Source organism: Alloyangia mangrovi (assembly GCF_002300555.2).
GTDB classification, from domain to species: domain Bacteria; phylum Pseudomonadota; class Alphaproteobacteria; order Rhodobacterales; family Rhodobacteraceae; genus Salipiger; species Salipiger mangrovi.
This window is the reverse complement of the sequence record NZ_NTHN02000031.1, coordinates 1-54,712: the sequence shown is the minus strand read 5'-3', so window position 1 is coordinate 54,712 and position 54,712 is coordinate 1. Positions and strand designations below refer to the sequence as shown.

52 protein-coding genes, 1 tRNA gene and 3 pseudogenes are annotated in these 54,712 nt (G+C 66.1%); 26 read left to right on the top strand and 30 right to left on the bottom strand.

Features of this window, described 5'->3' with window-relative positions:
- Positions 1-4 precede the first annotated feature (4 nt).
- Both bmt and CLG85_RS16630 read right to left on the bottom strand, forming a co-directional pair.
- Positions 5-1,018, bottom strand: coding sequence for a betaine--homocysteine S-methyltransferase (gene bmt, locus CLG85_RS16635; RefSeq protein WP_260349633.1), 1,014 nt, complete (start codon positions 1,016-1,018; stop codon positions 5-7).
- A 108-nt stretch (positions 1,019-1,126) separates the two neighbouring features.
- Positions 1,127-2,200: a site-2 protease family protein gene (locus CLG85_RS16630; protein ID WP_095880445.1), complete on the bottom strand. Its 1,074-nt coding sequence runs from the start codon at positions 2,198-2,200 to the stop codon at positions 1,127-1,129.
- 217 nt (positions 2,201-2,417) lie between these two features.
- Between CLG85_RS16630 and CLG85_RS16625 the strand changes: the two genes are divergently transcribed.
- A complete protein-coding gene (locus CLG85_RS16625) occupies positions 2,418-2,918 on the top strand; it encodes a superoxide dismutase family protein (RefSeq protein ID WP_095880446.1) in 501 nt (166 codons plus the stop codon).
- Between the two features lie 26 nt (positions 2,919-2,944).
- On the opposite strand, the gene CLG85_RS16620 is transcribed toward CLG85_RS16625, so the two are convergent.
- The 6 genes from CLG85_RS16620 to CLG85_RS16595 all read right to left on the bottom strand — a co-directional run bounded on the left by CLG85_RS16620 (position 2,945) and on the right by CLG85_RS16595 (position 9,163).
- Entirely contained in the window at positions 2,945-3,538 is a 594-nt protein-coding gene (locus CLG85_RS16620; protein WP_095880447.1) for a 2-hydroxychromene-2-carboxylate isomerase, read from the bottom strand.
- 69 nt (positions 3,539-3,607) lie between these two features.
- The gene (locus CLG85_RS16615; protein WP_095880448.1) at positions 3,608-4,090 is read right to left on the bottom strand and encodes a GNAT family N-acetyltransferase; all 483 of its coding nucleotides are present in this window, start codon (positions 4,088-4,090) and stop codon (positions 3,608-3,610) included.
- A complete protein-coding gene (trpE, locus tag CLG85_RS16610; RefSeq protein WP_095880449.1) occupies positions 4,083-5,597 on the bottom strand; it encodes an anthranilate synthase component I in 1,515 nt (504 codons plus the stop codon). The genes CLG85_RS16615 and trpE overlap by 8 nt, the downstream gene beginning before the upstream one ends.
- A gap of 4 nt (positions 5,598-5,601) precedes the next feature.
- Entirely contained in the window at positions 5,602-7,449 is a 1,848-nt protein-coding gene (locus tag CLG85_RS16605) for a SurA N-terminal domain-containing protein (protein WP_095880450.1), read from the bottom strand.
- A gap of 37 nt (positions 7,450-7,486) precedes the next feature.
- Positions 7,487-8,713 (bottom strand): aminotransferase, encoded by a 1,227-nt coding sequence (locus CLG85_RS16600; protein ID WP_095880451.1) that lies wholly within the window; start codon positions 8,711-8,713, stop codon positions 7,487-7,489.
- A gap of 63 nt (positions 8,714-8,776) precedes the next feature.
- On the bottom strand, positions 8,777-9,163 hold the full coding sequence (locus CLG85_RS16595) for a winged helix-turn-helix transcriptional regulator (protein WP_260349638.1): 387 nt from the start codon (positions 9,161-9,163) through the stop codon (positions 8,777-8,779).
- Between the two features lie 160 nt (positions 9,164-9,323).
- Here CLG85_RS16595 and CLG85_RS16590 point away from each other — a divergent pair, with 160 nt between their 5' ends.
- On the top strand, positions 9,324-10,205 hold the full coding sequence (locus CLG85_RS16590; protein WP_095880453.1) for an SDR family oxidoreductase: 882 nt from the start codon (positions 9,324-9,326) through the stop codon (positions 10,203-10,205).
- 83 nt (positions 10,206-10,288) lie between these two features.
- On the opposite strand, the gene gpt is transcribed toward CLG85_RS16590, so the two are convergent.
- Together gpt and fabI are read right to left on the bottom strand one after the other, a co-directional pair.
- On the bottom strand, positions 10,289-10,798 hold the full coding sequence (gpt, locus tag CLG85_RS16585) for a xanthine phosphoribosyltransferase (RefSeq protein WP_095880461.1): 510 nt from the start codon (positions 10,796-10,798) through the stop codon (positions 10,289-10,291).
- 70 nt (positions 10,799-10,868) lie between these two features.
- Positions 10,869-11,676: pseudogene (gene fabI / locus CLG85_RS16580) on the bottom strand (enoyl-ACP reductase FabI).
- Positions 11,677-11,791: 115 nt separating this feature from the next.
- On the opposite strand from fabI, the pseudogene pdxH reads away from it, so the two are divergent.
- From pdxH to CLG85_RS16550, 6 genes and pseudogenes are all read left to right on the top strand, one after another.
- Positions 11,792-12,398: pseudogene (gene pdxH / locus CLG85_RS16575) on the top strand (pyridoxamine 5'-phosphate oxidase).
- A 106-nt stretch (positions 12,399-12,504) separates the two neighbouring features.
- A complete protein-coding gene (locus tag CLG85_RS16570) occupies positions 12,505-13,044 on the top strand; it encodes a cold-shock protein (RefSeq protein WP_095880456.1) in 540 nt (179 codons plus the stop codon).
- Positions 13,020-13,490, top strand: coding sequence for a DUF192 domain-containing protein (locus tag CLG85_RS16565; RefSeq protein ID WP_095880457.1), 471 nt, complete (start codon positions 13,020-13,022; stop codon positions 13,488-13,490). The genes CLG85_RS16570 and CLG85_RS16565 overlap by 25 nt, the downstream gene beginning before the upstream one ends.
- 48 nt (positions 13,491-13,538) lie before the next feature.
- Positions 13,539-13,615: transfer RNA gene (locus CLG85_RS16560), tRNA-Pro, on the top strand.
- 562 nt (positions 13,616-14,177) lie between these two features.
- Complete coding sequence (locus CLG85_RS16555) at positions 14,178-17,780, top strand: vitamin B12-dependent ribonucleotide reductase (RefSeq protein ID WP_095880458.1); 3,603 nt, start codon at positions 14,178-14,180, stop codon at positions 17,778-17,780.
- A 164-nt stretch (positions 17,781-17,944) separates the two neighbouring features.
- Positions 17,945-18,565: a helix-turn-helix domain-containing protein gene (locus CLG85_RS16550; protein WP_095880462.1), complete on the top strand. Its 621-nt coding sequence runs from the start codon at positions 17,945-17,947 to the stop codon at positions 18,563-18,565.
- 63 nt (positions 18,566-18,628) lie between these two features.
- Here the strand turns inward: CLG85_RS16550 and CLG85_RS16545 are convergent, their stop codons facing one another.
- The 8 genes from CLG85_RS16545 to CLG85_RS16510 form a co-directional block, all read right to left on the bottom strand.
- Positions 18,629-18,859, bottom strand: coding sequence for a hypothetical protein (locus CLG85_RS16545; protein WP_095880459.1), 231 nt, complete (start codon positions 18,857-18,859; stop codon positions 18,629-18,631).
- A 235-nt stretch (positions 18,860-19,094) separates the two neighbouring features.
- Positions 19,095-20,387, bottom strand: coding sequence for a branched-chain amino acid ABC transporter permease (locus CLG85_RS16540; protein WP_095880460.1), 1,293 nt, complete (start codon positions 20,385-20,387; stop codon positions 19,095-19,097).
- The gene (locus tag CLG85_RS16535; RefSeq protein ID WP_224847133.1) at positions 20,384-21,394 is read right to left on the bottom strand and encodes a branched-chain amino acid ABC transporter permease; all 1,011 of its coding nucleotides are present in this window, start codon (positions 21,392-21,394) and stop codon (positions 20,384-20,386) included. The genes CLG85_RS16540 and CLG85_RS16535 overlap by 4 nt, the downstream gene beginning before the upstream one ends.
- Complete coding sequence (locus CLG85_RS16530; protein ID WP_260349630.1) at positions 21,394-21,816, bottom strand: hypothetical protein; 423 nt, start codon at positions 21,814-21,816, stop codon at positions 21,394-21,396. The genes CLG85_RS16535 and CLG85_RS16530 overlap by 1 nt, the downstream gene beginning before the upstream one ends.
- The gene (locus CLG85_RS16525; protein ID WP_224847136.1) at positions 21,809-22,633 is read right to left on the bottom strand and encodes an ABC transporter ATP-binding protein; all 825 of its coding nucleotides are present in this window, start codon (positions 22,631-22,633) and stop codon (positions 21,809-21,811) included. The genes CLG85_RS16530 and CLG85_RS16525 overlap by 8 nt, the downstream gene beginning before the upstream one ends.
- Positions 22,634-22,734: 101 nt before the next feature.
- Complete coding sequence (locus CLG85_RS16520; RefSeq protein ID WP_092421277.1) at positions 22,735-23,517, bottom strand: ABC transporter ATP-binding protein; 783 nt, start codon at positions 23,515-23,517, stop codon at positions 22,735-22,737.
- A 127-nt stretch (positions 23,518-23,644) separates the two neighbouring features.
- Positions 23,645-24,829, bottom strand: coding sequence for an ABC transporter substrate-binding protein (locus CLG85_RS16515; RefSeq protein WP_095882231.1), 1,185 nt, complete (start codon positions 24,827-24,829; stop codon positions 23,645-23,647).
- Between the two features lie 204 nt (positions 24,830-25,033).
- The gene (locus CLG85_RS16510; protein ID WP_095882232.1) at positions 25,034-26,035 is read right to left on the bottom strand and encodes a GlxA family transcriptional regulator; all 1,002 of its coding nucleotides are present in this window, start codon (positions 26,033-26,035) and stop codon (positions 25,034-25,036) included.
- Positions 26,036-26,297: 262 nt separating this feature from the next.
- Here CLG85_RS16510 and CLG85_RS16505 point away from each other — a divergent pair, with 262 nt between their 5' ends.
- On the top strand, positions 26,298-27,668 hold the full coding sequence (locus tag CLG85_RS16505) for a class II 3-deoxy-7-phosphoheptulonate synthase (protein WP_095882233.1): 1,371 nt from the start codon (positions 26,298-26,300) through the stop codon (positions 27,666-27,668).
- Between the two features lie 171 nt (positions 27,669-27,839).
- Positions 27,840-28,280, top strand: a complete 441-nt coding sequence (locus CLG85_RS16500; RefSeq protein WP_095882234.1) for a DUF4174 domain-containing protein — start codon at positions 27,840-27,842, stop codon at positions 28,278-28,280.
- A gap of 80 nt (positions 28,281-28,360) precedes the next feature.
- Here the strand turns inward: CLG85_RS16500 and ggpS are convergent, their stop codons facing one another.
- From ggpS to CLG85_RS16485, 3 genes are read right to left on the bottom strand one after another with little or no spacing between them, the layout of a single operon-like run.
- Positions 28,361-29,878 (bottom strand): glucosylglycerol-phosphate synthase, encoded by a 1,518-nt coding sequence (gene ggpS / locus CLG85_RS16495; protein WP_095882235.1) that lies wholly within the window; start codon positions 29,876-29,878, stop codon positions 28,361-28,363.
- Between the two features lie 3 nt (positions 29,879-29,881).
- Complete coding sequence (locus tag CLG85_RS16490) at positions 29,882-30,658, bottom strand: HAD-IIB family hydrolase (RefSeq protein WP_095882236.1); 777 nt, start codon at positions 30,656-30,658, stop codon at positions 29,882-29,884.
- Entirely contained in the window at positions 30,655-31,776 is a 1,122-nt protein-coding gene (locus CLG85_RS16485; protein WP_235865387.1) for an NAD(P)H-dependent glycerol-3-phosphate dehydrogenase, read from the bottom strand. Before CLG85_RS16485 ends, CLG85_RS16490 begins: the two co-directional genes overlap by 4 nt.
- Positions 31,777-32,225: 449 nt before the next feature.
- Here CLG85_RS16485 and CLG85_RS16480 point away from each other — a divergent pair, with 449 nt between their 5' ends.
- Positions 32,226-33,140 (top strand): UTP--glucose-1-phosphate uridylyltransferase, encoded by a 915-nt coding sequence (locus CLG85_RS16480; RefSeq protein WP_224847149.1) that lies wholly within the window; start codon positions 32,226-32,228, stop codon positions 33,138-33,140.
- Positions 33,141-33,264: 124 nt separating this feature from the next.
- Here the strand turns inward: CLG85_RS16480 and CLG85_RS16475 are convergent, their stop codons facing one another.
- Positions 33,265-33,963: a PAS domain-containing protein gene (locus CLG85_RS16475; RefSeq protein ID WP_260349627.1), complete on the bottom strand. Its 699-nt coding sequence runs from the start codon at positions 33,961-33,963 to the stop codon at positions 33,265-33,267.
- A gap of 291 nt (positions 33,964-34,254) precedes the next feature.
- On the opposite strand from CLG85_RS16475, the gene CLG85_RS16470 reads away from it, so the two are divergent.
- Genes CLG85_RS16470 through CLG85_RS16460 form a run of 3 tightly spaced genes read left to right on the top strand, consistent with a single transcriptional unit; the run spans position 34,255 to position 36,303 of the window.
- On the top strand, positions 34,255-35,133 hold the full coding sequence (locus CLG85_RS16470) for a YicC/YloC family endoribonuclease (protein WP_235865389.1): 879 nt from the start codon (positions 34,255-34,257) through the stop codon (positions 35,131-35,133).
- Between the two features lie 7 nt (positions 35,134-35,140).
- Positions 35,141-35,785: a guanylate kinase gene (gmk, locus tag CLG85_RS16465; RefSeq protein ID WP_095882240.1), complete on the top strand. Its 645-nt coding sequence runs from the start codon at positions 35,141-35,143 to the stop codon at positions 35,783-35,785.
- On the top strand, positions 35,782-36,303 hold the full coding sequence (locus CLG85_RS16460) for a gamma carbonic anhydrase family protein (protein ID WP_095882241.1): 522 nt from the start codon (positions 35,782-35,784) through the stop codon (positions 36,301-36,303). The genes gmk and CLG85_RS16460 overlap by 4 nt, the downstream gene beginning before the upstream one ends.
- Before the next feature lie 18 nt (positions 36,304-36,321).
- Here the strand turns inward: CLG85_RS16460 and CLG85_RS16455 are convergent, their stop codons facing one another.
- Positions 36,322-36,831, bottom strand: a complete 510-nt coding sequence (locus tag CLG85_RS16455) for a hypothetical protein (protein WP_224847160.1) — start codon at positions 36,829-36,831, stop codon at positions 36,322-36,324.
- A gap of 313 nt (positions 36,832-37,144) precedes the next feature.
- Between CLG85_RS16455 and CLG85_RS16450 the strand changes: the two genes are divergently transcribed.
- The gene (locus tag CLG85_RS16450; protein ID WP_095882242.1) at positions 37,145-38,326 is read left to right on the top strand and encodes a trans-sulfuration enzyme family protein; all 1,182 of its coding nucleotides are present in this window, start codon (positions 37,145-37,147) and stop codon (positions 38,324-38,326) included.
- Positions 38,326-39,390 (top strand): ATP-binding protein, encoded by a 1,065-nt coding sequence (locus CLG85_RS16445; RefSeq protein WP_260349624.1) that lies wholly within the window; start codon positions 38,326-38,328, stop codon positions 39,388-39,390. The genes CLG85_RS16450 and CLG85_RS16445 overlap by 1 nt, the downstream gene beginning before the upstream one ends.
- Here CLG85_RS16445 and CLG85_RS16440 read toward each other — a convergent pair.
- Positions 39,387-39,692, bottom strand: a complete 306-nt coding sequence (locus tag CLG85_RS16440) for a hypothetical protein (protein ID WP_260349622.1) — start codon at positions 39,690-39,692, stop codon at positions 39,387-39,389. The genes CLG85_RS16445 and CLG85_RS16440 overlap by 4 nt on opposite strands.
- 16 nt (positions 39,693-39,708) lie before the next feature.
- Here CLG85_RS16440 and CLG85_RS16435 point away from each other — a divergent pair, with 16 nt between their 5' ends.
- From CLG85_RS16435 to phoB, 7 genes are all read left to right on the top strand, one after another.
- On the top strand, positions 39,709-40,155 hold the full coding sequence (locus tag CLG85_RS16435; protein WP_260349620.1) for a hypothetical protein: 447 nt from the start codon (positions 39,709-39,711) through the stop codon (positions 40,153-40,155).
- 162 nt (positions 40,156-40,317) lie between these two features.
- A complete protein-coding gene (locus tag CLG85_RS16430; RefSeq protein WP_095883747.1) occupies positions 40,318-41,358 on the top strand; it encodes a substrate-binding domain-containing protein in 1,041 nt (346 codons plus the stop codon).
- A 91-nt stretch (positions 41,359-41,449) separates the two neighbouring features.
- Entirely contained in the window at positions 41,450-42,913 is a 1,464-nt protein-coding gene (gene pstC / locus CLG85_RS16425; protein ID WP_095883748.1) for a phosphate ABC transporter permease subunit PstC, read from the top strand.
- A complete protein-coding gene (gene pstA / locus CLG85_RS16420; protein ID WP_095883749.1) occupies positions 42,913-44,265 on the top strand; it encodes a phosphate ABC transporter permease PstA in 1,353 nt (450 codons plus the stop codon). Before pstC ends, pstA begins: the two co-directional genes overlap by 1 nt.
- 18 nt (positions 44,266-44,283) lie before the next feature.
- Entirely contained in the window at positions 44,284-45,081 is a 798-nt protein-coding gene (pstB, locus tag CLG85_RS16415) for a phosphate ABC transporter ATP-binding protein PstB (protein ID WP_095883750.1), read from the top strand.
- A 3-nt stretch (positions 45,082-45,084) separates the two neighbouring features.
- Positions 45,085-45,822 (top strand): phosphate signaling complex protein PhoU, encoded by a 738-nt coding sequence (gene phoU / locus CLG85_RS16410; RefSeq protein WP_095883751.1) that lies wholly within the window; start codon positions 45,085-45,087, stop codon positions 45,820-45,822.
- A gap of 3 nt (positions 45,823-45,825) precedes the next feature.
- Positions 45,826-46,515 carry a phosphate regulon transcriptional regulator PhoB gene (gene phoB / locus CLG85_RS16405; protein WP_095883752.1) on the top strand — a complete coding sequence of 230 codons (690 nt, stop codon included), beginning with the start codon at positions 45,826-45,828 and terminating at the stop codon, positions 46,513-46,515.
- A 127-nt stretch (positions 46,516-46,642) separates the two neighbouring features.
- Here phoB and CLG85_RS16400 read toward each other — a convergent pair whose 3' ends face one another.
- Genes CLG85_RS16400 through CLG85_RS16390 form a run of 3 tightly spaced genes read right to left on the bottom strand, consistent with a single transcriptional unit; the run spans position 46,643 to position 49,809 of the window.
- Positions 46,643-47,680: an HlyD family secretion protein gene (locus tag CLG85_RS16400; RefSeq protein WP_224847172.1), complete on the bottom strand. Its 1,038-nt coding sequence runs from the start codon at positions 47,678-47,680 to the stop codon at positions 46,643-46,645.
- 18 nt (positions 47,681-47,698) lie between these two features.
- Positions 47,699-49,348, bottom strand: a complete 1,650-nt coding sequence (locus CLG85_RS16395) for an efflux MFS transporter permease (RefSeq protein ID WP_176476650.1) — start codon at positions 49,346-49,348, stop codon at positions 47,699-47,701.
- The gene (locus CLG85_RS16390) at positions 49,345-49,809 is read right to left on the bottom strand and encodes a MarR family winged helix-turn-helix transcriptional regulator (protein WP_224847175.1); all 465 of its coding nucleotides are present in this window, start codon (positions 49,807-49,809) and stop codon (positions 49,345-49,347) included. The genes CLG85_RS16395 and CLG85_RS16390 overlap by 4 nt, the downstream gene beginning before the upstream one ends.
- A 410-nt stretch (positions 49,810-50,219) precedes the next feature.
- Here CLG85_RS16390 and rpsB point away from each other — a divergent pair, with 410 nt between their 5' ends.
- A complete protein-coding gene (gene rpsB / locus CLG85_RS16385) occupies positions 50,220-50,990 on the top strand; it encodes a 30S ribosomal protein S2 (RefSeq protein ID WP_095883204.1) in 771 nt (256 codons plus the stop codon).
- Positions 50,991-51,167: 177 nt separating this feature from the next.
- Complete coding sequence (gene tsf / locus CLG85_RS16380) at positions 51,168-52,043, top strand: translation elongation factor Ts (protein WP_095883205.1); 876 nt, start codon at positions 51,168-51,170, stop codon at positions 52,041-52,043.
- A gap of 830 nt (positions 52,044-52,873) precedes the next feature.
- Here tsf and aroQ read toward each other — a convergent pair.
- The 3 genes from aroQ to CLG85_RS16365 form a co-directional block, all read right to left on the bottom strand.
- On the bottom strand, positions 52,874-53,311 hold the full coding sequence (aroQ, locus tag CLG85_RS16375) for a type II 3-dehydroquinate dehydratase (protein WP_095883207.1): 438 nt from the start codon (positions 53,309-53,311) through the stop codon (positions 52,874-52,876).
- A gap of 66 nt (positions 53,312-53,377) precedes the next feature.
- Positions 53,378-53,980: a DedA family protein gene (locus CLG85_RS16370; protein ID WP_095883208.1), complete on the bottom strand. Its 603-nt coding sequence runs from the start codon at positions 53,978-53,980 to the stop codon at positions 53,378-53,380.
- Positions 53,977-54,309 (bottom strand): hypothetical protein, encoded by a 333-nt coding sequence (locus tag CLG85_RS16365; RefSeq protein WP_095883209.1) that lies wholly within the window; start codon positions 54,307-54,309, stop codon positions 53,977-53,979. Before CLG85_RS16365 ends, CLG85_RS16370 begins: the two co-directional genes overlap by 4 nt.
- A 178-nt stretch (positions 54,310-54,487) precedes the next feature.
- Here CLG85_RS16365 and CLG85_RS16360 point away from each other — a divergent pair.
- Positions 54,488-54,712: pseudogene (locus CLG85_RS16360) on the top strand (helix-turn-helix domain-containing protein); the annotation flags it as partial.

Here is a 54,712-nt window from a genome sequence, read left to right as displayed (position 1 = left end):
CGCCTCAGCCCCGCTGCCGCCTTCCGCGCCGGAGGCGCGCGGGACTGTCCTCGCCGAGCCCCTCGCTTTCGGAGCTGAAGGCGCCCAGCATGCCGGCGATCCGCTCCAGCGTTGGGCGCGGCCCGAGTGGACGGCTCTCCAGCGCCTTGCGCATGGCGCGCAGGTGCTCGGGCGTGGTGCCGCAGCAGCCGCCGATGATCCGCGCCCCGGCATCGCGGGCCATGACCGCATAATCGGCCATCACCTCGGGCGTGCCGTCGTAGTGCAGTTTCCCGTGCTCGTAGCGCGGGATGCCGGCGTTGCCCTTGGCGATGATCGGTCGCTCGGTGCCGCTCGCGGCGAAGCCGAGCACGCTGCGCAGCAGGTCCGACGGGCCGGTGCCGCAGTTCGCGCCGAAGGCGATGGGCGGGGTCGGCAGGGACTCGACCAGCCGCCCGAAGTCGGCGGCGGTGACCCCCATCATGGTGCGCCCGGCGGTGTCGAAGCTCATGGTGCAGCACCAGGGCAGGCCGACCGTCTCGAAGGCTTCGGCGGCGGCACGGATCTCTTCCGGCGCCGAAATGGTCTCGAGCCAGAGCACATCGGCGCCACCCTCCTTGAGGCCCGCCGCGGTCTCTTCGAACATCTCCACCGCCAGAGTGTGCGACAGTGGGCCGATGGGCGCGAGGATCTCGCCAGTCGGGCCGACGGAGCCCGCCAAGACGATCGGGCGCCCGGCGGCATCGGCCACCTCGCGGCCCAGTTCGGCGGCACTCCGCGACAGCGCGCGGGCGCGGGGGGCGGCATCATGCAGCTTCAGCCGCGCGGCGTTCGCGCCGAAGGAATTGGTCAGGAAGATGTCGGAACCCGCGTCCACCGCGCCTTGGTAGAGCGCGCGGATCCGGTCCGGGTGGGTCTCGTTCCAGAACTCCGGGGCGTCGCCCGGGGCCAGGCCCATGCTGAACAAGGTGGTGCCGATACCGCCGTCGGCGAGCAGCCAGTCTCGCTCCGCAAGCAGCTTGGAAAGCGCGTCGGTCATGAAATGCCTCTTGAAAAAGTCTCCTCCGGGGCGGGAAATTCCACATCCCGCCGCGCGCCGCAATCCCTTGCGCGGCGGCAGCGGCGGGGCGCTCATGAGCGGCGTGTCTCAGCCGGCCATGCCGGGGCCGCGCAGCACCATGAGCTCGCCGACGTTCTCGCGGGTGACATAGCCGAGCACGTGGCTCCCTGCGTCGATCACCGCCACCGCGGGCGCCTGAGCCAGCGCGTCGAGCACCGATTGCAGCGGGGCCGCCAGCGGGAGTTGCGGCACGTCTGTCATGAATTCCGAGACCTGCCTGGTGGCGTGGTCCTCGGCGATGCCGCGAAAGAGCGCGTCGCGGGTCAGGAAGCCGGCAAGCTGGCCGTCCGGGGCAAGGACGGGGAACTCGTGCTGCGTCGTGCGGATCAGGGTCTGCCCGGCGGTGGCCAGCGTGTCCTCGGGCCGCAGCGTCTCGAAGCTGGTGATCATCGCGTCCCGCGCCAACAGATCATGCGCTACGGCGCGGCTGGCCACGTCCTGGCTCTCGGCCTGGCCGGCGAAGAAGACGAAGATGGCGATGAGGATCAGGATGAAATTGCCCGAGCTCAGCCCCCAGAAGGCCAGACCAAAGGCGAGAATCTGGCCGGTCACCGCTGCCGCGCGGGTCGCTCTCACCCGGTCAGTGCGCAGCGCGAGAACCGCGCGCAGGACCCGCCCGCCGTCCATCGGGAAGGCCGGGAGCATGTTGAAGAGCGCCAGCGCGAGGTTGATCGAGGCGAGTTGGCTGAGAAAGGCCCCGGTTCCCTCGCCAAGGCGCGACAGCGCGCCCATGTCCGAGTTCGCGCCGAGCAGCAGCAGCACAAGCCAGATCGCCACGTTGACCAGCGGGCCGGCGATGGCGACGGCGATCTCCTGCGCGGGTTTCTCGGGCATGCGCTCGAGCCGGGCGAGGCCGCCGATGGGCAAGAGGGTGATGTCGGGGGTCTTGATGCCGAAGCGCCGCGCGGTCAGCGCGTGGCCGAACTCATGCGCCACGACGCAGGCGAAGAGGGCGATGATGAAGAGCACGTTCTGCACCGCCGCCGCCATGCCGCCCGTCGACCAGGCGGCGACGCCGATCCAGAGCAGCAGCAGGAAGAAGGTCGCATGGACGCGCAGCTCCGATCCGAAAAGGCGGCCGATGGGAAAGGACCAGTGCATGGGGCGTCTCCTTGCCGGGGATGTTGCGAAGCGCGTTCAGGCCTCGTCCACGAAAATAGGCAAATCCCGGCGTCACGTAAGGGGGCAGTGCAGCGGCGTCCTGCCGCGGAGGTCTTTTCTGCATTCCCGCGCAACCCCGGCTCTCGCACCGCGTTGAGCCTGCAGGGCAGAAGGCGGGCTGACCGCGTCGCCGCGCCCTTTGCCAACGGAGGATGTCATGAAAACCATTGCCATTGCCACCGCTCTTTTCGGGCTCGCCGGTGCCCCGGCGATCGCCGCCACCGCGACGGCGCAGCTCGCGGGGACCGATGGCAGCAACATCGGAACCGTCACCGTCACCGACACGCCCTCGGGCATGGCCCATGTCACGGCCGAGCTGCAGGGGCTGCCAGAGGGCGTGCACGGCATACACATCCACGAGACCGGCGACTGCTCGGCAAGTGACTTCACTTCGGCCGGAGGCCATCTCGCGGGGGAGGCCCAGCATGGGGTGATGGTCGAGAACGGCCCGCATCCGGGGGACCTGCCCAATGCCCATATCGCGCCGGATGGCTCGGTAACGGTCGAGGCCTTCCTGCCCGATTTCGACGTGGCCGAATTGATGATGGACGACGACGGCTCGGCCTTCATCGTGCATGCCGGCGCGGATGACTACGAGAGCCAGCCCTCGGGCGACGCGGGCAGCCGCCTGGCCTGCGGGGTCTTCGAGGGCAAGTGATGCACCGGGCCCGGCGCTCCGGTGCCTCAGCCCTTGCGCCGGGCCCAGGCGATCGCATCCTCGAGCCGGTCGTCGCCCCAGAACAGCTCGTGACCCACGGCGAATGTCGGCGAGCCGAAGATCCCCAGCGTCATCGCGTCGGCGGTGGCGCTGGCCAGCGCATGGACGATTTCCTCGGAGCCGGCGCGCTCCATCACGCGCTCCGGGTCCTGGCCGATTTCGCGCAGGCTTTCCGAGAGGTTGGGGTCTTCACCGGCGGGCTCTCCGAGTTCGAACCAGCGGCGGTAGGTGGCCCGGGTATAGTCGATGCCCCAACCCTCGCGCATGCCCAGTACCGCGACCTCATTGGCAGAGACCAGCCCGGCCAGCGGATAGGGAGCGGGCAGGACCGGGCTCAGCCCGTATTTCGCCGCGCGCCGGGCGATGTCGCGCCACATGTAGGCGGTCTTTGCAGGCTTGTCCTTGAAGGGGATGTTGTTCTGCGCGGTCATCACGTGGCGCACGTTGAAGGGTCGCCAGGTGAAGGTGATGCCCGCGTCCTGCGCCACCCGTGGCAGGCGCATCACCGTGAGGCAGCTGTAGGTGCTTCCGATGGAATACCAGAAGTCGATGTTGGTCATGCCCAATCCCCTTTGTGGGGAGACTAGCAAATTCCGGTGCGAAAAGCGCCCCACTGGCTCAGCCGGGGATCAAAGGTCCAGATCGTATCGCTTGCAGACAGAGCCGTCGGGCGTGCGCCAGGTGCGGAAGCCCATCGCCTCGTAATAGCCCTGACCCTCGGAATTGGCGGCGCCGATATAGGCTTCGATGGCGGGGACACCGGCGCGCAGCGCCGCCTCGCGCGTGGCGCGGAAGAGCCCCGCTCCAACGCCGCGCCGCGCCGCCTTGGGCGAGACATGGGTGCCGATGAAACCCCAGCCACCGGGCGTGCCATATGCATTGCCCTCGAGCGTCCGCTTCATCGATTGCAGACCGAGCAGCGTGCCGTCCGCATCCTCGGCGACGAAGCAGCACACGCCCTCTGGGTTCTGCACGTAGTGCGTGAGCACGAACTCCTCATCCGACCGCACGCTGCGCTTGCCAGCGGCCACCAGGTCCTGCAGCAGGCGCGACAGCGCCGGAGCATCCGCCGGGACGGCCCGGCGGATGCTCACGAGCGCCGTCTCAGCCATTTCCCGAGCCCGTGAAGCGCGCCGCGTCCGCCGCCGCGCGCCGGATGGCGTTCGACTTGTGCACGGTCTCCATGTACTCGGCTTCGGGGTCGCTGTCGTAGACCACGCCGCCGCCCGCCTGGATGTAGAGCTTTTCATCCTTCACGATGGCGGTGCGCAGCGCGATGCACATGTCCATATCGCCACCGGCGCTGAAGTAGCCGACGCCCCCGGCGTAGACGCCGCGCTTCTCGGGCTCGAGCTCGTCGATGATCTCCATCGCGCGCACTTTCGGCGCGCCCGAGACGGTGCCCGCTGGCATGCCGGCGAAGAAGGCCGAGAGCGCGTCCTGATCCTCTGCCAGCTCGCCCACCACGTTCGACACAATGTGCATGACGTGGCTGTAGCGCTCGATGGTGAACTGCTCGGTCGGACGCACGGTGCCGATCTTCGAGACCTTGCCGGTGTCGTTGCGCCCGAGATCGAGCAGCATGAGGTGCTCGGCCAGTTCCTTCTTGTCCGCCAGCAGGTCGGCCTCGAGCGCCCGGTCTTCCTCTGGGGTCGCGCCGCGCGGGCGGGTGCCGGCGATTGGGCGGATGGTGACCTCGCGGCCGAAGACCCGCACGAGGATCTCGGGGGATGCGCCGATCACCTGGAAGCCGCCGAAGTTGAAATAAAACATGAAGGGCGACGGGTTGGTGCGCCGCAGGCTGCGATAGAGCGAGAAGGGCGGCAGCGGGAAATCCTGCGTCCAGCGCTGCGCCGGGACCACCTGGAAGATGTCGCCGGCGCGAATGTAGTCCTTGGCCTTCTCGACCGCGGCCTTGTAGCTCTCGCGGGTGAAGTTCGAGACCGGCTCGCCGATCTCGCGCGCCTCGCCCAGCTCGCGGCCCGCCTGCGGCAGGGCACGCTCCAGATCGCGCACGGCATCCATCACCCGCTCAGCGGCCTGCGCATAGGCGGCACGGGCGGATTGGCCCGACTGCACCCAGGCAGGGGCCACCACCGTCACCTCGCCCTTCACCCCGTCAAGAACAGCGACCACCGAGGGGCGCAGCATCACCGCGTCGGGCAGGCCGAGCGGGTCGGGGTTGACGTTGGGCAGGCGTTCGACCAGCCGGATCATGTCATAGCCAAGGTAGCCGAAGAGGCCCGCCGCGGCCTGCGGCAGATCCTCGGGCAGGTCGATTTTGCTTTCCGCGATCAGCGCCCGCAGGGAGGCGAGCGGATCGAGGGTTTCCTCCTCGAAGGCCTCGGGATCGAAGCGTGCCTGGCGGTTCAGCCGCGCCTCTTTGCCGTGGCACTTCCACACGAGGTCCGGCTTCATGCCGATGATCGAGTAGCGCCCGCGCACTTCGCCGCCGGTCACCGACTCGAGCATGAAGGCGTCCTTTGCCGCCCCCGTCAGCTTAAGCATCAGCGACACCGGCGTGTCGAGGTCGGCCGCGAGCCGCGTGTAGACGACCTGGTTCTCGCCCGCCTCGTAGGCGCGGGCGAAGTCGTCGTAGGAGGGGGTCAGGGATGCCATGGTCTTACCGGAAGTTGGTGTGGACGGCATTCACCGCCTGCTGGTCGATGTTGACCCCGGCGCGCTCCTGAATGTCGGTGACGAAGGCGCGGAAGAGGTCCTGCGCCACACTGCTTGCGGCGCGGTCCTGCAGCAGCCCTTCGAGCTGCTTGGAGGCATCGCTCTCGCGGTCGACCGGGGTCACCGCGTCGAGCTGCATGATGAGTGCCGCACCGTCGCCGGGAAGGGCGCGGGTTTCGCCCGGCTGCATCTCAAAGGCCGCTTCCAGCAGGCCACCCGGCAGGTCGGAGATCTGCGCGTCGCGGGTCAGGGTCTTTTCCTGCATCGGCTCGAGCCCAAGGTCGACAAAGCTGGCACCGCCGGCGATCTGTTGCGCCAGGTCTTCGGCCTGCGCGACCAGCATCTCGGTGGTCTTGTCCTTGTCCCAGCCCGCGGCAACCTCGTCGCGCACTTCCTCGAAGGGGCGCGGCGCGGGCGGGCGGATCTCGTCGAGGCGCAGGGCGAAGACGCCGCCGTCCCCCAGATCGGAGATCGAGGGGTAGTCCTCCTCGGTCACTGCCTGCGCGGCCTCGCGGAAGGCGTCATAGCCGGCGATGGTCTCGTCGCTCTGCTCGTTCCACGCGATGGTGCCAAGCTCCATCTCGGTGTCGCTTGCCAGCTCTTCCAGCGTCGCGCCGCCGGCCAGCTCGTCGTCGAGGCTCTGCGCCATGCCCTCGATCACCCGGCGGGCGCGGTCGAGCGCCAGTTCGTCGCGCAACGACGGCACGGCTTCCTCGAAGGGGGTTTCCTGCGCGTGCAGGATGGCGTTGACGCGGTAGAGCGCCGGTCCGAGGTTCGAGGGCAGCGGGCCCGCGACTTCGCCGGTGTCGAGCGCGTAGACGCCGTCACCAGCCTCGCCGAGCTCGCCCTTTGTCACGTCGCCGAGGTCGGTGTCGGCAAGCTGAAGGCCGCGCTCTTCGACCAGCCCCTCGAAGCCGATCTCGCCCGAGGTGATCCGGTCCATCGCCTGCTGTGCCTCGGCCTCGTTGCCGAAGACCAGGCGCTCGACCAGGCGGCGCTCGGGCAGGTTGAACTCGGCGCTGCGCTCTTCGTAGGCGGCGCGCAGGGTCGCCTCGTCCAGCTCGACGCTGTCGACGATCATGTCGGGGGTGATCCAGGCGTAGGTGATGACCTTGGTCTCGGGCAGGGTGAACTGCTCGAGATGGGCGTCGTACCAGGCCTGAAGCTCCTCGTCGGTGGCTACCGGCAGGCCGGTTTCCAGTGCGTCGGCGCTCAGGCGGGCCCAGGTGAAATCGCGGGTCTCGCCAGCCCAGCCAAGCAGCGTGTCGACATAGGTGTCGGGCAGCGTGGTGCCGGAATAGATCGCGGAGTTCAGCAGGTTGCGCGCGCTTTCGTTGCGGAGGCTGGCTTCGAACTCGGCCTCGGTAAGACCGGCGTTGCGCAGCGCGTAGGAATAGCTCTCGCGGCTGAATTTGCCGTCGGGGCCCTGGAAGGCGTTGACCTGGCCGAGCGCCTCGGCCACCTGGTCGTCGCCGACCGACAGGCCGATGCGGGCGGCCTCGTCATCGAGCGCGGCGTTGGTCACCACCTGCGCCAGCACCTGGCGGTCGATGCCCAATTGCTGTGCCTGCTCGAGGGTCATCGGCTGGCCGGTCTGCGCTTCGAAGGCGCGCATCTCGTTCTGCAGCGCGCGGGAATAGTCGTTCACCGAAATCTCGGTATCGCCGACGGAGCCGATGCCACGCAGGCCGCCGCTGAAGTTCACCGTGCCGAAGGCGCCGAAGCCCATCACCACGAGGATCAGGAGACCCCATACGAGAGTCTTGCCGATGCTGCTCTTGCCGCGTGCCATGCGCTGCCTCTTGATCGTGTGTTTCTGGCGTCGGGGTTTACTGGGCCAAGTCCTTGCTCGCAAGGGCTGTTGCACCCTGCTGCTGGACGGGCCAGTCCAGCACCTCGAGCCGTTCGAAGAGTTCGCCGATCTCTGCGCGGTTCACATTGGCGAATGCAAAGCGGAATTGCCGGGCGCCGCGCGGGTCGGTCTCGGGCATGAACATGGTGCCCGGAAGGGTCAGCACGCCGGCTTCCTTCACCAGCTTCGGCGCGAGCTGCGCCGAGCTATCCGTGAAGGGGTGCTCGAGATAGGCGAAATAGGCGCCGAGGCCGAGCAGCTTCCAGCCCCTGGCTTCGAGCCGGGGCATGTTGTCGGCGATGGCTGCGCGGCGGTCGAGGATCTCCTCGCGCTCGCCGGCGACCCATGGGCCAAGGTTCTGCAACCCCCAGAGCGCCGCACGCTGCCCGAGCTGCGTCGCGCAAATGGTTATTGTATCTAGGAATTTCTCGACCTCTGGCAGGAGGTTCTCGCCGGCGATGATTGCGCCGACGCGGTGGCCGGTAAGACGGTAGGCCTTGGAGAAGCTGTAGAGTTGGATCAGCGTGTCACGGCCCTCGGGGGCGTTCAGGAGGTCGTGGGGCGCACCGTTGCGGCTGTCGAAATCCTTGTAGGTCTCATCAATGATCAGCCTGATCCCGTTCTCGTGCGCGAGGTCGAAGAAGGCCTTGAGGGTCTCTGCGGGGTATTCCTTGCCGCCGGGATTATTGGGCGAAACAAGAACGATGGCGCGCGTTCTTGAAGTGATGAGCGAGGCTGCGGTGGCCACCTGCGGAAGCAACTCGGCGTCGGTCGGCAGCGGCACGGTGGTGACGCCGGACATGTCGAGCCACATCTTGTGATTGAAGTACCAGGGTGTCGGCAGCAGAATCTCGTCGCCTTCCCTACAGAGCGCGCTGATGCAAGCTGCGAAGGCTTGGTTGCAACCGGATGTAATTGCTACGTTTTCGCTTGACACATTTGCGCCATAATGGGCCGACCAGTGGCGCGCCAGTTCCTCGCGCAGCTCGGGCATGCCGAGCACCGGGCCGTAGAGGTGGGTGGCCGGATCGGCCAGCGCCTCGCCCATGGCGGCGATCAGCGGCGCGGGCGGCGGGTCGATGGGAGCCGCCTGGCTCACGTTGATGAGCGGGCGATCTTCGGGAAACTCGATGCCGTCGAGCCAGCGCCGCGCCTCCATCACCGGCGGGGCGAAGGTGGTTTGCGTGCGGCTCTTGCTGGTCATTTTCGGTCTCTCCCTGAGTGTTGGCCGGACGCTATCAGCGGCCCAAGTCAGGGGGAAGAGGGCTCAGGAAACTTCCTCGGCGTCAAAGGCTTCGCGCGAGGCGCGGATCGTCTCGTGGTTGCTGTCGGCCCAGACCAGCAGCGCGCCGATGGGCGCCAGCGCCGAGCGGCCGAGGTCGGTGAGCGCGTATTCCACCGAGGGCGGCTTCGTCGGGAAGACCTGCCGCGAGACCATACCGTCGCGCTCGAGCTGCCGCAGAGTCTGCGTAAGCATGCGTTTGGAAATGTCGCCAACCTGCCGCTGCAACTGGGAAAATCTCTTTGGTGAGGGTTCGAGCGCGACGAGGATCAGCAGCGTCCACTTCTGGCCGACCCGATCGAGCACGTCGCGCACGGGGCATTGCGCCTCGTCCTCGGGCGCGCCGGTCCAGGCCGCCATGCTGTCGAGCATCGCCCGCACGGGATCGGAGATCTCCGGGAGAGGGTTCCCTGAATGTAACCTTGTCATGTGAAAGTGCCTCCTTACGAGGTCGGGATAGTCGGTCTATTTATGAGACCATATCTCGAATCGGAACTCTGCGCCAGGGCAGGGGCCTCGGAAAGGAAAGACCATGTCAGACACACTCGACTATCTGATCACCGGCGCAACCGGACAGCTCGGCGCGCTTGTCCTGAAGCAACTGAAGGCGGCGGCCCCTGGCGCGACGATCGGCGCGCTAGTGCGGCGGCCCGAAGCGGCTGGCGCCCTTGAAGCGCAGGGTTTTGCGGTGCGGGTCGCCTCCTACGACGATCCGGCGGCGCTGGACGCGGCTTTCACCGGGGTCGAGAAGCTGCTGCTCATCTCCTCGAGCGAGGTCGGCAAGCGCGCGGCGCAGCATGACAACGTGGTCAATACGGCCAAGAAAGCGGGCGTGAAATTCGTGGCTTACACCTCGATCCTCAAGGCCGACAGCTCGCCACTGACCTTGCTGCCGGGAGAGCACGTGGCCACCGAACAGGCGCTTGCGGCCTCGGGCCTCGACTACGCGCTGCTGCGCAATGGCTGGTACAGCGAAAACTACGTGATGGGCGCAAGCGCGGCGCTGGAGCACGGCGCGCTGATCGGGGCCGCGGGTGACGGACGCATTTCCTCGGCGGCGCGGGCAGACTACGCAGCGGCAGCCGTGGCGGTGCTGACCGGCAAGACGCCACCGCGCGGCACGGTTTACGAGTTGGCCGGGGATCAGAGCTACACGCTGGCCGACTTCGCTGCGGCTCTGTCGGAACTCGGGGGCAAGGAGATCCCCTATGTGAACATGAGCGAGGCCGACTATGCCGCGGCGCTCGAAGGCGCGGGGCTGCCAGTGCCGGTGGCGCAGATGCTGGCCGACAGCGACAATGGCGCGGCGCAGGGTGGGCTCTACAGCGAGGACAAGACGCTTTCGACGCTGATCGGTCATCCGACGACCCCGTGGACGCAAACACTGGCGGCCGGTGTCTCGGTCAAGGTGTAAGCCCGGCGAAAACGGCTTACGCAAGAACGAAAGGGGCGCGGCCATCCCGACCGCGCCCCTTTGCAATTCACTTAGACCGAGGATCAGTCCGCGGTGCCGTGGAACGGCTTCACGTATTGCAGCGCCATGTCCCAGGGGAAGAAGATCCAGGTGTCCTGGCTTACCTCGGTGATGAAGCTGTCGACCTGCGGGCGGCCCATCGGCTTGGCGTAGACGGTGGCCACATGCGCCTTGGGCAGGTGCTTGCGGACCACTTCCAGGGTGCGGCCGGTGTCAACCAGATCGTCGATGATCAGCACGCCCTCGCCATCGCCCATGACTTCCATGTCGGGGAACTTGATGACCTTGGGCTCGGATTGCGCCTGGTGGTTGTAGCTTTTGACCGAGATGGTGTCGACGATCCGGACGTTGAGCTCGCGCGCCACGATCATTGCCGGGGCCATGCCGCCGCGGGTGATCGCGACGACGGCGCGCCACTCGCCACCACCCTCGGGCTTGTGGCTCTGCAGGCGCCAGGCCAGGGCGCGGCTGTCGCGGTGCAGCTGGTCCCAGCTGACGTGGAAGCCCTTTTCATGGGGCAGGCGGTCGGTCATCTCGGGCATAGGGCTCTCCCTGTCGGATGTCTGTCGGTCGGAAGGGCGAGGCCCTTGGAGGTGAAAGGGCTCAGCCCTTGGAAATGTCGGGCGCGTCGACGGCCTTCATGCCGACGACATGATAGCCCGCGTCGACGTGATGCGTCTCGCCGGTCACGCCTGCGCCGAGCTCGGACAGCAGGTAGAGCGCCGATCCGCCGACATCGTCAATGGTCACGTTGCGGCGCAGCGGCGAGTTGTACTCGTTCCACTTCATGATGTAGCGGAAATCGCCGATGCCGGAGGCGGCCAGCGTCTTGATCGGGCCGGCCGAGATGGCGTTGACCCGGATGCCGTCCTTGCCGAGATCCTCGGCGAGGTAGCGCACCGACGCCTCGAGCGCCGCCTTGGCCACGCCCATCACGTTGTAATGGGGCATGATGCGCTCGGCGCCGTAGTAGGTGAGCGTCAGGGCGGAGCCGCCGTTGTTCATCATCTTCTCGGCGCGCTGCATCACCGCGGTGAAGCTGTAGACCGAGATATCCATGGTCAGGTTGAAGTTCGAGCGGCTGGTGTCGACGTAGCGTCCGCGCAGCTCGTTCTTGTCCGAGAAGCCGATGGCATGGACGACGAAATCGAGGTTGTCCCAGCGCTCCTTGAGCCCGTCGAACAGCGCGTCGATCGAGGCCTCGTCGGAGACGTCGCAGGGCAGCACGATGTCCGAGCCCAGCTGTTCGGCCAGCGGATCGACGCGTTTTTTTCAGCGCCTCGCCCTGGTAGGAGAAGGCAAGCTCCGCCCCCGCCTCATGCAATTTCTTCGCGATGCCCCAGGCAATCGACTTGTCGTTGGCGAGACCCATGATCAGGCCGCGCTTCCCGGCCATCAGAGTGTTTGACATACCTGACCTCTACCCGGCATTGATTTTGTTTGTGTCCTTTAGGCGATTGGCCCGGAGGCATCAAGAGTTTGGACGTCTGTTCCGGGCAAGGGCGGGCGGGAAAAGGAGACGGCAGATGAGCGATCGCGGTGGAATTTTTGCAGGTGACGACCCTTTCATCATCGCGCAGCGCTGGCTGACCGAGGCCGAGGAGACCGAGCCCAACGATCCCAATGCGATCGCGCTGGCAACGGTGGATGGGCAGGGGATGCCCAACGTTCGCATGGTCCTGCTGAAGGAAATCGAGGCAAATGCCTTTGTTTTCTACACCAATTATGAAAGTGCCAAGGCAGAGGAAATTTTGGGCAGCAGTAAGGCAGCCTTTGTGCTACACTCGAAAACACTGCGGCGTCAGGTCCGGGTTCGTGGACATGTTTTAAAGGAGGATGGCCCGCAGGCAGACGCATATTACGCGTCGCGCTCGCTGAAATCTCGTTTAGGGGCATGGGCGTCCAAACAGTCCAGGCCTCTAGCGTCGCGGGCATCGCTTATGGCGGAGGTTGCCAAGATTACGGCGACCAAGGGGCCGAACCCGCCGCGGCCCGATTTTTGGGGGGGGATTTCGCATCACTCCCGTAGAAATTGAATTTTGGGCCGATGGCGCGTTCCGGTTGCATGACCGGTTCGTCTGGAGGCGCACAAGTGTTTCGGATGAGTGGACAGTGACCAGGCTAAATCCGTAAAAATCATGTTACGCGAAATGCAATTTGGTAGAAAATATAGGTTTCAATGACTTGCAATTTAACGTCACCCTAACGCAATTGGGGGCGGGGATACGCAAGACGACCAGTGGAAACGCATTTGACACAAGAAGAGAGTGAAACGCGGCGCGTTCTTGGCCGGGTGAAGTGGTTCGATCCCGTGAAGGGTTTCGGCTTCGTCATCTCGGACGAGGGAGGACCCGACATATTGCTGCATGCGAACGTGCTGCGCAATTTCGGCCAGAGTTCCGTGGCTGACGCCGCCCGCATTGAAGTGAGTGTCCAGAGCACCGAACGTGGCATTCAGGCCACCGAGGTGTTCAGGATTGAGCCGCCCGAGGCGCCCGCGGGCGTCCCCTTGGCGGATTTCGAGGAGATAGATCCCGAGATCATCAGGTCGGCACCGCTCGAGCCGGCCCGGGTGAAATGGTTCGACAAGGCCAAGGGCTTCGGCTTTGCCAATGTCTTCGGCCGCGATCAGGACGTCTTCATCCACATCGAGGTGCTGCGGCGCTCGGGGCTCGCGGATCTGCAGCCCGGCGAGGCGCTGGCCATCCGGGTGATTCAGGGCAAGCGAGGCCAGATGGCCACGGAGGTCTGCGCATGGGAAACCGCGGTGGAACACTGAGCCTCGTGGCGGCGCTTGTGGTCGGCGGGCAGGCGGCGCAGGCCGCCTGCGACGTCAACGAGCTGCAGCTTCGTGGCGACTGGGGCAGCGCCCGTTTCGCCGTGGCCGTGGCCGACAGCGTCGAGGAACGAGCCCGCGGGTTGATGTTCGTCGAGCAGATGCCGTCCGCGGCCGGGATGCTCTTCGTCTATGACGAGGCGCATCCGGTGTCCTTCTGGATGAAGAACACGCTGATTCCGCTCGACATGGTCTTCGCCGATGCGCAGGGGGTCGTCACCTTGGTGCATGAGAATGCCATCCCGGGCGATCTCACCAGCATCGACAGCGGCGCGCCGACGCAATACGTGCTCGAGATCAACGGCGGCATGGCGGCCCGTCTCGGCATCGCTGCGGGGAGCCAGATGCAACACCCGGCGATCACCGAAGCGGCTTGGCCCTGCGACTAGGATTTTCGGCTTTTCAATTCCGGGAGAGCCTTGTATTGGCTCTCTCGTCGGGGCGTAGCGCAGCCTGGTAGCGCGACGGTTTTGGGTACCGTAGGTCGGAGGTTCGAATCCTCTCGCCCCGACCACTGCGCAACGCGCGCACACCCTCCCATACATAGAGTTCTCCAGAATCGAGACTTTCAGGCCGGCCGTTCGGTTGCGCGCCGGGGGCCTGACTGTGACGTTGCGTCTTGCCGCGCGCTGCGGCGGAGAGGCGTGTCCTTTCTGCATCACGGCACGATCGGCGTGGATAGGCTCACTGTGGAGCCCGAGGAGACAATCCACCACATCTTGTGTCAGGCTGACACAAACTGTGTCGGTTTCGTTCGACGGATGCCCAAAGGCCCTTCTGCGACGGAAGTGCCAAAAATATGCCAAACTTCCGAGGTCGCATAGGTCTAGTGCCTTATTGTCGGCGTATCGCCAAATATATGGGTCAGGCCGGAATTTTTCGTTGACCGATGACGCGGTTGTGAGACAGTTTGTGGCTAACGGACCAAGAGCCACAATATGTAGTGGCCTTCCGCAGGGACAGATTACGGGAACGCCAGAAAAAGGGGGCTGACGCGCGAAGGCGTGTCTGCCGGCGGGCCTTCTGTGCCCTGCAGTCCGGATTTTGATTTGGGCCAGCAGGCAAGGGCAGAGACCATGAAGATCGAAAGACGGTATACGACGGCGGGGCAGGACGCCTATGCGGGCATCGACTTCGTCACCACGACTTCCGAAATCCGCAATCCCGACGGCAGTTCGGTCTTCAAGCTCGACAACATGGAGGTGCCCGCTGGCTGGAGCCAGGTCGCCTCGGACGTGATCGCCCAGAAGTACTTCCGCAAGGCGGGCGTTCCCTCGGCGCTGAAGACGGTGAAAGAGGCGGGCGTACCCGAGTTCCTCTGGCGTTCGGTTCCGGCCGAGGCCGACACCCCGCGCGGCGGCGAGACCTCGGCCAAGCAGGTCTTCGACCGGCTGGCGGGTGCCTGGACATACTGGGGCTGGAAGGGCGGTTATTTCACCACCGAGGCCGACGCGAAGACGTATTACGACGAGATGCGCCACATGCTGGCAAGCCAGACCGCGGCGCCGAATTCGCCGCAATGGTTCAACACCGGGCTGCATTGGGCCTATGGCATCGACGGCCCGGGCCAGGGGCACTCTTACGTCGACCACAAGACCGGCAAGCTCACGAAGTCCAAGTCCGCTTACGAGCACCCGCAGCCGCACGCCTGTTTCATCCAGTCGGTCAGCGACGACCTGGTGAACGAAGGTGGGATCATGGACCTCTGGGTGCGCGAGGCGCGGCTGTTCAAATACGGCTCGGGCACGGGCACCAATTTCTCGTCGCTGCGCGCCGAGAACGAGCGTCTCTCGGGCGGCGGCAAGTCCTCGGGCCTCATGGGGTTCCTCAAGATCGGCGACCGGGCGGCGGGGGCGATCAAATCGGGCGGCACCACGCGCCGAGCCGCGAAGATGGTGATCGTCGATGCCGACCATCCAGACATCGAGGATTTCATCAATTGGAAGGTCAAGGAGGAACAGAAGGTCGCCAGCATCGTCGCCGGCTCCAAGATGCACGAGAAGATGCTCAACGCCATCTTCGACGCAATCCGGCAATGGGACGGGGCCGAGGCGTCCGCCTATGAGCCTACGGTCAACGCGGCGCTGAAGACGGCGGTGCGCGAGGCGAAGAAGCTCGCGATTCCCGAGACCTATATCAAGCGGGTGCTGGATTACGCCAGGCAGGGCTATGCCAGCATCGAGTTCCCGACCTACAACACCGACTGGGACAGCGAGGCCTATGCCAGCGTCTCCGGCCAGAACTCCAACAACTCGATCCGCGTCACGGATGCCTTCCTTCGGGCCGTGCGCGAGGATGCCGATTGGGAGCTGGTCCGCCGCACCGATGGAACGGTCGCCAAGACCCTGAAAGCACGCGATCTTTGGGAGCAGGTGGGGCACGCAGCCTGGGCCTGCGCCGATCCGGGCATCCAGTTCCACGACACGGTCAACGCCTGGCACACCTGTCCCGAGGACGGGGCGATCCGCGGCTCGAACCCGTGCTCGGAGTACATGTTCCTCGACGACACAGCCTGCAACCTTGCCTCGATGAACCTGCTGACCTTCCTGAAGGACGGAAAGTTCGATGCGGAGAGCTACGTGCACGCCACACGGCTCTGGACGCTGACGCTCGAGATCTCGGTGCTGATGGCGCAGTTCCCCAGCAAGGAGATTGCCCAGCTTTCTTATGATTTCCGGACGCTTGGCCTCGGCTACGCCAATATCGGCGGGCTCTTGATGACCATGGGGCTGAGCTACGACAGCGACGCGGGCCGGGCGCTCTGTGGCGCGCTGACCGCCGTCATGACCGGCACTGCCTATGCCACCTCGGCCGAGATCGCCGGCGAGCTGGGCACCTTCGCGGGCTTCGCGCGCAACCGCGATCACATGCTGCGGGTGATCCGCAACCACCGCACTGCCGCCCATGGGAAGGCGGATGGCTATGAGGCGCTCGCGGTGAAACCCGTGCCGCTGGATCACGCGAATTGCCCGGACCAAAGCCTTGTAGAGCTTGCTAAATCCGCATGGGACGAAGCGCTGGAGCTGGGCGAGAAACACGGCTACCGGAACGCCCAGACGACGGTGATCGCGCCGACCGGGACCATCGGTCTCGTGATGGACTGCGACACCACCGGCATCGAGCCCGACTTCGCGCTGGTGAAGTTCAAGAAGCTCGCGGGGGGCGGCTATTTCAAGATCATCAACCGCTCGGTGCCCGCGGCACTAGCGGGCCTTGGGTACAGCTCCAGCCAGATCGAGGAGATCACCTCCTACGCGGTCGGCCACGGCTCGCTCGGCAATGCGCCGGGGGTCAACCACACGGCGCTGATCGGCCATGGCTTCGGCAAGGCGCAGCTCGAAAAGATCGAGGCGGCGCTTGCCACGGCCTTCGACATCCGTTTCGTCTTCAACCAGTTCACGCTCGGCGAGGAGTTCTGCCGCGGCACGCTGGGGATCCCTGCCGACAAGCTGACCGATCCCAGCTTCGACCTGCTGCGCCACCTCGGCTTCAGCAAGGCCGAGATCGAGGCGGCGAACGACCATGTCTGCGGAACGATGACATTGGAGGGGGCGCCCTTCCTCAAGGACGAGCACCTCGGCGTCTTCGACTGCGCCAACCCCTGCGGCAAGAAGGGCAAGCGCTACCTGAGCGTCGACAGCCACATCCGCATGATGGCCGCGGCGCAGAGCTTCATCTCGGGGGCGATCTCGAAGACCATCAACATGCCCAACTCGGCCACCATCGAGGATTGCCAGAGGGCCTACGAGCTGTCGTGGTCGCTGGGGGTGAAGGCCAACGCGCTCTACCGTGACGGCTCAAAGCTCAGCCAGCCGCTCGCGGCGGCGCTGGTCGAGGATGACGAGGACGCGCAGGAGGTGCTGGAGACCGGGACCCCCGCCGCCAAGGCGCAGGTGCTTGCCGAGAAGGTCATCGAGAAGGTCGTGGTCAAGGAACTGGTCCGCTCGCACCGCGAGAAGATGCCCGACCGCCGCAAGGGCTATACCCAGAAGGCGGTTGTCGGCGGGCACAAGGTCTACCTGCGCACCGGCGAATATGGCGACGGCAGCCTCGGCGAGATCTTCATCGACATGCACAAGGAAGGCGCGGGTTTCCGGGCGATGATGAACAACTTCGCCATCGCGGTCTCGGTCGGCCTGCAGTACGGCGTGCCGCTCGAGGAATTCGTCGACGCCTTCACCTTCACCAAGTTCGAGCCCGCGGGCATGGTGCAGGGCAACGACAGCATCAAGAACGCGACCTCGATCCTCGACTACGTGTTCCGCGAGCTGGCCGTCAGCTACCTCGACCGCACCGATCTGGCGCATGTGAAGCCTTCGGGCGCCAGCTTCGACGATCTCGGGCGCGGCGAGGAAGACGGGCTCGGCAATGTCGAGGAACTGAGCGAAAGCGCCGCAACCCGCTCGCTCGAGGTGCTCAAGCACATCTCTTCGTCGGGCTACCTGCGCAAGCGCCTGCCGCAGGAACTCTCGGCGCTCGGTACGCTGATCTCCGAGGAACGCCCCGCGGCGGTGTCAATGACCGTGACCACGTCGTCGCTTGCCATGGATGCGCGGACCAAGGCGCGGATGCAGGGTTACGAGGGCGAGGCCTGCGGCGAGTGCGGGAACTACACGCTGGTGCGCAATGGCACCTGCATGAAGTGCAACACCTGCGGCGGCACCTCGGGCTGCAGCTGAGCATACACGGGCCGGGTGCCATGCCCGGCCCCTGGCCCTGCCGAGGGGCCGAAACGCCCGATATGCCCCCTGGGGAGCAAGAGGTTCAGGCGAGCAAGGCACTTGCACAACCCCGACCGCAAGCGCCATTGCAAGCGCCGCGGGGGAAGGCTATGGCGTTTGGCATGTCGCGCGATCCCCGTACCCTCATCCGAATTGCCCGCGAGTCCGGGCAGGAACATTCCGCCGAGCCGCTCGATCTGGGCGTTCGCGTGCGGGAGCTGCGCAAGGAACGGGACTGGACGCTGGAACAGGCCGCCAAGCAGGCCGGGCTGGCGCGATCAACGCTTTCGAAGATCGAGAACGGCCAGATGTCGCCCACCTACGAGGCGCTGAAGAAGCTGGCCGTGGGGCTCGGCATCTCGGTTCCGCAACTCTTCACTCCGCCCAAGCGCGAGCAGGTCTCGGGTCGCATGGTGCATGTGAAGGACGGCGAGGGGCTTCGGCAGGTCACCACGACCTACGAGCACGAGCTGCTGGCCGAGACTCTGACCCGCAAGAAGATGCTGCCCTATCGCGCGCGGGTGCGCGCCCGGTCGATGGATGAATTCGACGGCTGGGTGCGGCACGACGGCGAGGAGTTCCTCTACGTGCTCACGGGCGTGGTGACGCTTTACACCGAGTTCTACGAACCCATCGAGATGCGCCGCGGCGACTCCGCCTATTACGACGCCTCGATGGGGCATAACGTGGTGTCGGTCAGCGCCGAGGATGCGACCATCCTTTGGGTGACCTCGCTGGGCTGATGCCTCGCCGATACGGCATGCAGGTGGGCTCACACGGCCCGGGCATGCGCAGGGCGCAGGTGCTTACCCGGCCAGTCGGTCCAGCTTCTGAGCGGTGCCGAGCGCAAAGGCCCAGTCATCCAGTTCGCGGTCTGCCTCGTGCAGGGTCAGGTCGTGACGCCGCGCGATCTCGGCGGTCAGTTCCTCGCGGCTCTGACGGTGGGCGCGCAGCTCTTTGCTGTCGAGTTGCGGGAAACGCTGCGACAGGCGTTCGGCGGTGAGGCCCCAGTTGCGGGTGATGTCTTGCCAATTCATGTGTCTCATGACTCCTGAACGAATGCGCCCGGACGATGTTCCCGGCCTCTTGCGCACTGGCGGGGGCTGGTGGCGGGACAGGTTCGTCGCCGGTGACGTCCACCTAAGATGAGACTGGCAGATTACCATAGCATTAGGCTGCGACACGCTGTCCGTTCGGCCAAAGCCCGCGCAGCCCGGGCAGCTCTCGGCCAAAGGTTGCTGACCCCGCCAGGGGCGGGGTCAGCGTCGGGCCTCATTTTTCAGGGAGCAGACCGCGCGGCGCGAAGCGCAGCACCAGAAGCAGGATCACCCCCATGGTGAGCAACCGCATGTGCTGCACGCTGTCCTGAAGGTGCGCCTTGACCGCCGAGCCCTCGGACATGCCCGAGGTGATCAGGTTCATCGCGAACTGGCCCATCGGCTCGACCTGCACCCAGAGGAACCAGATCAGGAACCCGCCGAGCACCGCGCCGAGGTTGTTGCCCGAACCGCCGACGATCACCATCACCCAGACCAGGAAGGTGTAGCGCAGCGGCTGGTAGGTTCCGGGGGTGAGCTGGCCGTCGAGCGTGGTCATCATCGCCCCCGCCATGCCGCAGAGCGCGCAGCCGAGCACGAAGATCTGCAGGTGGCGGCGCGTGACGTCCTTGCCCATGGCCTCGGCGGCGGTCTCGTTGTCGCGGATGGCGCGCATCATCCGGCCCCAGGGCGACTTCAGCGCCAGCTGGGCAAGGATCAGCAGCACCACCAGAACCGCGGTGAAGAGCAGCGAGTAGCCGAGCTTCACCGCCAGGGTCGATGCGGTGGTGGCGTCGAGGCCCAAAGACCCGGCCGTTTCGACGAAGCCCGGATCGGCCTGCAGGTCGATCTCGTAGGGAACGGGGCGGGGCAGGCCGATGACGTTCTTCACGCCGCGCGCCAGCCAGTCCTCGTTCTTCAGCACCGCGATGATGATCTCGGCGATGCCAAGCGTCGCGATGGCCAGGTAATCCGAGCGCAAACCGAGCGCGGTCTTGCCGATCGCCCAGGCGACGCCCGCCGCCATAACGCCGCCCACCGGCCAGGCCAGCAGCACCGGCAGGCCAAGACCGCCAAGATAGCCAGTGGCTGCGGGGTTCACCGCCTCGATGGCATCGACCGCCGGGTCGAGCAGCGCACGGTAGAGGAAGAAGCCCACCAGGGTGATCGCCGCCACGGCCCAGCCGCGCACACCGGTGCCGAGCTTCTTCCAGGCCAGCACGGCCGCAACGACAACGGCGATGCCGAAGAGGATGGCGCCGATGACGCGCGGCCCGCCGGCGTCCCAGGCCTCGGGGACCGGCGCCATCGAGACCAGGACCACGGCCAGACCGCCGACGGCGACAAAGCCCATGACGCCGACGTTGAAGAGCCCGGCAAGGCCCCATTGCAGGTTCACCCCGAGCGCCATGATCGCGCTCACGAGGCCCATGTTGAGGATGATCAGCGCCGAGTTCCAGCTCTGCAGGAAGCCGGTGCCGAGGATCAGCGCTGCAACCAGCGCGAAGAGACCAATGGTGCGGGTCATATGGTCTGCCCCTTGAACAGTCCGGTCGGGCGGAACAGCAGCACGATCACCAGGATCACGAAGCTGACCGCGAATTTGTAGTCAGTGGAAAGCAGCTGCACGAGCCCGTCGGGCGCCATGCTCTCCGGCAGGAAATAGGTCAGGAACTTCTTCCAGGCGTAGGTGATGCCGACCTCGGAGAAGGCGATGACGAAGCCGCCGGCGATGGCGCCGAGCGGATTGCCGATGCCGCCGACAATGGCCGCCGCGAAGATCGGCAGCAGCAGCTGGAAGTAGGTGAAGGGCTTGAAGCTCTTGTCGAGCCCGTAGAGCACGCCGGCGATGGTCGCCAGCGCCGCCACGATCAGCCAAGTCACGGTCACCACGCGCTCGGGGTTGATGCCCGAGAGCAGCGCCAGATCCTCGTTGTCGGAATAGGCGCGCATCGACTTGCCGGTTCGGGTGCGGTTGAGGAACCAGAACAGCAGCGAGACGGTGATCAGCGCCACCACCACGGTCAGCGCCTGGGTGGTCTTGATCGCCAGCCCTTCGTCGAGCCCGGTCATCGCCTTGAAGTCGCGGGCCGAGATCAGGAAGCGCTCGCCGTCGGCGAAGTTCTGGTCGTCGGGCCCGATGACGAAGCGGGTCAGCCCGTTGTAGACGAACATGATGCCCATCGAGACGATCACCAGGATCACCGGCTTGGCCTTCTGCGCGCGGTAGAAGCGATAGACCACGCGGTCGGTCGCCAGCACCAGCACGGCGGCCCCGGCAATGCCCACGGGGATGGCGAGCAGGGCGGTCGGAAGCGGCCCGAGGCTCACACCGGCGGCCTGCAGGCCCCAGGTGGCCAGCACGGCGCACATGGTGCCCCAGGCCATGGTGTCGCCATGGGCGAAGTTGGAGAAACGCAGGATTGCGTAGATCAGCGTCACGCCGAGCGCGCCGAGCGCCAGCTGGCTGCCGTAGGCGAGGGCCGGGACGATGACGAAATTGGCCAGGGCCACGAATGCGTTGAGGAAGTCCATCAGGGCAGGATCCTGCAGGTCAGAAAGTCGATATCCGCAGAGGGCGGCGCGCCGGTGCCGCTCTCGATGGTCTGGCGCAGCCAGAGCGCGGAGGTTTCACTGGTGAAGGTCAGCGTCTCGCGGGCGCCGAGCGCCGGGGCCCAGAGGAAAGGGCCGGCAAAGCTCATCGCCTGCGCCGGCATCGAAGCACCGCCGTCGACGGAAAGCTCGTAGGCGCCCGCGCCGGTGGCGTCAGTATCGACCGGCGCCAGCACGAAGCTCACCCGGCCATTCGCCGCGGCGCAAGTCCCCGCCTCGGAGCAGGCGGTGACGTGATCGCACTCGAGTGAGGTCCGCGCGCCTTCCGCTGCGGCGGGCAGCGCCGCGAGGGAAAGTGCCCCGCCAAGCGCCGCGCCTGTCATCAGGTCCCGCAGATCAGCCACCGAGGAAGCTCCGCCGCACGTCGGGATCGGCCAGCAGCTCCTTGCCGGTGCCGGTGAAGGCATTGCCACCCTGCACCAGGACGTAGCCCTTGTCGGCAATCTCCAGCGCCTGCCGGGCATTCTGCTCGACCATCAGGATAGGGATGCCGGTCCGCGCCACCTCGAGGATACGGTCGAAGAGCTCGTCCATGACGATGGGCGAGACGCCCGCGGTCGGCTCGTCGAGCATCAGCACCTTGGGCCTGGTCATCAGCGCGCGGCCCACGGCCACCTGCTGACGCTGCCCGCCCGAGAGCTCGCCCGCGGCCTGCTTGCGCTTGTCGCGAAGGATCGGGAAGAGCGTGTAGACCTGCTCCATGGTCTGGCGGAAATCATCCTTGCGGATGAAGGCGCCCATCTCGAGGTTCTCTTCCACCGTCATCGAGGGGAAGATGTTGCGCACCTGCGGCACAAAGCCCATGCCGCGCTTCACCCGGTCCTGCGGCGACAGCGCAGTGATGTCCTCGCCATCCAGTCGCACCGAGCCCGAGCGCAAATCGAGCATGCCGAAGACCGCCTTCATGGCGGTGGACTTGCCGGCGCCGTTCGGGCCGACGATGACGGCGATCTCGCCGCGCTCGACGGCGATGGTGCAGCCATGCAGGATGTCCGCGCCCTTGCCATAGCCGCCGGTCATCGCCTCGCCGATGAGGAAGGGCCCGCCCGGCGCGGGATGCGCGTGCCCGCCGGGTTTCACCGGCATGGCGGTGCCCATGCCCGCAGGGTTGGTGATCGAGCGGTCCTTGTTGCCGCGATCGCCGTAGGTCTCGCCACTCATGCCGCGCTCCCCTCGTGTCTTTCTTCTAGGCCAAAATATCCCGGGGGAGCCGCGCGCAGCGCGGTGGGGGCAGCGCCCCCCCGCTTTCCTCAGCAAGCAGATCATCCGCCGATCATCTCCTTGTTCTTCAGCCCGGTGCCGAGATAGGCCTCGATCACCGCCTCGTTCGACTTGATCTCCTCGACCGTGCCCTCGGCCAGCACCTTGCCCTCGGCCATGACGATGACCGGGTCGCACAGGCGGCCGATGAAATCCATGTCGTGCTCGATCATGCAGAAGGTGTAGCCGCGCTCCTGGTTGAGCCGCAGGATGGCGTCGCCGATGGTGTTCAGCAGCGTGCGGTTCACCCCCGCGCCGACCTCGTCGAGGAAGACGATCTTGGCGTCGACCATCATCGTGCGGCCGAGCTCGAGCAGCTTCTTCTGCCCGCCCGAGAGGTTGCCGGCCTTCTCGTCCTTGAGGTGCGAGATGGTCAGGAAGTCGAGCACCTCGTCGGCCTTCTTCAGCAGAGCGGCCTCTTCCTGGGCGATGCGGCCGCGGCCGAATATGGCGTTCCACAGGCTTTCGCCCGACTGGCTGCCCGGCACCATCATCAGGTTCTCGCGGCAGCTCATCGAGCTGAACTCATGCGCGATCTGGAAAGTGCGCAGCAGCCCCTTGTGGAAGAGCTCGTGCGGCGGCAGCCCGCTCACGTCCTCGCCATCCATGAGCACTCGGCCCGAGGTGGGCGCGAGCGCCCCGGCGACGACGTTGAACAGCGTGGTCTTGCCGGCGCCGTTCGGACCGACGAGCCCGGTGATCGAGCCCTTGGCGATCTCCAGGCTGGCCCCGTCAACGGCACGAAAACCGCCGAAATGGCGGTGAAGGTTTTCGACGCGGATCAAATCTTGTTTCCCCAGCGGGCCCGTTTCTTGCCCGTGTTTTTGCTTGTTTCTTCGCAGCGCGTGTTCTTCCGCGCCCTTGCGTTGAGAAGCGCCCGGAGCTTTCGCCCCGGGCGCTGTGGTCTGTCCGTTACTTGAACGAGACGGTCTCGAAGGCGCCGTCCTTGATCTCGTAGTAGCGGTAGGTGCCGGCGGCTTCGCCCGGCCCGATCAACTCGACGTTGGTCGCACCGACGTAGTCGATGTCGCCGCCCGCCTTGAGGACCTCGAGCGCCTTGCCAAGCTCGCCCGGCAGGATCGGCTCGCCGGGTGCGTTGGCCACGTCGAGGATGTTCGCGGCAACCGCGGCCGAGGAGGGCTCGCCGCCCTTGGCCATGGCCAGCGCGATCAGTGCCGCAGCGTCGTAGCTCTCGCGGGTGTAGGAGCTTTCGGAGTTCACGCCGGCGGCTTCCGCCACGGCCTTGAACTTCTCGGCGCCTTCACCTTCGGCCCACGGCACCGAGCCGAAGGAGCCGTCGATGTCGCTGCCGAGGTCGGCCAGCAGCGCGTCGGAATACATGCCGTCACCCAGCGCGAAGGTGTCGAAGGCACCGGTGTCGAGCGAGGCCTGGATCATGCCCTTGCCGCCCTGGTCCGAGTAGCCCAGCACCACCAGCGCGTCGCCGCCGGCCGAGGCCAGGGCGCCGACTTCGGCCGAGTAGTCCGCCTTGCCGTCTTCATGCGGGGCCGCGAGCGTGATTTCGCCGCCCGCGTCCTTGAAGGCCGCCTCGAAGGCATCGGCGAAGCCCTTGCCGTAGTCGTTGTTGGTGTAGGTCACCGCCACCGAGGAGATGCCGCGCTCACCGAGGATGCCGGCAAGCACCTCGCCCTGACGGGCGTCCGAGGGGGAGGTGCGGAAGAACAGGCCGTTGTCTTCGGCTGCCGAGAGCGCCGGCGAGGTCGCCGAGGGCGAGATCATCGGCACGCCGTTCGGCACGGCGACGTTCGACAGGACTGCGCCGGTCACGCCCGAGCAGTCGGCACCCATGATGGCGACGACGCCATCGGTGGTCACCAGGCGCTCTGCCGCGGCGGTGGCGGCGGCGCTGTCGATGCAGGTGGAGTCGGCGCGGACCGGAACCAGCGTCACGTTCTCGAGGAAGTTGCCGCTCTCGTTGATTTCCGCCAGCGCCAGTTCGGCGCTCCCCGCCATCGAGGGCGTCAGGGATTCGATCGGACCGGTAAAGCCGAGGATGACGCCGATCTTGGCCTCATCTGCATAGGCCGCACCGGCGGTGACAAGCGGAAGCGCAGAGGCCAGAAGCCACTTCTTCATGTGGTATCTCCCGAGTTGGTTACTTGTTATTAAGTCGGGAGCCTATGCGGGCCTTTTGCAAAAGAAAAGGGCGTTCAGCGCAGCAAAGTTACGCTCCAGTAACGTCAATTCGCGTGCCTCAGCGGAATGCGCGAGCGCGCGCTGCCGCTCGGTGAGTAAACTCTCCCGCCTGTGCGTATCCAGGGCCGGGGAGGGCGCGCGGCTTCACTCCTCGGCGCGGGTGCCGGACGTGCCGCGCTCGCGATAGGGCGTGGTCTGGTAATGCGCGCGGTAGCACTTGGAGAAATGCGAGGGGCTGGCGAAGCCGCAGGCCAGCGCCACGTTGATCACGCTCATGTCGGTCTGCATCAGCAGGTTGCGCGCCTTCTGAAGGCGCAGCTCCATGTAATAGCGCTTGGGCGAGCGGTTGAGGTAGCGGCGGAACAGCCGCTCGAGCTGGCGGGTCGACATGCCCACCTCCTTGGCCAGCACGGCTGGGCTGATCGGCTCTTCGATGTTGGCCTCCATCCGGTGGATGACCTGGCTGAGCTTGGGGTGGCGCACGCCGATGCGGGTGGGCACCGACAGCCGCTGGGTGTCCTGGTCGGTGCGGATCGAGCTGTAGATCAGCTGGTCCGCAACCGCGTTTGCCAGCTCCGAGCCATGATCGTCGGCGATGATCTTCAGCATGAGGTCGATCGAGGCGGTGCCGCCCGCAGCGGTCATCCGGTTGCCGTCAATCACGTAGATTCGCTTCGACAGTTCGACCGCCTCGAACTCCTCGGAGAAACCGTCGTGGTTCTCCCAGTGGATGGTCGCGCGCTTGCCGTCGAGCAGACCGGCCTTGGCCAGCGTCCAGCTCGCGGTGCAGAGCCCGCCCACCGCCTGGCAGCGCCGGGCCTCGCGGCGCAGCCATCCCAGCAGTTTGCGCGTGGTGGCCAGATGCACATCGATGCCGCCGCAGACCATGATGGTGTCGTCTCGGCTGAGCTCGGGCAGTTCGCAGTCGAGCCGGAACTCGACCCCCGCCGAGCAGCGCACGCTGTCGCCCTCGGACCCGGTGAGGCGCCAGTCGTAAAGCGTCTGCCCGGCCATGCGGTTGGCGATCCGCAGGGTCTCGATGGCGGCCGAGAAGCTCAGAAGGGTGAATTCCTGCAGCAGGACAAAAACGAAGCGGCGCGGCTTCGGGGCGCTGGCTGGTGCGGCGGGCACTCGCTGGTCGGACATCGCGCAAATCCTTGCTGGGCACCCGCCGCGCGGGGGGGCGGGCGAGCGCCACATGGGCAGGAAAGCCAAGCAGCGTCAAGAGATGTCGTTTTTGTGACTTAACCTGTATCCCGAAGTGCTTTTTTCCTGCGCATCCAGAGGGGCTTTCCGCGAAGGCAGATCGGGAGCTTTTTCCTATGGCTTTGAGTCCGCCTCTTCGGTATAGCCACAGGACGTTTTTACCAAGACGTTTACGCTAACGGAGTGTCGCTGGGAGAGAGCCATGACCGAGTGGAGCAAATCGAGCTGGAGAGCAAAGCCGCGGATTCAGATGCCGGACTATCAGGACCAGGCAGAGCTGAACGCAGTCGAGGCACAGCTTGCAAAGTATCCGCCGCTGGTTTTTGCAGGCGAGGCAAGACGGCTCCGAGAAGAGCTCGGCAAGGCGTCGCGCGGCGAGGCCTTCCTGCTGCAGGGCGGGGATTGCGCCGAGGCATTTGACCAGTTTTCCGCCAACTCCATCCGCGACACCTTCAAGGTGATGCTGCAGATGGCGATGGTGCTGACCTACGGCGCCAAGGTGCCGGTGGTGAAGGTTGGCCGGATGGCCGGCCAGTTCGCCAAGCCCCGCTCCGCGCCCACCGAGACGGTGAACGGCGTCGAGCTGCCGAGCTTCCGCGGCGACATCATCAACGAGCTGGCCTTCACCCCCGAAGCGCGTCAGCCGAACCCGCAGAAGATGCTGCAGGCCTACACCCAGGCCGCCGCCACGCTGAACCTGCTGCGCGCCTTTTCGACCGGCGGTTACGCCGACGTGCACCAGGTGCATTCCTGGACGCTCGGCTTCGTCGAGGGCGAGAAGGCCACGCGCTACCGCGAGATGGCCAACCGCCTGTCGGATACGCTCGACTTCATCAAGGCGGCGGGCATCGACAGCTCGCGCTCGGCGGCGCTGCACCAGGTGAACTTCTACACCAGCCACGAGGCGCTGTTGCTGGAATACGAAGAGGCGCTGACCCGGGTCGACTCGACCTCGGGCAAGTGGCTCGCGGGCTCGGGCCACATGGTCTGGATCGGCGACCGCACTCGTCAGCCCGACGGCGCGCATGTCGAGTTCGCCCGCGGCGTGCTGAACCCGATCGGCTTGAAGTGCGGCCCCTCGATGACCACCGAGGATCTCAAGGTTCTGATCGAGAAGCTGAACCCCGAGAACGAGGCCGGCCGGCTGACGCTGATCGCGCGCTTCGGCGCGGGCAAGGTGGGTGATCACCTGCCGCGGCTGATCAAAACGGTCAAGGACATGGGCGCCAAGGTGCTCTGGACCTGCGATCCGATGCACGGCAACACCGTCAAGTCGGCCTCGGGCTACAAGACCCGGCCCTTCGAGTCGGTGCTGAGCGAAGTGCGCGAGTTCTTCGCAGTGCACCGCGAAGAGGGCACCGTGCCCGGTGGTGTGCATTTCGAGATGACCGGCCAGGACGTGACCGAATGCACCGGCGGGCTCTATGCCGTCTCCGACGAGAATCTCTCGGACCGCTACCACACCGCCTGCGATCCGCGCCTCAATGCCTCGCAGTCGCTGGAGCTGGCCTTCCTCGTCGCGCAGGAACTGACCGCGATGCGCGAGACCCAGGGGGATGTGGCCTCGGCCTGATCCATTCCGGATGAAATCAAGAAAGGGCGGGCCCGGGGGTCCGCTCTTTTCTTTTGGGTGCCTCGGATCGCGCCGGCGGGGCTCCGCCGCTCGCGGAACTGGCAGAGAACCAAACCCTGCGCTGGCGCGTAGGTTTCGTGAAGGACATGGACACCGACACGGAGACCGCAGATGCTACGACGCCCGATCCCGCTGACGAGCTTCGGCCTTGCCGCCGTTGCCAGCTTTGCCACTCCGGTCTTTGCTGCGGGCGAGCAGGATATCTTCCGCCCGCTGCCGGCCGAGCAGCGCGACCTTGGCGAGCTCCGCTGGTCGGCGCGCCCGGTGCTCCTCTTTGCCCCGGCGGCGGGGGACGACAGCTACGAGCGGCAGATGGCCCTTTTTCGCGACGCCGAGGAAGAGCTGCGCGCCCGCGACATCGTCGTGCTCAGCGATCTCGAACCGCGCAACCCCGGTCCGATCCGGCAGGCCTTCTCCCCCGGCGGGTTCAAGCTGGTGCTCGTCGGCAAGGACGGCGGTGTGAAGCTCGAGGAGGATACGGTGCTGGCACCCGCTCAGCTTTTCGCCGTGATCGACCAGATGCCGATGCGCCAGCGGGAGATGATGGACTGACGGCCAGCGCGCCTTGACCGTGACGCGAACGCCCCGCCATGGATGTCATGGCGGGGCGTTCGCGTGATGCGTGGTGGCGCTCAGGCGGCTTCGATCTTGCCCTTTTTCGCCCTCTTGCCGAAGTCCTCGGGCGAGAGCAACGACAGCTGGTCCGAGGCCCAGTGCCGGGTGTCGCGCTTCTCGACTGCAGCGCGCAGGAGGGTCATGCGGGCACGGCGCTCCTCCTCGGGCATGTCGAGCGCGAGGTCGATGGCGAAATCCATGGCGCGGGTCGACCAGGGGTTGGTGAGCACCGCGGCCCCCAGTTCGACTGCCGCGCCGGCGAATTCCGAGAGCACCAGCACGCCGTCGCCATCCTTGCGCGAGGCCACGTATTCCTTGCACACGAGGTTCATCCCGTCTGCCAGCGGCGTGATCCAGGCAACGTCGGCCACCTGGTACCAGGCCACCAACTCGACGAAGGGGATGGCGCGCGAGATCAACGCGCAGGGCTGGAAGGTGAAGCTGCCGAAGCGGCCGTTGATCCGGCCGGCGATCTCCTCGAGCTCCTTCTGGATCGGCTCGTAGACGGTCATGTTGCGGTTGGCCGGAACCGAGACATGCAACAGGCGGACCTGGCCGCGCAGTTCGGGGCGGCGTTCCAGCAGGCGCTCGAAGGCCAGGAGCTGGTCGGCGCCGCCCTTGGTGTAATCAGTGCGTCCGACCGAGAGCAGCAGCTTGCCGTCGCCGATCTCCGAGCGGAAGCGGGTGGCAAGTTTGTCGGTATCCTCGGTGGCAGCGAGCCCCTTGATGTAGTCCACGTCGACCCCCACCGGGGTCACGCCCAGATGCACCACGTGGCCGCTCTCGAGATGGATTTCGGTCGGCACGGTGCGGTCGGACAAGGCCGAGCCTTCGGACATCATGTCCTCGGCCACCTTGTCGCGCGGTACCTGGCCGACGTCGCGCAGGCTGCGCACGCAGCTGAGGAAGTTCGAGGCGTAGCGCGGGATATGGAAACCCACCACATCGGCGGCCAGGAGCGAGTCGATGATCTCGCCGCGCCAGGGCAACACGTTGAACATGTCAGCGGCAGGGAAGGGCGTGTGGTGGTAGAAGGAGATGCGCAGGTCGGGACGCATCTGGCGCAGGTAGCCCGGCACCAGCCACAGGTTGTAGTCGTGCACCCAGACCGACGCGCCATGCGCCGCCTCTGCCGCGGCCGCCTCGGCGAAGGCCCAGTTCACCGCGCGGAAAGTCGGCCAGTCCACCGGGTCGTAGTTGTACTTCTCCTTGAAGCCGTGGAGGATCGGCCAGAAGGCCTCCTTCGAGGTGATGTGATAGAAGCTGCGCACCTGCTCGGCGGTAAGCGGCAGGCGCGAGACGGTGTACTTGCCGAAGCTGTCCTCGATCTCGACGACGCGGTCGAAGCCGGGGTTCGAGGGATCCACGGCCTCCTTCCACGCGACCCAGGCAGCCTTGTCCACCGAGCCGAAGAAGCTCTTCAGCGTGGGGACGATGCCGTTCGGGCTCTTGTTCTCGCGGTATTCGATCTTTCCATCCACCTCGACCTCTTCGTAAGGCTGGCGGTGGTAGACGATGACCAGATCACTGGGCATGGGTCAGGCTCCTTTCGGAAGGTCGTGCATTTGGAAGGTGCGGATTGCCTCGAGGATGCCCGCGGCGCCGATGCGCTCGGCCTTGTGGACATGGGGCAGGTCGTTCACCTCCTTGAGAAGCGCCGTTTCGGCGCCGCCGACGGCAACGGCGGGCAGGCCGCATTGCAGCATCGACAGATCGTTCAGCGTGTCGCCCGCGGCCAGCACCCGGCGTTCCTCGATCTTCAGGTGCGACACGAGGCGGCGCAGCGACGGCCCCTTGGAGACGCCGCGCGGCAGCACGTCGAAATAGCGGTTGTCCGAAACGAGCGGGTCATGTCCCATTTCGCGCACCTTGTCGTGGGCTGCGCCGTCATAGGCATCGGCGTCGAGATCGTAGCTCACGCGGTAGCGGAAGTCCGTGGGCTGCAGCGAGAGGCCGGGATGGCCATGAAGCGCGGCGCGGACGCTGTCCCCGGCGTTTCCCCAGGTCGCGGCGATCTCTTCCTCGAGCGGCTCGATGGGATGGATCTCGCTGTCCACGACCTCGGCGATGGTGGTGCCGACATCGCCGACGACAAACTCGGGCCAGGGCACGCCGCCTTCGCAGAGCTCGCGGATGAAGCGCGGGTCGCGGCCGGTGACGAAGATCAGCCCCACGGTGTCGCGGTTAGCTTCGATCCAGTTGTAAAGCGTTCCCCGGTCCGCATCGGAGCCCCCGAGGAAGGTTCCGTCGAGATCGGTGGCCAGCACGAAGCGGCAGGTGGCGATGTCTCGGGCCTTCGTGGTATCGAGGCTCATGCGGGGTCTCCTTCGTGGGGATGCAGGAATAGATCGAGCGCGCGGGGCTCGCCCTCGATCGGGGCGGCCCAGAGTTGCTGGAACGTGGCGGTGAGCGGCGCGCCCTCGTGCAGGACGGCATGCACCGCCTCGCAGATCGGCATGCTGACGCCGAGGCGCCGCGCAAGGTCGACCACAGAGATCGCGTTGATTTCTCCTTCGACCACCACCGGCTTGCCGTCGAAGCATTCGTCGCGGGACAGTCCGCGCCCGAGCTGGGTGCCGAGCGCCATGTTGCGCGAGGTGGTCGACGAGCAGGTGAGCGTCAGATCGCCGGCCCCGGAAAGGCCGGTCACCGTCTCGCGACGTCCGCCTAGCGCCTCGGCGAGGAACTTCATCTCGTCCATTCCGCGGGTGATCAGCGCGGCACGGGTGTTCTCGGCGAAGCCGGCGCCGGTCATCATCCCACAGGCGATGGCGATAACGTTCTTCACCGCGCCGCCGACCTCGACACCGACCAGATCGTCGGAAACATAGGGGCGGAAAGCCTCGGTCTGCATGGTCAGCGCCAGCCGGGCGGCGGGAGCCTTTTCCGGCTCAATGCGATCGTGATGGCTGAAGGTGAAGGCCACAGTGGCGGCGGTCGGATGGCCGAGCGCGGTCTCGGTGGCAAAGGTCGGACCGGAAAGTGCGCCGACCGGATGGCCGGGAAGCTCCTCCTCGACCACATGGCTCAGCAGGTAGCCGGTGCCGCGTTCGATGCCCTTGCAGCAAAGCGCCAGCGGGATGCCGGCCGGGAGATAGTCCCGCATCGAGCGGGCAACGTCGCGCAGCGTGTGGGAGGGGGTGACCAGCAGAACCGCCTCGGCGCCGTCGAGCGCCTCGCGCAAGTCCGACGTGGGCCGGAGCGTAGCGGGTAGTTTGATCCCGGGCAGGTGGTCGGGGTTCTCGCCGGTCTCGGCCATGGCGCGGGCGAGATCAGGTCGGCGTCCCCATATCCGGGTCTCGCACCCGGCGCGGGCTGCAGTGGCAGCGAGGGCAGTCCCCCAGCTCCCCATGCCGATCACCGTGAGGCGGGAGTAGGGCGTGGCGCGGCGCGGGCCGGTGAGGCTGCGTGGCTGCGCGGGCGGGGTTTGCATGCTCTGTCCGTCCATGACACATGTGGGGCCGCTGCCTAAATTGGCACCGTTGACGGCCCTGAGGGCTCTCTCCGTCTTTGTTTGCGTGATAACGCTGACAATAGGGGATTGTTCCCCGATGGCCACCGCCGGGCGCGGGTTTTTTCTGCAGTTGCGAGATGAATTTCAGCCAAACCCCTGTCGGCAAAGGGATGTTTTCCCCTTCCGGTTGTGATTAAATTTTAGGCATGGAACCAGATTAGCCCTTTGCGCGTTCTCATCACCTACGCAAATACAATGGCTTGGGCGGTCCGCCGCTCACGTGCGAGTGCCTGGATTTGACCTGAGCAAAAATGGCCATACGCTCTTACCTATTCGCCGCAACGCAGCGGATGCGCCTCCGGCGCCCGGGCGAAGATGCGGCCCATATTCCATCGGCCTCGATCAGGCTGTCGAAAGGAGACCACGACGTGAGCACGCCCGAGATGAAGAGCAGCAAGTCCAAAGTCCGTACTGCGATCTTCCCCGTTGCCGGCCTCGGCACGCGTTTCCTGCCCGCGACCAAGGCCACGCCCAAAGAGCTGCTGCCGGTGCTCGACAAGCCGCTGCTGCAGTTCGCCATCGACGAGGCGCGCGCTGCCGGGATTGAGCGCATGATCTTCGTGTCGCACCCCAGCAAGAGCGCCATCGAGCGCTACGTGCATCAGGACCACGACCTCTGCGCCACGCTGCGCGAGCGCGGCAAGCACCAGATCGCCGACACGCTCCACAAGGCGGCCATCAATCCCGACGAGGAGCAGGTCTTCTTCGTCATGCAGCCCGAGCCGCTGGGTCTTGGCCACGCGGTGCTCTGCGCTGCCGAGCATGCGCTGCCGGGTCCGGTCGCGGTGATCCTGCCCGACGACCTGATCATCGGCGAGCCGGGCTGCCTGTCGGAAATGATCGCGGCCTATGAGACCAGCGCGCCGGGCCACATGGTCGCAACCATGGAAGTCAAGCGTGACGAGGTCTCGGCCTATGGCGTGCTTGTCCCCGAGGGCGAGGCAGATGGCCAGATGCTGCGCGCGTCCGGCATGGTCGAGAAGCCCGAGGCGGAGAAAGCGCCGTCGCTGCAGGCGGTGGTTGGCCGCTACGTGCTCGACGAGTCGATCTTCGCCGATCTGGACGGTCTTCCGGCGGGCCTCGGCGGGGAGATCCAGCTGACCGATGCCATTGCTCTCGGCGCAGGGAAGGTCGGACTCTGTGGCTTCCGCTTCTCGGGCGATCGCTTCGATTGCGGCTCGAAGGCGGGGATGCTGCGCGCAACGCTGGCCTATGCCGGCACGCAGAAGGAATTCCACCCGGTGCTGCAGGAAATGCAGCCGCTGCCGATCGCTGCGGAATAGCGGCAGGCGTTCAGGGAAAGTGGGTGAACAAGTGACAAGGCGCGGCCCCGACGGGTGCCGCGCCTTTTTCATAGGGTCTTCATTCACGGGGGCCCTGTGCGGGGGCACAAGGCCGGGCGCCGGCTCAGTCGTCGTTGGAAATGACGAGCCGCAGGTAGGGCGGACGCTTGCGCTGCGCGTCCTTCGTCGGCGCCCCGCGGAAAGGGGTGGCGCCTTCGGAGAGGCCGCGAAGTGGGTCGGTGGGCTTGAGCGCCGGCTTGTAGACGGGTCGCGGGGCAGGATTGGGATCGTCCGAGAGCGCGGGGCTGCGGATGGCCTCGCCCTGGGCCGGCGCGTGCATCGAGATGCTTTCGATGCGGAACCGGCGCGGTGTGCGACCGATGCGCCCATGGGTCACAAGCGCGCCGATCATGCGGCTCAGATCGCCGAGGTCAGAGCGCAGCGGCAGCAGCAGCATGTCGCCGGTCAGCCGGCCCTTGCCGAAGCCTTCCTCGGCGACGAGATGCAGCCGGATCACCAGCCCGTCGGAGAACAGCTTGCTTACCGCGGCGCCAAGCTGCTCGCGGTCCTCGGGGGCAATGAGAGTCGAGAGCGGCATGCCGCCCATGTCGAGCCCCATGAGCTCGTTGAGGTGGGTGCCGGCAACGCGGACCTTGGCCAGCATCGGCGCGATGCGCTCGCCGAGGAAAGCGTACTCAAGCGCCTCCTCGATGCTGCGCGGGTCGATCTGGCTGCGCAGGGGGACTTGGCCGTCATCGCCCAGCAGACCCCGCCAATAGGCCTCGATCTGCCGCAGGGGGGGCGAGGCGCCGCTCCTGTTCACGCTCCGTCATCGATACCACACCTTCGCCACTGCCACCCAGTCCGAACATCTCGCGTACTCCAATCGTAACATCCGCGCGGCCCGGCTGTATCCCCCGAAACAGTCTTACCCGCATTGAAGACGAAGTTACCTCAAATGCGACCGGTTTTCGCCCCAATTGTGACTGAAGGGTTAACGCTCGCTTTGAGCTGCCGGGTGGACAGCGCGCCGCCGGACGGTTAGGCGGTTGAAAAGCGGGCGGTTGAATTTGCCCGGGGTGGATTTTCGAAAGGGGCTGAAATGCGGCAATCGATGACCGGTTTTGCATCGCGCAGCGGCGAGACGGCGGGGCTGCGCTGGGGCTGGGAGCTGCGCGGGGTCAATGGCAAGGGGCTGGAACTGCGGCTGCGCCTGCCGGACTGGATCGAGGGGCTCGAGCCGCTGGTGCGCAGCGCCGCGCAGAAGGCGCTGACGCGCGGCAACGTGCAGATCTCGCTGCGGGTGCAGGGCGGCGGCGAGGATGGCGCGGCCGAGCTCGACGAGGCGGTGCTGACGCGCATTCTCTCTGCCATGGCTCGGATCGAAGGGGCGGCCGCGGGGCAGGGGCTTGTGCTCTCGCCCTCGACGTCGGCGCAGATCGTCGCCTTGCGGGGCGTGCTGAGCAGCAATGCCACGCCGGCGGATGTCGGACCGCTCCGGGACGATCTGATGGTGGCCTTCGGCGAGGCGCTGGCGGAATTTGGCGAGATGCGCCGCCACGAGGGCGCGGCGCTGGCCGAGATCCTGACCTCGCAACTTGATGAGATCGAGGCGCTGGTCGCGCAGGCCGCGGTGGCAGTCGAGGCGCGCAAGGACGAGCAGTCCGAGCGGCTGCGAACCCAGATCGCGCGCGTCATGGATCCGGCCCATGGCATGGACGAGGCCCGTCTGACACAGGAACTGGCGCTGATCGCGGTGAAATCCGACGTCACCGAGGAACTCGATCGGCTGACGGCCCACATAGGCGCGGCGCGCGAGCTTTTGGCCGCCGAGGGGGCGGTGGGCCGCCGGCTGGACTTCCTGATGCAGGAATTCAACCGCGAGGCGAACACGCTCTGCTCGAAATCCGGCTCCGCCGCCTTGACGCAGATCGGCCTGACCCTCAAGACGGTCATCGACCAGATGCGCGAGCAAGTGCAGAACGTGGAGTAAGACCAACATGAACGGACGGCGCGGCCTCCTGATCATCCTCTCCTCGCCCTCGGGCGCGGGCAAATCGACCTTGGCAAAGCGGCTGCGCGCCTGGGACCCGTCGATCATCTTCTCGGTCTCGGCGACCACCCGCGACGCGCGGCCCGGCGAGGTTGAAGGCGATGACTATCACTTCATGACCGAAGGCGAGTTCAAGAAGGCAGTGTCTCATGGCGACATGCTCGAGCACGCGCATGTCTTCGGCAATTTCTACGGCTCTCCCAAGGGCCCGGTACGTGACGCGATCATCGACGGGCAGGACGTGCTCTTCGACATCGACTGGCAGGGCGCGCAGCAGATCACCAACTCCGAGCTGGGTCTGCACACGCTGTCGATCTTCCTGTTGCCGCCGTCGATCGCCGAGCTGAAGCGCCGTCTCGAGGCGCGTGGCCAGGACGGCGCGGACGTCATCGACCGCCGGATGCAGAAGAGCTGGGACGAGATCTCGCACTGGGGGTCTTATGATTTCGTGCTGGTGAACGAGGATCTCGATCAGACCGAGGCGCAGCTCAAGAGCATCATCACCGCGACACGCCTGCGCCGCACCCAGCAGCCGGGGCTGCTCAACCACGTGCGCGCGCTGCAGGCGGAATTCGAGGAGGGCGATCAATGACCCTCTATGCTCTGGATGGCGTCGCCCCCGAGCTGCACGAGAGCGCCTGGGTGGCGCCGGATGCCAATCTGATCGGCCGGATCGTCCTGGAGGAGGGCAGCTCGGTCTGGTTCGGCTGCACCCTGCGCGGCGACAACGAGGAAATCCGGGTGTGCGCTGGCTCGAACATACAGGAAAACGTCGTGTGCCACACCGACATGGGCTATCCGCTGACCATCGGCGCGGGTTGCACCATCGGCCACAAGGCGATGCTGCACGGCTGCACCATCGGCGAGAACTCCCTGGTCGGCATGGGGGCAACGATCCTCAACGGTGCGAAGATCGGTCGCAATTGCCTGATCGGCGCGGGCGCGCTGATCCCCGAGGGCAAGGAAATCCCCGACGGCAGCCTGGTGATGGGCGTGCCCGGCAAGGTGGTGCGTCAACTCGACGAGGCCGCTATCGAGGGGCTGCGCAAGTCGGCGAAGGGCTACCAGCAAAATGCCCGACGCTTCCGCGCCGGGCTTTCTGCAATCTGACAAGACTGTCGCTGGCCGTCACGCGGTGGCCAGCGCACGCTCCAGCCTGCTGCTGACTTCCTGCTGAAGCCGGCGGGTGAGCAGGGCGGTCGGGATGCCGCGCAGGGCGGGCTTCCGGTTTGGGGCGCGCTGGGTTTCCTGCAGGAACCCGAGGATCTGTTCGGCGTGCTCGCGATTGCGTGCGACCAGCTCGTGACCCTTGACGTTCAGCTTCCAGAAGGCGTCTTCCGGCCAGGAGATGGTGGCGGCCTCGAAGGTCTTGCAGGCCTTGCACCAGACCATCCCGCGCTCGTTCAGCCGATAGCCTTCGCCGGTCTCACCCGGTTGCAGGAATTTCGGCTTGTCGCAGGCGGGTTGTTCCCAGCTGAACTGCTCGGGAAAAAGTTCTTCTACGATGACACGGCCCCAGACGTGGGAGTTCTCCGGAACTTCAGGCAGCCGTACGACACAGGTAAACCGGAAAGGCTCGAAGAACTGAGCAGCCTTGCCGCACTCACTACAGCGTACATCGAGAGGATCGTTCTGCATCTCTATCGACGCTCCTGTGGGTTGTAGGTGCCCCCACCTACACCTTTAGGATGTGTTAACAATTGGGCAAAAAGCAACCCAAATTTTTGCAAACTTCTCCTTACACGAGTGTAAAGCGGGCGACAGTGGACAATGGTAGAAAAATTCAGCCTCTGTCGCCACTTGGGAGGGTGAACCGAGGGATTTGTTGCGGAAAATCGGGTGGTCCCGTGGTTTTGTTCACTGGGTGTGTTGGGCGGAAATTCGCCGAAAATCTCGCTCTTGTCCTGACAGGGGCGGTGTGCAAAGGCTGTGGCCGAAATATGGAGGCCACATGGATACCCGCAAGACGCTCATCCGCCCAATCCCCGTTCCCGGCTCGGTCTCCGCGGCGGTTGTCACGCCGATCATGCCGGCGGTGGTTTACGCTTCTGACAGCCCGGATTCGCTCGACGATCAGTACAATGGCGTCACCTCGGGGTATACCTACGCGCGCGAAGGTCACCCCAATGCCGACATGCTTGCGCAGCGCATCGATGCGCTCGAGGGCATGACCGGCGGCATCGTCATGGGCTCGGGCATGGCCTCGGTCTCGGCGGTCCTTCTCGGGCTGCTCAGCGCCGGCGATCACGTGCTGGGGGCTGACCAGCTTTACGGTCGCTCGCTGCGGATGATGGCCGAGGACCTGCCGCGCATGGGCATCCAGACCTCGCTGGCCGATCCGACCGACATCGCCGCCTTTGCCGCCGCGATCCGCCCCGAGACCAAGCTGGTGCTGATCGAGCTGGTGTCGAACCCGACGCTGCGCATTGCCGATCTCGATGGCATCGCGGCGCTCTGCAAGGAGAAGGGCGTGCTGCTGGCTGTGGACAACACCTTTACCACGCCCGCGGCGATCAAGCCGGTCGAGCGCGGCGCGGACATCGTGATCCACTCTGTGACCAAGCTGCTTGCCGGCCATGCCGACGTGACGCTGGGCTGGGTCGCCGCCAAGGACCCCGAAGTGAACCAGCGCATCCGCGTCTTCGCGGTGACCGCGGGTCTGACCGCCAGCCCCTTCGACTGCTGGCTGGCCGAACGCGGACTCATGACCTTTTCGATGCGCTTCCGCCAGAGCCAGGAGACGGCGCAGCGCCTGTCGGATTTCCTCACCGGAAAGCCCGGCGTGAAGCGGGTGCTCTACCCGGGCCGCGCCGATCACCCCGATGCCGCGCGCGCGCAATCGGTGCTGCGCGGCAACCCCGGCAACATGCTGAGCTTCGAGCTCGAGGGCGGTCGCGCCGCGGCCAATGCCTTCACCGAGGCGGCACAGGGCATCGCCTTTGCCCCGACGCTGGGCGACGTGGGGACCACGCTCTCGCACCCGGCCTCCTCGTCGCACCGTGCACTGACGCCCGAGGGCCGGGCCGCGCTCGGCATCTCCGAAGGCTTCTTCCGCGTGTCGGTCGGCCTCGAGGAGCCCGAGGCCCTGCTCGAGGTCTTCGAGGCCGGGCTCAGGGCCGCGAGCGCGCTCTGATGCATGCCGAGGCGCGCGATCTGATCGCAGCCATGCCTCTCCCGGCGGTGCTCATCCGCTGGGACGAGCGGATCGACGCCGCCAATGCCGAGGCCGTCGCCCTTTTGGGGGATGGTCTCGTGGAACGCCACTTCATCACCGTTCTGCGCCAGCCGGTGCTGCTCGATGCGATTGAGGGCACGCTGCGCGACGGTGCGCCGCGCAAGACACGCTACCTGACAAGCAACGGGCGGCAGGACACGGCCTTCGATGTGTCCTGCCGCGCCGTGGCGCTGTCCAAGGGGCCGGGCGTGCTGCTGACCTTCTCCGACGTGACGCAGATGGAGCAGGCCGGGCAGATGCGCCGCGACTTTGTCGCCAACGTCAGCCATGAGCTGCGCACGCCGCTCACCGCGCTTCTGGGCTTCATCGAGACCCTGCGCGGCCCGGCGCGCGAGGATGCCGCCGCCCGCGAGCGTTTCCTCGAGATCATGGGCAACGAGGCCGGGCGGATGGAGCGCCTTGTCGGCGATCTGCTGTCGCTGAGCCGGCTCGAGGCCGAGGAGCGTGTGCGCCCCACCCAGCCCGTCGATCTGCCCGACCTTCTGAATTCTGTCCTCAGCGGCCTCGCGCCAGTGGCAGCAGAGGCGGGGGTGACGCTGATCCCCGAGCTGCCGGAGGCGCCGCTCGAGATCGCCGGAGACCCGGACCAGCTCCGGCAGGTCTTCGTGAACCTCGTCGAGAACGCGGTGAAATACTCGGGGAAGGGGGCGCAGGTGACATTGCGGCTCTCGGCCCCGGCCTATCACCCCAGGCTGCGCGCCGATGGCGTCGAGGTCGAGGTGATCGACACCGGTCCCGGCTTCGATCCGCTGCACATCCCGCGGCTGACCGAGCGCTTCTACCGCGTCGACAGCCACCGCTCGCGCGAGATGGGCGGCACGGGGCTCGGGCTGGCGATCGTCAAGCACATCGTCAACCGCCACCGTGGCCGGCTGCGCATCGAAAGCACCCCCGGCAAGGGCAGTACCTTCCGGGTGATCCTGCCGCTGCGCGCCGCGCCGCCCCGCGGCGAAGAGGGTTAGGCGGACGGGCTTGCGCCCGGCAGTGCCGCGAGGGCGGCGACGATCGCCTCGGCCGAGGTGTCGCGCCCCAGCGCCCGCGCCACCCAGGCCTCGTGCGCGCCGACCACTTTCAGCGGAAAGCGCGGCAGTCCGAGCGCCCGGGCGATGCAGAACCTGTGGTTGCCGGATCCGGTCTTGATGACCTCGCCGAGGGGGCCGATCACCGCGGTGCTGACATAGCCTCCGGGCTCGACTTCGGCGCGGTAGCCGTCGCGCTCGAGACTGTCGATCAGCGGCAGAACGTATCCGGCGAAAAAATGCATCCACCTCGGCCGCGCTGTGCATCTCGATCTGCTTGTGACGGGCGATGCCCTGTTCGGCGAGCTCACCGAGAAGTTCGCGGCGCCACGCGCTCTGAGCAACGTCGCTCCGGTGCGCGAGGACATCGGCGACCCGCTGGTAGCGCGGGGTCTCGGCAATCGGCTTCGGCGGCGCAAAGACACCGCCGGGAATCACGAAGGGTTCGCGGCGCTTGATCGCCGGCCGGAACAGCGCGACGACCGGCGCGGGCAGGACTTTGGAGAGTTTGCGCAGGCGCCTCTTTCCGACCGGCCATTTACTGCCGCAGGTCATCGCGACGGTCGATGGATCCAGCCAAATCACCGACCGCTCGCCAGCCTTTTGCAAAAAATCACGTTGTGTCAAAGTCATGCAGTCAAAACCCTCGCTGTAAAAAGCGGCGATCCGCAGGCAGAGGCTACACTTCGGGTGGTGTTACGGAGTTAAACTTCGCACCAAAGTGGAGTGCCTCGAGGCTTGAAATGCAGCTTAACGCACGCTGTCATGAAATTGTTACGCAGATGTCACAAAAGCATTGCGCACGACGCCTAGGCACCGCCTCGAGGTCCCCGACCGGGGGGCTGTATCTGACCCAACAGGAGCATTCCTATGCAATCCGTGAAACTCGCCGTTTCGGCACTCGCGCTCGCCGCTGCTTCGGCCACCGCTGCTGCCGCACGTGACAACGTGCAGGTTGCCGGCTCGTCGACCGTGCTGCCCTACGCCTCGATCGTCGCCGAAGCCTTCGGCGAGAACTTCGACTTCCCGACCCCCGTCGTGGAATCGGGCGGCTCCTCGGCTGGCCTGAAGCGCTTCTGCGAAGGCGTTGGCGAGAACACCATCGACATCGCGAACGCCTCGCGCGCGATCAAGGACAAAGAGATCAAGGCCTGCGCCGACGCCGGCGTGACCGACATCATCGAAGTGCGCATCGGCTATGACGGCATCGTCTTCGCCTCGCAGAAGACCGGCCCCGAGTTCACCGCCTTCGAGCCGGCCGACTGGTACAACGCGCTCGCACCGAAAGTCGTGAAAGACGGCGAGCTGGTCGACAACCCCTACACCAAGTGGTCCGAGTTCAACGCCGATCTGCCGGACGTCGAGATCGCGGCCTTTATCCCGGGCACCAAGCACGGCACCCGCGAAGTTTTCGAAGAAAAGGTGCTGGCGGCTGGCTGCGAAGCCACCGGCGCGCTGGAAGCCATGGTCGCTTCGGGCATGTCGGAAGACGACGCCGAAGCCGCCTGCATCTCGGTCCGCACCGACGGCAAGTCGGTCGACATCGATGGCGACTACACCGAGACCCTCGCCCGCATCGACAGCAACTCGAACGGTGTCGGCGTCTTCGGCCTGGCATTCTACGAGAACAACACCGACAAGCTCAAGGTCGCGACCATGTCCGGCGTCGAGCCCTCGACCGAAACCATCGCCGCGGGCGACTACCCGGTGTCGCGTCCGCTGTACTTCTACATCAAGAAGGCCCACATCGGCGTCATCCCCGGCCTGAAGGAGTTCGCCGAGTTCTTCGTCGCCGACGAAATCGCCGGCCCCGATGGCCCGCTCTCCAACTACGGCCTCGTGTCCGACCCCGAGCTGGCCGACACCCAAGCCAAGGTTGCCGACGAAGTGACCATGGGCGAAAGCATGTAATTGGACGCAGGTCCAATGTCCGGAGGGCGGCTTCGTGCTGCCCTCCGTTTTCCTTTTTGGTGAGTGATCACCGGACTAACCTGGGGGCCCGATGCCTGTTCTTTGGCTGATCCTGATCGTCCTCGCGCTGGCCGTCGCGGGCTATGTCGCGGGGCGCGCGCGCGCCATATCCGGCGCCGGAGACGATCGTCGCGCACTGCACTCGCTGCCGAGTTACTACGGCTGGAACGTCGCCATGAAGGTGATGGTGCCGGCCTTTCTTGTGCTGATCGTCTGGCTGATCGCGCAACCCTTCATCGTGAACACCAAGGCCACCAGCCTGCTGCCCGAGAGCGCGATCCCCGAGGGGTCGACCCTCGGCCTCGTCATGTCCGACGTGCGGCGGGTGGCCGATGGCCTCGACCTCTCCGTCGCCCAGGGGCTGCTGAGCGCTGGCGACGCCGCCACGCTCACCGTCGGCGGCTCGGACATCCGCGCCATGCTGGGCTCCGCCGGGGTCGCCGTGGGCACCGAGATCACCCCCGAGGTGCTGGCCGCGGCGCAGAGCTACCGCAGCACCAACGCTACCGGCGACCTGCTGCGCTCGATCGTCGTGATCGGCCTGGGGCTGATCGGCGGCGCGCTGGCGCTGGCCCAAACCAACCCCGACTTCCGCGCCCGCAACGCCGTTGAGCGCGGCATCCGCGCGATCCTCGTCGGTGCCGCCTCGCTCGCCATCCTGACCACCATCGGCATTGTGCTGTCCCTGGTCTTCAACACCATCGAGTTCTTCCGCATCTACCCGGCCTCGGAATTCTTCGGCTCCTTCACCTGGTCGCCGAGCTTCGGCGGCGGCTCGCAGCTCGGCATCTGGCCGCTGCTCTGGGGCACGCTCTACATCTCGCTCATCGCGCTGCTGGTGTCGGTGCCGATCGGCCTGTTTGCCGCCGTCTACCTGTCGGAATACGCCGGGCCGAAGTTCCGTGCCGTGGCCAAGCCCGCGCTGGAGCTGCTGGCCGGCATCCCGACCATCGTCTACGGCCTCTTCGCGCTGCTGACGGTCGGCCCGCTGCTGCTGTCGGTTTTCGGCCGCGACGGGCTCGGGTGGATGCAGGCGGGCACCGCGGTGATGACCGCGGGCCTCGTGATGGGCATCATGCTCATCCCCTTCGTCAGCTCGCTGTCGGATGACATCATCAATGCCGTGCCGCAGTCGCTGCGTGACGGCTCCTACGGGCTTGGCGCCACCAAGTCCGAGACCATCAAGCAGGTGATCCTGCCCGCCGCCCTGCCGGGCATCGTCGGCGCCATCCTGCTCGCTGCCTCGCGCGCCATCGGCGAGACGATGATCGTGGTGATGGGGGCAGGGGCCGCCGCACGGCTCTCGCTCAACCCCTTCGACGCCATGACCACCGTCACCGCCAAGATCGTCAGCCAGCTGACCGGCGACGCGGACTTCGCCTCGCCCGAGGCGCTGGTGGCCTTCGCCCTCGGCATGACGCTCTTCGTCATGACCCTCGGCCTCAACGTCTTCGCGCTCTTCATCGTGCGCAAATACCGGGAGCAGTACGACTGATGACCGACGCGACCTATACCGGCGGCAAGGAGCCCGCCAAGCATGGCCTGCTGACCGTCGATGCGCGCACCAAGAAGCGCAATGCCTCCGAGAAGCGCTTCCGCCTGTACGGACTTGCCGCCATCGGAGCGGGGGTGTTCTTCCTCGTGGTGCTGCTGGGTTCGATCCTTGCTAATGGCATCGGCGCCTTCCAGCAGACCTTCATCGAGGTGCCGGTCTATTTGGAGGAAGCCAAGCTCGACAAGACCGGCAACCGCGACCCGGCGGAGATGGCCAAGGTCTCGACCTTCGGCTACAGCCCGCTGATCCAGAACTCACTGTGGAAGGTCATCGTCGACAGCGGCGCGCAGACCGAGTTCGAGGATGGCGGCGACGTCAAGCAGATGATCTCGGCCTCGGCCGCCGCCAAGGTGCGCGACTGGGTCCTGGCCAACCCCGACCGCGTCGGTGAGACGGTGGACTTCCAGATCCTCGCCTCGAGCCGCGTCGACGGCTACCTCAAGGGCCGTGTCAGCCGCGAGAGCATCGCCCAGGACAAGAACATCGACGCCGCACATCTCGACCTGGTCGACGTGCTGCGCGCCGGGGGCACCATCCACAAGAGCTTCAACTGGGAGTTCATCACCGGCGCCGACGCCTCGGAAAGCCGCGCCGAGCAGGCCGGTCTGGGCGTGTCGATGCTCGGCTCGCTCTTCATGATGATCACCGTGCTGCTGCTGGCCCTGCCGATCGGCGTCGCCGCCTCGATCTACCTCGAGGAATTCGCCCCGACCAACCGCTTCACCGACTTCATCGAGGTGAACATCTCGAACCTCGCCGCGGTGCCCTCGATCGTTTTCGGCATCCTCGGCCTCGCGGCCTTCATCCAATTCGCGCATTTGCCGCAATCCGCGCCTCTGGTAGGCGGCCTGACGCTGACGTTGATGACCCTGCCGACGATCGTGATCTCGACCCGGGCCGCGCTCAAGGCAGTGCCGCCGTCGATCCGCGACGCTGCGCTCGGCGTGGGCGCTTCGAAGATGCAGGCCACCTTTCACCACGTGCTGCCGCTCGCCATGCCCGGCATCCTGACCGGCACCATCATCGGCCTCGCGCAGGCGCTCGGCGAAACCGCGCCGCTGCTGCTGATCGGCATGGTCGGCTATATCGCCACCAACTATCCCGAAGGGGTCTTCTCGGGCTTCCTGTCGCCGAACTCGGCGATGCCCGCGCAGATCTACGAATGGGCCAAGCGCGCCGATCCGGCCTATTACGAGCGGGCCTGGGGCGGGATCATCGTCCTGCTGCTGTTCCTGCTCGCCATGAACCTGATTGCCATCGTGCTGCGCCGCAAGTTCGAGCGCCGCTGGTAAGGTATAAGGAGACTTACGATGTACGACTCGCCATTGAGGAAGACCGAAGTGGACACCAACGCAAGCAAGATCTCCGCCCGTGACGTGCAGGTCTATTACGGCGACACCCACGCCATCAAGGACGTCAACGTCGAGATCCTCGACAAGACGGTGACCGCCTTCATCGGCCCGTCGGGCTGCGGCAAGTCCACCTTCCTGCGCACGCTGAACCGGATGAACGACACGATCGACATCTGCCGCGTCGAGGGACTCATCGAGCTCGACGGCGAGGACATCTACGACAAGCGCGTCGACCCGGTGCAGCTGCGCGCCAAGGTCGGCATGGTGTTCCAGAAGCCGAATCCGTTCCCGAAATCGATCTACGACAATGTCGCCTATGGGCCGCGCATCCACGGCCTCGCCCGCAACAAGGCCGAGCTCGACGAGATCGTCGAAAAGGCGCTGCGTCGCGGCGCCATCTGGAACGAGGTGAAGGACCGTCTCGACGCGCCCGGCACCGGGCTTTCGGGCGGCCAGCAGCAGCGTCTCTGCATCGCCCGCGCCGTGGCCACCGAGCCCGAGGTGCTGCTGATGGACGAGCCCTGCTCGGCGCTCGACCCGATCGCGACGTCGCAGGTCGAGGAGCTGATCGACGAGCTGCGCGAGAACTACTCGGTGGTGATCGTCACCCACTCGATGCAACAGGCGGCCCGCGTCAGCCAGAAGACCGCCTTCTTCCACCTCGGCAACCTCGTGGAATACGGCGACACCAGCCAGATCTTCACCAACCCCGTGGACCCGCGCACGGAATCCTACATCACCGGACGGATCGGATAAGTCATGACCGACGAGCTGAAAAAACACATCGCCTCGGCCTTCGACCGCGATCTCGAGGCCATCCAGGCGCAAATCCTCAAGATGGGTGGGCTGGTCGAGGCGGCGATCCACGATGCGGCGCTCTCGCTCGAGACCCGCGACGAGGAGCTGGCGGACAAGGTCCGCGCCGGGGACAAGGCGATCGACGCGCTGGAAGAGTTGTTGAACGAAGAGGCCGCCCGGGTCATCGCCCTGCGCGCCCCGACCGCGCGCGACCTGCGCGTGGTGCTCTCGGTCATGCGCATGGCCTCGAACCTCGAGCGCATCGGCGATCTGTCGAAGAACATGGCCAAGCGGACCGCGGTGCTCTCGCAGCTGGCGCAGATCGACGGGTCGGCCACCGCACTCCGCCGCATGTCTCGCGATGTCGAGCTCATGCTCAAGGACGCGCTCGATGCCTACATCCGCCGCGACGAGGCGCTGGCGCATGACGTGATCGAGCGCGACCGCGACGTCGACCAGATGTACAACACGCTGTTCCGCGAGTTCCTGACCTTCATGCTCGAGGACCCGCGCAACATCACCTCCTGCATGCACCTGCATTTCATCGCCAAGAACGTCGAGCGGATGGGCGATCATGTCACCGCCATCGCCGAGCAGGTAATCTTCCTTGCCACCGGCCAGATGCCCAAGGAGGACCGGATCAAGGAAGACCGCACCTCTTCCGACCCGGCGCTCAGCTCCGGCGCGGATCTGGGGTAAGTCATGGCTGCAGATCAACCGACCGTGCTGGTCGTCGAGGACGAGCCGGCGCAGCGCGAAGTGCTGCGCTACAACCTCGAGGCCGAGGGCTTCCGCGTCGCCGCTGCCGGCAACGGCGAAGAGGCGCTGGTGCTGCTCGACGAGGAAAATCCCGATGTGGTCGTGCTCGACTGGATGCTGCCGAACCTCTCGGGCATCGAGGTCTGCCGGCAGATCAAGACCCGTTCCGACACGCGGGGTCTGCCGGTGATCATGCTCTCGGCCCGCTCCGAGGAGGTGGACCGGATCCGGGGCCTCGACACCGGCGCCGACGATTACGTGGTCAAGCCCTACAGCCTGCGCGAGCTGATGGCGCGGGTGAAGGCGCAACTGCGCCGGGCGCGCCCTTCGGCCGTCGGGCTGCGGCTCGAGTTCGAGGACATCGTGCTCGATTCCGAGACCCACCGCGTCACCCGCGGCGGGCAGGAGCTGAAGCTAGGCCCGACCGAGTTCCGCCTGCTGTCGACCTTCATGGAAAAGCCGGGCCGCGTCTGGTCGCGCGAGCAGCTGCTCGACCGGGTCTGGGGGCGCGACATCTACGTCGACACGCGCACCGTCGACGTGCACATCGGTCGGTTGCGCAAGGCGCTCGGCGCCCATGGTGGCGAGGATCCGCTGCGCACCGTTCGCGGCGCTGGCTACGCGCTCGGCTGAACCCTCGAGAAGGGCGGCCAGTAAGGCCGCCCTTCTTAACGTCCATGCCCGGATTTCTTCTAGGCAAAAATATCCCGGGGGAGACCGCCGCAGGCGGTCGGGGGCAGAGCCCCCTCAGCACCGCCCCTCAGCCCGCGCTGCCGGTATCCACCTCGACCTCCACCGAGAAGCCCGGCCGCAGCGCCGCCGCATCCTGTCCCGGGTCGATCGAGATCCGCACCGGCAGCCGCTGCGCGATCTTGGTGAAGTTGCCGGTGGCGTTCGAGCCTGCCAGCAGGCTGAACTCCGAGGCAGCGGCTGGAGAAAACCCCTGCACGTGGCCCTGGAAGGCGCGCCCGCCTAGGGCATCGACGGTGAAGCGCACCGGCTGGTCGGTGCGGATGCCGGCCAGTGCCGTCTCCTTGAGGTTGGCGATGACCCAGAGATCAGTGCCCACATGGCTGACCAGCGTGGTGCCCGCGGTCACATATTGGCCGACGTGCGCCGAGACCTGCCCGAGCCGCCCATCGGCAGGCGCACGCACCTCGGTGTGGTCGAGGTCGATCTTCGCCAGCTCCACCGCCGCTTCGGCGCTGGTCACCTCGGCCTTGCGCGCCGCGATCTGCAGCCGGGCGCTGGCGGTGGCCTCGCGGCTGACCTGCAGCTGCGCCTCGGCCTGGCGCACCGCCGCCTGCGCCTGGCGCAGCGCGAGGTCGGTCTGGTCGGCGCTCGACTGCGAGGTCACACCGCGGTCGCGCAGCTTGGTCATCCGCTCGGCGTCGGTTCCGGCGGTCTGTAGCGTCGATTGCGCCGAGGCCAGCGCGGCCTCGGAGGCGTGCTCGGTGGCAACGGCGGAGTTCACGCTCTGCTCGGCCACGTCCACGGCGGCCTTTGCGGCTGCGCGGCTGGCGGTGGCCTGTGCGAGCTTCTGGCGATAGATCGCCGGGTCGATGCGGGCGACGAGATCGCCCTGGCGGACCTCCTGGAAATCGCTCACCGCGACCTCCGAGAGATAGCCCGAGAGCTGCGGCGCGAGCTGGGTGACCTTGCCGCGCAGGTAGGCGTTCTCGGTCGAGGGGTGCGCCGCGGAAAACGGCGGCAGGTGCCAGGCAAAGAGCAGCAGCAGCACGCCAGCGCCGCCGATGGCCGTGGCGATGAGGGTCGGGAGGGAGAGGAGTTTCTTCATGTGTCTTGCTCGGGAGGGTCAGGAGGTCTGCGGCAGCGGCTCGGGGCGGCCAATGCGCGCCGCCAGCCAGTCGCGGAAGAGGTGGAGCCCCAATGCGCAGAGGGAGAGAAGCGCGACGAGGCCGGTGAGGAAATAGGCGTCGTTATAGGCCATGACGGTGGCCTGCTGCGACGCGGTGGAGGCAAGCTGCGCCACCGCCTGTGCCTTCAGCTGCGCGCTGTCGGAGATCTGCGGCGCGAGCTGTTGCATGTTTGCGGCGATGGTCCGGGTGGTGATCGGATCCGCGCTGGTCAGATCCTCGCGCAGCACCTGCAGGTGAAAGGCCTGCCGCGCGTTGATCACCGTGCGGAACAGCCCCGAGCCGAGGATGCCGCCGGCGCTCTGTGTCACCAGGAAGACGATGACAAAGGACAGCAGGTAGTTCGGCCCCTTGCTGAGCGCGGCGATCAGCCCCTTCATCATCGCCGGGGCCATGAAGAGCATCGAGGCGAAGGCAATCAGCGCCTGGCTCACCATCATCTGCTCGGGCCGGGTCTGCAGCGTGGAGCCGCTGTCCATAAAGGCGCCGAGGGCAATGAGCGCCAGCGCCACGGCGTGATAGGCCGGCTCGCGCCCCGGTGTCATCCAGGCGATGCAGGCCAGCGCGCCGAAGAGGGTGGCAAGGCAGATCACCGTGAAGAGGCCGGTCAACTGCGCATTTGCCAGCCCCAGCGCCTGGAACATCCCCGGCGCGCCGCTGCTCTGTTCCGAGAGCAGCAGGCGGAACAGGAAGAGCGTGAACGCAAGGTGCAGCATCGCCGGGCTCAGCAGCCAGCGGATGTCGATCAGCGGCGCCTCGCGGTGCAACTCGATCACCACGGCGGCGGTGAGCGCGGCCAGCGAGGCGGCGAGGAGCAGCCCAAGCCAGCCAAGGTCGGTCCACCAGTGGATCGGCCCGAGGATGAAGCCGGTCACCAGCCCGCCAAGGCCAAAGGCAATCAGCCCGAAGCTGAGCAGGTCAGTGCGCTGAATCACCTTGGCATGCGGCGTCGCGGTCAGCGGTAGCAGGTAGACCAACATCAGGCAGATCATCGACAGGCCCAGGGTGGTCAGGTGGATACCGGTGAGCCCGCCGTCGCCGATCAACAGCGGCGAGACGATGCGCGCCAGGGAAGCGCCGGAAGTGAGCAGCACCAGCGCCACCGGCAGCCCGAGCCGCAGCTTCCACTGCTGCGCCAGCGGCTCGAGAATGTAGAGGAAGGCGAGCGTCGAGAGCGGCGCCGCGGCCACGCCCGAGAGGAACTGCAGCACGACCGCCGAGCGCAGGTCGTCGACCCAGACCGAGGCCAAGGCGACGAGCACATAGGCGACGATGCCGATCTCGGCGAAGCGCCGCAGCCCATACTGCGTGCGCAGCTTGATCAGCAGGATGGTCAGCGAGGCGCGGGGAATCATGTAGGCGGCCATCAGCCAGCTCGCCTGGGCGGTGGTGATCCCGAGGTCTCCGGCGATCTGCGGCATGTTGGCCGAGATGAAGCCCTGGCCGAGCCCCTGGGTGAGCCCCAGCATCACCGAGGCCAGCACATAGGGCAGGGCGCGCGCCAGCGGCAGGCCGGGGGCGGGAGGCGGCGTCTTCGGCGCTTCGGACGGCGCCGCGGCGGGAGGCGTCTGGTCGGCGTTTTCGGTCATTCGGAGGTCAGCTTCGTCGCGTTGAGCGCGATGCGCTCGAGGGTGCGTTGCGCGGCCTGCTGGTCTTCGGGCGGGATGCCCTCCATCAGGTCGGCGCGGACGCGTTCGAGAAAACAGGTGATCCTGCTCGAGCGGGCCTTCGCGGTGAGATGCAGCGCGCGCTTGCGGGCGTCGCCGTCGAGCGCCCGGCGTTCGATGAAGCCGGTCGCCTCCAGCGCGTCTATCTGGCGTTTCAGCGCCGGCGCCTCGATGCCGAGCGCGCAGGCGAGCTCTGCCTGGGTCGCGCCCTCGCGGCGCGCCAGTTCCGAGACCACCCGGGCGCGGGACAGCGTCAGCCCCACCGCTTGCGCGCTGGCGTCATAATGCGTGCGGATCTCTCGCATGGCCTCGAGCAGCGCCTCGAGCAGGCGGGTCGGGGTTTCGGACGGTGTCTGTGGATCGTGCATGGCGCTCTGAATCACGTTGCTTATCTTGCGAATTACTTATCAGGGTAAGTAAATCTCGCAAGCGGGCCTCACGAGGGAGTGACCCCGCGTCAGACGCCAGCGGATGCGCCGGTTTGGGGGCTCTGCCCCCGCGAGGTCCTGCGGCCCTCGCCCCCCGGGATATTTTCGCCTAAGAGAAAGCGCGCCGGTCTGGTCCAGGGGAAAACATCCCCGCCGGAGGCATCTGTGGCCGCGGGGCCAAGTGCCGCTTGAGGGAAAGGCGCGACTGCGGGCTTGCGTCCCCGCGCAAAACGGCCTATAGGCGCGCCCACGAGAACGCCGCAGGCGGGGTCGGGCCTTTGGGGGAGACATCCTCAAGCGTCCACCGGTTGTCCGAGAGGATGAGCCCCCGCTGAGGATTTATGAAACCGGAAAGGATAACGGACATGGCTCTTCCCGAGTTCACCATGCGCCAGCTGCTTGAAGCAGGCGTGCACTTCGGCCACCAGACGCAGCGCTGGAACCCCCGTATGGGCGAGTTCATCTACGGTGCGCGCAACGGCATCCACATCATGGATCTCACCCAGACCGTCCCGATGCTGGACGCTGCTCTGAAAGCGATCCGCGACACCGTCGCCAAGGGCGGATCGGTGCTCTTCGTCGGCACCAAGCGCCAGGCGCAGCAGCCGATCGCCGAAGCTGCTGAAAAGTGCGCACAGTTCTACATGAACCACCGCTGGCTGGGCGGCACGCTCACCAACTGGCAGACCGTTTCGCAGTCGATCCAGCGTCTCAAGACCATCGACGAGCGCATGGACGCCGGTGCAGAAGGCCTCACCAAGAAAGAGCGCCTGGGCATGGAACGCGACCAGACGAAGCTTCAGGCATCGCTCGGCGGCATCCGCGAAATGGGCGGCCTGCCCGACATGCTCTTCGTCATCGACGTGAAGAAAGAAGCGCTGGCCGTGGCCGAAGCCAACAAGCTGGGCATCCCGGTTGTCGCCATCGTCGACACCAACTGCTCGCCCGACGGCGTCGACTACATCATCCCCGGCAACGATGACGCGGCCCGCGCCATCTCGCTCTACTGCGACCTCGTCGCCCGCGCAGCCCTGGACGGCATGACCGGCCAGATGGAAGCCGCTGGCGTTGACCTCGGTGCCCTCGAAGACGCGCCGGCAGAAGAGCTGCTCGCCGAAGCAAACGCCGGCAAGTAAGCCGGTTGCGTCCGCCGCGCGTCGCGGGGCGGACGCAAAGGTCGCTCTTGCGACAGGGGCTGCACCGGCGCATCGGCGCCCAGATGTGCACTGTCGCGAAAGCGTCACGAAGTCATGACAGGAGCGGGTGGCCCGGGGCAGGGCCGCCCCACCGCATTTGAGATGAGGAGAGCCGAGATGGCGATCACTGCTGCACAGGTGAAAGAACTGCGCGAGATGACCGGCGCAGGCATGATGGATGCCAAGAAGGCGCTGACCGAGACCGACGGCGACATGGAAGCCGCCATCGACTGGCTGCGCACCAAGGGCCTCGCGAAAGCTGCCAAGAAGTCCGGCCGGACCGCCGCTGAAGGCCTCGTCGCCGTCCGCGTCGAAGGTGGCGTGGGCGTTGCCGTCGAGGTGAACGCCGAGACCGACTTCGTTGCCAAGAACGCCGAATTCCAGGCCATGGTGAACGACATCGCCGGCGCTGCCCTGACCGTGGACAGCGTGGAAGCGCTGAACGACGCCGCGATCGAAGGCAAGAAGGTGTCGGACGTCATCACCGACAAGATCGCCAAGATCGGCGAGAACATGACCCTGCGCCGGATGGCGAAGATCGAAGGCGAAGTCGTCTCGACCTACGTTCACAACGCCGCCGCAGCGGGCCTCGGCCAGATCGGTGTGCTGGTTGCCATGACCGGCGGCACCGAAGACTTCGGCCGCCAGGTTGCGATGCACATCGCCGCCTCGAACCCGGCGTCGCTGAACGAAGCCGAGCTGGATCCGTCGATCGTCGAGAAAGAGCGCCAGGTTCAGATCGACATCGCGCGCGAGTCGGGCAAGCCGGACGCCGTGATCGAGAAGATGATCGTCGGCCGCATGAACAAGTTCCTCGCCGAAATCACCCTGCTGGGCCAGCCTTTCGTGGTGAACCCCGACCTGACCGTCGAGCAGGCGGCCAAGGAAGCCGGCGCCACCATCACCGGTTTCATCCGCCTGCAGGTGGGTGAAGGCATCGAGAAGGTGGAAGAGGATTTTGCGGCAGAGGTGGCCAAGGCCGCTCAGGGCTGATCGCCCTCCGCATCCTGAACGTGAAAGGGGCGCCTTCGGGTGCCCCTTTTTCCTTTTGCGGTGCGGGAAGTCTTGCAGGGTCCAAACGGTCACGGAGCCGCCCCGGGGGACGGCTCCGCTACCTGTTTTGGCCGGCACCCCAAAACATTTGGGGATGAGGCAGGGGTGCCGAAGCAGGCGTGCCAAGCCGCACCCGAACGGAAATTGTCCGGAGGCGAGTCGGCTCCGGTGAAGACCGGGAAACTGGCAGAGCCTCGAAATCGCGAGGAGTGGCAGTCTCGAGTTCCATGGCCAAAGCCACCACTCACGGAACAAGAGGAGTGTGCAACGTCCATTGACGAAGGGGAAGGGGCCGAAGCGGCGGATGTACGATTTACATCGATATCCGGAAGAATTCCCGCCACATATTCGCAATTCTGGAATATCCAGTTCAGCAAAGCAACATCTGTGGCCGTTTCCAACAACCTGAACGGTCATTGTTTCGCCATGCGATTCGAAATCGCCACAAAGTTAACTCGCTTCCCTCTATATACCGCGCGTGAACATTTCACTAATTAATGTCGCCTTGGCGACAGGTTGAGCCGTATTTTCGAAATCGCATGTGTCTTTTTCGCGACGCGGATGCCTTGCATGCGCGCTTTGCGCCGTACCACGGCTGGCGCAATGTCCTGCATCGCCGTCGTTGTGACCCACAGATGGCATGTTGCGTTGGCGGAGGTCATCGCGACCTCGGCCGAAAGGCAGGGCAGGGTGGCCGCTCCCTCGGAGCGGGGCGCGACGCCGTGGGCCATGGTCGGTGCCGGGACAAGCTGACGCCCCGGCGGAGTCTTCTAGCGCTCGAGGTGCGAGACCATTGCATCCATCGCCAGCGTGTAGCCGCGCGGGCCGAAGCCGCAGATCACGCCGAGCGCGACCTTGGCGATGTAGCTCACATGGCGAAACTCCTCGCGGGCGTGGACGTTCGACAGGTGCAGCTCGATCGTCGGCACTTCGGCCGAGCTTATCGCGTCCATCAGCGCGACCGAGGTATGGGTATAGGCGCCAGCGTTGAGGATGATGCCGTCCTTGGTGCCGCGCGCCGCGTGGATCGCATCGATCAGCGCGCCTTCGTGGTTGCTCTGTGAGAAGTCCAGCGCGACGCCGAGGTCCTCGGCATGGGCGCGGCACATGGCCTCGACGTCGGCGATCGTGGTGCGGCCGTAGACTTCGGGCTGGCGCAGGCCAAGCAGGTTGAGGTTGGGGCCATTGAGGATAAGCAGCGAATGCATTGGAAAGTCTCCAGATCGTTCGTGCCCAGTTAGCTCAGGGGCGACCGGCTTGTCCAGAAAGCCCGCTCATCTAGGCCCGTGCGGCCGGTGCCGGCGCAGCAGGACGCCTGCGGCAAGCGCAATGGCGAGAGCGGCGAGGAGCATGGTGATGTCGCTCGACAGCTCGGAAATCTGCGGAATGAAGGGCGCGAAGCTGGCGCCGAGCGCCATGTAGCCCGACGACCAGACGATCTCTCCGGCGAGATCGGCGACAAGAAATCGCGGCCAGGAGAGCCCGCCGGCGCCGGCCACGACGTTCATCGCCGGACCGAGCGGCGCGATCAGCCAGCGGGTCAGGAAGACCGCCACGGGGCCGCGGGTTTCAAGCAAGGTCAGCGCGCGTGCGATGGTCGGATCCTGTCGCCGGGCAAGCTGCGGGCCGAAGAGCCGGCCAATCAAGAAGCCGAGCTGGTCTCCGACGAGCGCGGCACAGAGCACGGTGAGCATCGTGGCGAGCGCCGGCAACTCGCCGGCCGCAGCAAGGGTTCCGGCAACCAGCACCATCAGCGAGCCCGGCAGCATCGGCACGCCCAGAGATGCGAGCATCACCGTGCTCGCAAGGATCGGCAGCCCGAGCTCCGGCAGCAAGGCCAGCACGGTATCGCTGAAACTGCTTTCGGCGAGGATCATTTCTTCTGCGCCTCGATGAGCGCCGAGACCTCGGACAGCAACGCCGTGATCGGCTCGCCACGCTGGTCAGCGATCTCCTCCAGACTGCGCGGCTCTCCGGGCTGCGGCGTGAGGCCAAGCGCCGGGCCGAGGCTGTGTTGCGGCAGATGGTGCGAGCGCTCGAGATAGCCGAGCGTCATCCACGCCTCGGGCGTCACGTTGCGATGCGCGGGATCGGCCCAGTAGAGCGCATGCCGCACGGTGCGCACGCCGACAACCGTCGCGGCAACGAGCGCGAGGATGATGACGGTGACCAGGACTCGGCGGACGGCTTTTCTCGGGTGCATCATGCGCGCAGGATGCGAAGACTTTGGCGCGCAGTCAAAGAGATATCAACAGGACTTCGCGGTCCGTCGAATGGATTAAGTTACATAATCATGATTATAGGATGACAGCATGTAAGCGGGTAAATTCACAAACGAAGCACAAATTCTGTGTTAAAACAGTAGTTTGCATGGAGAATGTGGGATGGGTCGTTGTTACCTTCAGCTGAGTTTCGAGGAACGGATCAAGATTGCCAAGTGGCGTGAGGCCAAGATGCCGATCCCAGAGTTCGCGGATCGCCTTGGCCGCGCCCCCTCGACCATCTACCGCGATCTGAAGCGCAATCACTTCGACGGCGGTTTCGAAGAAAGGTCGCGCCGAGCAGGTCTACCGACATCTCCCCGAGCATCGCAGACGCCGCAGACCGCG

What these genes read in the sequence shown, in the direction of transcription:
- bmt (WP_260349633.1), bottom strand. Translation starts at nt 1,018, where the DNA reads ATGACCGACGCGCTTTCCAAGCTGCTTGCGGAGCGAGACTGGCTGCTC.
- CLG85_RS16630 (WP_095880445.1), bottom strand. Translation starts at nt 2,200, where the DNA reads ATGCACTGGTCCTTTCCCATCGGCCGCCTTTTCGGATCGGAGCTGCGC.
- CLG85_RS16625 (WP_095880446.1), top strand. Translation starts at nt 2,418, where the DNA reads ATGAAAACCATTGCCATTGCCACCGCTCTTTTCGGGCTCGCCGGTGCC.
- CLG85_RS16620 (WP_095880447.1), bottom strand. Translation starts at nt 3,538, where the DNA reads ATGACCAACATCGACTTCTGGTATTCCATCGGAAGCACCTACAGCTGC.
- CLG85_RS16615 (WP_095880448.1), bottom strand. Translation starts at nt 4,090, where the DNA reads ATGGCTGAGACGGCGCTCGTGAGCATCCGCCGGGCCGTCCCGGCGGAT.
- trpE (WP_095880449.1), bottom strand. Translation starts at nt 5,597, where the DNA reads ATGGCATCCCTGACCCCCTCCTACGACGACTTCGCCCGCGCCTACGAG.
- CLG85_RS16605 (WP_095880450.1), bottom strand. Translation starts at nt 7,449, where the DNA reads ATGGCACGCGGCAAGAGCAGCATCGGCAAGACTCTCGTATGGGGTCTC.
- CLG85_RS16600 (WP_095880451.1), bottom strand. Translation starts at nt 8,713, where the DNA reads ATGACCAGCAAGAGCCGCACGCAAACCACCTTCGCCCCGCCGGTGATG.
- CLG85_RS16595 (WP_260349638.1), bottom strand. Translation starts at nt 9,163, where the DNA reads ATGCTCGACAGCATGGCGGCCTGGACCGGCGCGCCCGAGGACGAGGCG.
- CLG85_RS16590 (WP_095880453.1), top strand. Translation starts at nt 9,324, where the DNA reads ATGTCAGACACACTCGACTATCTGATCACCGGCGCAACCGGACAGCTC.
- gpt (WP_095880461.1), bottom strand. Translation starts at nt 10,798, where the DNA reads ATGACCGACCGCCTGCCCCATGAAAAGGGCTTCCACGTCAGCTGGGAC.
- CLG85_RS16565 (WP_095880457.1), top strand. Translation starts at nt 13,020, where the DNA reads ATGGGAAACCGCGGTGGAACACTGAGCCTCGTGGCGGCGCTTGTGGTC.
- CLG85_RS16555 (WP_095880458.1), top strand. Translation starts at nt 14,178, where the DNA reads ATGAAGATCGAAAGACGGTATACGACGGCGGGGCAGGACGCCTATGCG.
- CLG85_RS16550 (WP_095880462.1), top strand. Translation starts at nt 17,945, where the DNA reads ATGTCGCGCGATCCCCGTACCCTCATCCGAATTGCCCGCGAGTCCGGG.
- CLG85_RS16545 (WP_095880459.1), bottom strand. Translation starts at nt 18,859, where the DNA reads ATGAATTGGCAAGACATCACCCGCAACTGGGGCCTCACCGCCGAACGC.
- CLG85_RS16540 (WP_095880460.1), bottom strand. Translation starts at nt 20,387, where the DNA reads ATGACCCGCACCATTGGTCTCTTCGCGCTGGTTGCAGCGCTGATCCTC.
- CLG85_RS16535 (WP_224847133.1), bottom strand. Translation starts at nt 21,394, where the DNA reads ATGGACTTCCTCAACGCATTCGTGGCCCTGGCCAATTTCGTCATCGTC.
- CLG85_RS16525 (WP_224847136.1), bottom strand. Translation starts at nt 22,633, where the DNA reads ATGAGTGGCGAGACCTACGGCGATCGCGGCAACAAGGACCGCTCGATC.
- CLG85_RS16515 (WP_095882231.1), bottom strand. Translation starts at nt 24,829, where the DNA reads ATGAAGAAGTGGCTTCTGGCCTCTGCGCTTCCGCTTGTCACCGCCGGT.
- CLG85_RS16510 (WP_095882232.1), bottom strand. Translation starts at nt 26,035, where the DNA reads ATGTCCGACCAGCGAGTGCCCGCCGCACCAGCCAGCGCCCCGAAGCCG.
- CLG85_RS16505 (WP_095882233.1), top strand. Translation starts at nt 26,298, where the DNA reads ATGACCGAGTGGAGCAAATCGAGCTGGAGAGCAAAGCCGCGGATTCAG.
- CLG85_RS16500 (WP_095882234.1), top strand. Translation starts at nt 27,840, where the DNA reads ATGCTACGACGCCCGATCCCGCTGACGAGCTTCGGCCTTGCCGCCGTT.
- ggpS (WP_095882235.1), bottom strand. Translation starts at nt 29,878, where the DNA reads ATGCCCAGTGATCTGGTCATCGTCTACCACCGCCAGCCTTACGAAGAG.
- CLG85_RS16490 (WP_095882236.1), bottom strand. Translation starts at nt 30,658, where the DNA reads ATGAGCCTCGATACCACGAAGGCCCGAGACATCGCCACCTGCCGCTTC.
- CLG85_RS16485 (WP_235865387.1), bottom strand. Translation starts at nt 31,776, where the DNA reads ATGCAAACCCCGCCCGCGCAGCCACGCAGCCTCACCGGCCCGCGCCGC.
- CLG85_RS16470 (WP_235865389.1), top strand. Translation starts at nt 34,255, where the DNA reads ATGACCGGTTTTGCATCGCGCAGCGGCGAGACGGCGGGGCTGCGCTGG.
- gmk (WP_095882240.1), top strand. Translation starts at nt 35,141, where the DNA reads ATGAACGGACGGCGCGGCCTCCTGATCATCCTCTCCTCGCCCTCGGGC.
- CLG85_RS16460 (WP_095882241.1), top strand. Translation starts at nt 35,782, where the DNA reads ATGACCCTCTATGCTCTGGATGGCGTCGCCCCCGAGCTGCACGAGAGC.
- CLG85_RS16455 (WP_224847160.1), bottom strand. Translation starts at nt 36,831, where the DNA reads ATGCAGAACGATCCTCTCGATGTACGCTGTAGTGAGTGCGGCAAGGCT.
- CLG85_RS16450 (WP_095882242.1), top strand. Translation starts at nt 37,145, where the DNA reads ATGGATACCCGCAAGACGCTCATCCGCCCAATCCCCGTTCCCGGCTCG.
- CLG85_RS16445 (WP_260349624.1), top strand. Translation starts at nt 38,326, where the DNA reads ATGCATGCCGAGGCGCGCGATCTGATCGCAGCCATGCCTCTCCCGGCG.
- CLG85_RS16440 (WP_260349622.1), bottom strand. Translation starts at nt 39,692, where the DNA reads ATGCATTTTTTCGCCGGATACGTTCTGCCGCTGATCGACAGTCTCGAG.
- CLG85_RS16430 (WP_095883747.1), top strand. Translation starts at nt 40,318, where the DNA reads ATGCAATCCGTGAAACTCGCCGTTTCGGCACTCGCGCTCGCCGCTGCT.
- pstC (WP_095883748.1), top strand. Translation starts at nt 41,450, where the DNA reads ATGCCTGTTCTTTGGCTGATCCTGATCGTCCTCGCGCTGGCCGTCGCG.
- pstA (WP_095883749.1), top strand. Translation starts at nt 42,913, where the DNA reads ATGACCGACGCGACCTATACCGGCGGCAAGGAGCCCGCCAAGCATGGC.
- pstB (WP_095883750.1), top strand. Translation starts at nt 44,284, where the DNA reads ATGTACGACTCGCCATTGAGGAAGACCGAAGTGGACACCAACGCAAGC.
- phoU (WP_095883751.1), top strand. Translation starts at nt 45,085, where the DNA reads ATGACCGACGAGCTGAAAAAACACATCGCCTCGGCCTTCGACCGCGAT.
- phoB (WP_095883752.1), top strand. Translation starts at nt 45,826, where the DNA reads ATGGCTGCAGATCAACCGACCGTGCTGGTCGTCGAGGACGAGCCGGCG.
- CLG85_RS16400 (WP_224847172.1), bottom strand. Translation starts at nt 47,680, where the DNA reads ATGAAGAAACTCCTCTCCCTCCCGACCCTCATCGCCACGGCCATCGGC.
- CLG85_RS16395 (WP_176476650.1), bottom strand. Translation starts at nt 49,348, where the DNA reads ATGACCGAAAACGCCGACCAGACGCCTCCCGCCGCGGCGCCGTCCGAA.
- rpsB (WP_095883204.1), top strand. Translation starts at nt 50,220, where the DNA reads ATGGCTCTTCCCGAGTTCACCATGCGCCAGCTGCTTGAAGCAGGCGTG.
- tsf (WP_095883205.1), top strand. Translation starts at nt 51,168, where the DNA reads ATGGCGATCACTGCTGCACAGGTGAAAGAACTGCGCGAGATGACCGGC.
- aroQ (WP_095883207.1), bottom strand. Translation starts at nt 53,311, where the DNA reads ATGCATTCGCTGCTTATCCTCAATGGCCCCAACCTCAACCTGCTTGGC.
- CLG85_RS16370 (WP_095883208.1), bottom strand. Translation starts at nt 53,980, where the DNA reads ATGATCCTCGCCGAAAGCAGTTTCAGCGATACCGTGCTGGCCTTGCTG.
- CLG85_RS16365 (WP_095883209.1), bottom strand. Translation starts at nt 54,309, where the DNA reads ATGATGCACCCGAGAAAAGCCGTCCGCCGAGTCCTGGTCACCGTCATC.